This window comes from Streptomyces sp. NPDC051738 (genome assembly GCF_044453205.1).
In the GTDB taxonomy this organism is placed as follows: Bacteria; Actinomycetota; Actinomycetes; order Streptomycetales; family Streptomycetaceae; genus Streptomyces.
Genome location: NZ_JBITCM010000028.1, coordinates 210 through 54,972, shown reverse-complemented (window position 1 = coordinate 54,972; position 54,763 = coordinate 210). Strand labels below are relative to the sequence as shown.

Sequence of the window (54,763 nt, the reverse complement as noted above, 5' to 3'; positions counted from 1 at the left end):
CTCTTCGTGCTGGCCGACCGGCTCGCCGTCGGGTTCGCCGAGGACGAGGCGGCCGGCAAGCTCCAGACCAGCGAGAACCTGGATGCCGCGCCGGACGTGTCCATCAAGGGCTTCCCGTTCCTGACCCAGGTCGCGAGCGGCACGCTGGACGACGTCGAGGTCGGCATCAAGGACTACGAGGCCGCCACCGGCACCGACGGCAAGACGATCCGGATCGACGACCTCACGGCGAACATGAAGGGCGTCGAGTTCTCCGGCGACTACAGCTCCGCCACCGCGGCCTCCGCCACCGGCACCGCGTCCGTCACCTACGCCGAGCTGCTGAAGACCGCCAAGTCCGAGCCCACCGAGGTCGCCCCCGGCGTCACCGCCAGCGTCGTCGGCCTCTCCGACGGCGGCAACGGCAAGATCAAGGTCGCCGTCGAGGCCACCGTCCTCGGCACCAAGGTGCCGAACCCGGTCTACGTCCTCAGCTCGGTCACCGCCCAGGGCGACACCGTGCGGGTGCAGGCCGACACCCTGCCCAGCTTCGGCGGCGTCGACATCGCCGAGTCCCGGGTCCGCGCGATCACCGACTTCGAGCAGAAGATCGACGGCCTCCCCGGCGGCATCCAGCTCGACAAGGTCCAGGCGGCGAAGAGCGGCGTCGAGATCACGGTGAAGGGTTCGAACGTCCGCCTCGCCGGGTAGGACCGAGCACGGGTCGGCGGGGTCTGCCGGGTCTGCCGGGTCGACCGCTCGCCGGGTGTCCGATGGGCGAGACAGTGCCGTCCGCACCGTAGATGTGATCGCCGATAGATCCGTCCGGAGGCCGTCCGGAGGCCGTGCGGGAGCGGCTTCGGCGAGCTCCTATTCCCGAATGGCGGACGATCTCGTCTCAGTATGCGACACGCCGGTGACACGCCCGCCTGTCCGTCCCTACGATCGACGACTATGAAGCGACAGGCGGTTCTGACGAAGCGGCGGGCAGTAGACCTGTGCCGCGTTGCCGCCATGCTCTGTCGCCCCTTCTGAGCGGAAGCTCCGACTTCTGCGTTTCCCCCAGCCCTGACCAGGGCACAGGTGCGCCGTCTCGGCATGAAGCGGAGCGCGCGCACCCCCCCCGCACTCGCACGCCCCGCCGCCGTAACTGCCCCGGAGGAGAGAAGAGCATGAGCCGCAGCGACGTCCTCGTCGACGCCGACTGGGTCCAGGAGAACCTGGACAACGCCAACATCGCGATCGTGGAGGTGGACGAAGACACGTCCGCCTACGAGAAGAACCACATCAAGAACGCGATCCGCATCGACTGGACCAAGGACCTTCAGGACCCGGTCCGCCGCGACTTCATCGACCAGGAGGGCTTCGAGAAGCTCCTGTCGGCGAAGGGCATCGCCAACGACACGCTGGTGATCCTCTACGGCGGCAACAACAACTGGTTCGCGTCGTACGCCTACTGGTACTTCAAGCTCTACGGCCACGACAACGTCAAGCTCCTCGACGGTGGCCGCAAGAAGTGGGAGCTGGACGCTCGCGAGCTGGTCGAGGAGGTCCCGGAGCGGGCCACCACCGACTACAAGGCCAAGGCCCAGGACAAGTCCATCCGCGCCTTCCGTGACGACGTCGTCGCCGCGATCGGCTCGCAGAACCTGGTCGACGTCCGCTCGCCCGACGAGTTCTCCGGCAAGCTGCTCGCGCCGGCCCACCTGCCGCAGGAGCAGTCGCAGCGTCCGGGCCACGTCCCGTCCGCGCGCAACATCCCGTGGTCGAAGAACGCCAACGACGACGGCACCTTCAAGTCGGACGAGGAGCTCAAGGAGCTCTACGCCGAGGAGCAGGTGGACCTGGCGAAGGACACCATCGCCTACTGCCGTATCGGTGAGCGCTCCGCGCTGACGTGGTTCGTGCTGCACGAGCTGCTCGGTGTGGAGAACGTCAAGAACTACGACGGCTCCTGGACCGAGTACGGCTCCCTGGTCGGCGTTCCGATCGAGCTCGGCGCCAACAAGTAACCCACCCCACCCGCAGAACCCGACCGGCCTTCCTTCCGGTCAGACCTCTTATGGAGAAAGACATGTGTGGAGCGAAGGCCGGCGGCCCGGACGCCTCGACGATCAAGCCCGGTGAGACCACGATCCAGGGTCAGGTGACGAAGGACGGCGAGCCGGTGACGGGCTACGTCCGTCTGCTGGACTCGACCGGCGAGTTCACCGCGGAGGTCCCCACCTCCGCCACGGGCCAGTTCCGCTTCTACGCGGCCGAGGGCACCTGGACCGTACGTGCGCTCATCCCCGGTGGCACGGCCGACCGTACGGTCGTCGTCGCCGAGAAGGGCGCGCTCGCCGAGGTCGCGATCGCGGTCTGACGGTACTGGTCGGCCGAGGGGCCGCATCCCACGGGTTGGACGCCCGGGGTGCGGCCCCTTCGGCGTGTGCGGGGCCCTACGCTGGAGGTATGTACGCACGCCGGCGTCACATCTACTTCGCCATGATGGGCACGTGCCTCGCGCTGTTCGTCCTGGCCTGGGGCGTCGTACGTCTGTGGTCGGTCCCGGTGGCCGTGGGGATGTGCGTGGTGGCGATGGTCATCCCACCCGTCGCCGCGATGGTCGCCAACCGCCGGGGGCCCGAGGACCGCTGGTGGGACGATCCCTCCGGGGACCCGAAGTCCGACGAGTGGTGGGACGAGCTGGACGGCAAGAAGCGGCCGCGGTAGAAGACCTGCATGTCGCCTACGAGGCTGTCCACCGTGGTGCTGGACGCGCACGACGCCCATGATCTCGCCGGGTTCTACCTGCGGCTGCTCGGCTACCAGGTGCGTGCCAAGGAGCCCGACTGGCTGCTCATCGGCCCGCCGCCCGGCACGGAGGGCCTGGCCCTGGCCTTCGAGACCGAACCCGAGTACACCCGGCCGGTCTGGCCCACCAGGAAGCCCGGCGAGCAGCAGATGATGCTCCACCTGGACATCGAGGTCGACGACCTGGAGGGGGAGACTCGGCGCGCCGTGGCCGAGGGCGCCACGCTCGCCGAACACCAGCCGCAGGACGACGTACGGGTGCTGTTCGACCCGGCCGGGCACCCCTTCTGCCTCTGGACCGAGACGCCTCAGTAGACGAGCGCCTGCGTCTCGTCCGCCATCGACTCCTGGACGAACACCTGCGCACCCGCGATCCGTACGCCCTCGATGACGTCCTTCTCCGTGATGTCCCGGCGGGCCGCGCACTGCGTGCACAGGGTCAGCCTGCCGCCCGCGAGGATCGAGTCGATCAGGTCGGGCAGCGGGGCGGCGTGCGGCAGCTCGAACTCGGCGGCGCGGCCCGGCAGCGCGAACCAGGCGGACTCGCCGGTCAGCCACAGGGAGACATCGACACCGCTCGCCACGGCCACCGCCGCGACCGTGAACGCCTGTGAGCAGCGTTCGGGGGCGTCGGCCCCCGCCGTCACCTTGATCACCAGCTTCTTGGCCATGGCTGAATCGTAATCAACTCCCTTACAACCTGCGGCGTTGGCCATGGGTCTCCTGTGCGCACGTATACGGAATGCACACTTCACGTTCTGTGGGGGGACGTTTTGGAAGAACCCGGACCCATCGGAGAGGCGCCCGGCCCGGCGCCGGAGCCGGTGCCGTCACCGGAGCCGGAGCCCGCCGGCACGCCTCGGCCGAGACGCCGTGGGCGCACCGTCATGTTGATCGCCGGTGCCGCCGTCCTGGGGCTCGTGGCCGGGACATGTGCCGGCTACCTCGTCCAGGCCGACCGCGAGCCCACCAAGCTGCCCTCGCTCTCGCAGCCGAAGCTGACGCAGGCCAAGGGCGCGGCGCCCGAGCCGCTGTCGGCCGCGCGGGACCGGCGGGTGAAGACCGACGGTGACCTGCGCAAGCTGCTGCTGAAGAAGCCGCGCGGGGCGAAGACCGCCGACTGGCTGAGCGGGGACGACGGCTGGATGGACCTGGCCGCGTACGCGAGCACCTTCGAACGCCCGAAGGGTGCCTTCGAGGAGCTCATCACCAGAGAGTTCCGCCGAGCGGCCGTCGCCGGCTGGAAGGACGACCACGTGGCGGTGGAGATCCGGCTGATCCAGTACCGGCAGGAGGAGGTCGCGGCGGCTGCGGAGGCCACCAGCAGCGGCCACTACTGGTCGGATTTCGAGGACAACGACAGCTGGGCCGTCCCCGGCACCGAGGGCGGCATGGCCTACGTCTACAGCGACCCCGAGACCGAGCCCGGCTATCTGCCCGTGTACTCGGCGGAGGCGCTCGCGTGGCGCGGTGACATCGCCATGGAGATCTTCGTCTCCGACACGAAGCCGATCAGCAAGAAGACGATCGTGGGCCTGGCCGAGCGGCAGATGGAGCGGCTGTGAGCGAGAACCAGCCTGTGAGTGAGAGCCAGTCTGTGAGTGAGGACCAGCCTGTCCCGGCAGAGAAGCGCCCGCGCCGCGGTCGCGTCGCCGCCGTCGTCACGGGATCCGTCCTGCTGGTCGGTGCCCTCGTGGCAGGCGCCGGCCACACCGTCGTCACCGTGCGGGACGCGGACCGGGACGCGGGGGCGCCGGTGTGGAAGTTCCCGGTGGACAAGGCCGACGACGAGAAGGCGCCGAGCGCGACGGGGCTGGCCGGGATGCTCGTGCCGTACGGCACCGACGGCTGGGTCCGGGGTCCGGACCTCGGCGAGTTCGGCTCGGACACGCAGCTCAGTGGGGCGCAGGCGACCGCGCTGAACAAGGAGTCACTGCGCGATCTGCCCCGCTCGCAGCGCCGTCAGCTGGAGAAGCAGGCGGACCGGCTGCGCATCAAGGGCATGGCGATGCGCAGCTACTTCAGTGCCTACGGCGCCGGTCGCAATCTGGATCTCGTCGTGGACATCTACTCCGTGAGCATCGTGCTCAGCCAGATGGGGAGCCAGGCCGCCGTCCGGGACATGGCGACCTTCCAGACCGAGTTCCTCGACACCCTGGACATCTTCCGCAAGGGCCCGGAGGTCAAGGGCCACAAGAACGCCAAGTGCTTCCTGGCGCCCAAGGAGGCCGACGAGAACATCGACAGCATGTTCTGCTCCGCCTACGTGGGAGACGTCCTCGTCACTGTCAACGCGGACGGCGTCAGGCCACTCGACAGCAAGGGAGTCGCGATGCTCCTGAGCACCCAGCTCGACCGCATCGCCGAGCCGGGGGAGGCGGTATGACCGACCAGCAGCCACAGACCACCGAGCCGGGGACCGACCCGACCGAAGCCGCGATCCCGACGCCGGTGGGTCACACCGTGACCACGGCCCCGGTGGCCCCCGCCCCGCACCCCATGGTCCCGCCCCCACCCCCCGCCGCCCCGCCTTTCGTGCCCCCACCGGCCGCCAGGAAGGACCGCCGAGTCCTGCGCGCCGTCCTCCGCTGGACCGCCGCCGTCGTCGTCTTCGCGGCCGTCGGGGCGGGTACGGCGTACGGGATCGCCGGGATGGAGCGGACCGACGTACCGGGGCTGGAGACCGAGTCGGACGGGCGGTGGGAATACCCGAAGCTGAGCAGCCCGCCGCTGCCGTCCGGCAGCCCGCGGCCCTTCGCCGAGGAGAACAAGGCCGAGGCCCACTACGCCGACCTGCGCGCCCTCGTGCTGCCCGCGCCCGAGGGCGCCGAGGCCGACCCGGCCCTGCGCGGGGACGACGGCTGGCTGGCCACGAAGGACTTCCTGGCGGAGTACGCCGACAACGAGGAACGCGGGGAGCTGCGACAGAAGCTCGTCGACAGCGGCCTGCGGCACATCGCCGCCCGCGGCTGGACCACCCAGGACGGCACCCACACCCGTGTCTACCTGCTCCATTTCGACACCGCGGCCGTCGTGGACGAGTTGGTCGGCGATATCGCCCCCTTCAGCTTCCCGGGCTACCGGGTGCGCGGCACCGAGGCGTCGGTCCCGGACGAGGACTTCGCCCAGTTGCCGTGGCCCGGCTCCTTCCCGCGTATCGCCTACGTCGAGTCCGAGCCGTACGGCGCCGAGCAGGTCCGGCAGGCCTATCTGTCCGCCGGGGACGTCCTCGGCGTGGTCATCCAGTCACGCAAGGGCACCGCGAAGGCCGTACCGTTCCAGCAGACGGTGACCTTGCAGAGCCAGCTGCTCGGCTGACCCCGCGAGGGCGTACCTCACAGCAAGGGCCGGGCGCCAGCCGCGTAAGCTGGGGCCCGGCCCTGTACGTACCGCACAACCTCCGCTCAACCGAGGAGCACCCCGTGGAGATCTTCTTCGAAGCCCTGCTGGTCCTGGTCTGCGTCGGCGTCCTCGCCTTCGCCGGGCTGACCGTGAAGAAGCTGTACCAGGGCCAGCGCTGATCCCCCTCACCGACGTACGAGACTTCTGAGCTGATCATGATCGAGATCCCGTCCGACCTCCACAAGGACCTCGTGCCCCTCGCCTTCCTGCTCGGCACCTGGGCCGGCGCGGGCGTGCACGACTTCCCCGGCGCCGAGAAGTGCAACTTCGGGCAGGAGGCGACCTTCACCCACGACGGCCGGGACTTCCTGGAGTACCAGTCGCACACCTGGGTGCTGGACAACGACGGCAACAAGGTCCGTCCGCTGGAGTCCGAGCACGGCTTCTGGCGCATCGACGCCGACCGCAAGGTCGAGGTGACGATGGTCCGCGACGACGGCGTCGTCGAGATCTGGTACGGCGAGCTGGCCGACAAGAAGCCGCAGATCGACCTGGTCACGGACGCAGTGGCCCGCACGGCCGCCTCCGGCCCGTACAGCGGCGGCAAGCGGCTGTACGGCTACGTCAAGAGCGACCTGATGTGGGTCGGCGAGAAGCAGACCCCCGAGGTCGAGCTGCGCCCCTACATGTCGGCACACCTGAAGAAGGTCGTCACCCCGGAGGAGGTCGAGCGCTGGGCCAAGGCCCTGCCCGACGACATGCCGGACGACGGGATCGCTTTCTTCAAGTAGTTCTAGACTCGTCGGTGTGGTGAGCACCGACTGGAAGAGCGACCTCAGGCAGCGCGGCTACCGGCTGACGCCGCAGCGGCAACTCGTGCTCGAAGCCGTGGACACTCTTGAGCACGCGACCCCCGACGACATCCTCGTGGAAGTGCGGAAGACGGCGTCGGGGGTCAATATCTCGACGGTCTACCGGACCCTGGAGCTCCTGGAGGAGCTCGGGCTGGTCAGCCATGCCCATCTGGGGCACGGCGCGCCGACCTATCACCTCGCGGACCGGCATCACCACATCCATCTGGTGTGCCGCGACTGTACGAACGTGATCGAGGCCGATCTGTCGGTGGCCGCGGAGTTCACGGCCAAACTGCGCGAGAACTTCGGGTTCGACACGGACATGAAGCACTTCGCGATCTTCGGCCGGTGCGGGGACTGCACGGCCAAGGCCGCGGACGGGAGGAGCGGGAAGAGTTCGACCGGGGCCTCGAACAGCAAGAGTTCAACTACCGAGTCGTAGGCTTGTCCTCATGAAGAGCCCCCTGCTGACCCTGCCCGGCGCCGTGCCCGCCGAGGGCGTGGACGAAGGTGTCGCCGCCCACTACGGCGATCTGTTCCGCGAGCAGCGCGCCCTCGCCGACGGCACCGGATTCGTCGACCTCTCGCACCGTGGAGTCGTCGCCGTCTCCGGCGACGACCGGCTGAGCTGGCTGCATCTGCTGCTCACCCAGCACGTCAGCGACCTGCCGACGGGCGAGGCGACCGAGGCGCTGATCCTCTCCGCGCACGGACACATCGAGCACGCGCTGTATCTGGTGGACGACGGGGCGACGGTCTGGGCCCATGTCGAGCCCGGCACGCAGGACGCGCTGATCGCGTACCTGGAGTCGATGAAGTTCTTCTACCGGGTCGAAGTCGCCGACCGCACTGACGAGTTCGCGGTCGTGCACCTGCCCGCCGGGTCCATCGCCGAGGTGCCCGAGGGCGCCGTCGTACGCGAGACGGCGTACGGCCGCGATCTGTTCCTGCCGCGTGGCGAGCTGGAGTCGTTCGCCGCGAAGGCGGGCCCGGCGGCCGGGATCCTGGCGCACGAGGCCCTGCGCGTGGAGCACCAGCGCCCGCGCCTCGGCTTCGAGACCGACCACCGCACCATCCCGCACGAGCTGGGCTGGATCGGCACCGCGGTGCACCTCCAGAAGGGCTGCTACCGCGGCCAGGAGACGGTCGCCCGGGTCCAGAACCTCGGCAAGCCGCCGCGCCGGCTGGTCTTCCTGCACCTGGACGGCAGCGAGGTCCATCTACCGCCCCACGGCACCGAGATCCACCTCGCGGACGAGGGCCCCGACGGCCGCAAGATCGGCTTCATCACGACGTCCGTACGCCACCACGAACTCGGGCCGGTCGCCCTCGCACTGGTGAAGCGGAACGTGCCGGTGGACGCGCGGTTGGTGGCGGACACGACGGCGGCGGCGCAGGAGGTCGTGGTCGAGCCCTGACGACCGGCGCCTCTAGCGCAGGGTTCGTTCGACCTTGGCGACCTGAGCGCGGATGAGCTGCTCCTCGGGTTCGGGGGTGAGCTCTTCGCGCTGCTGGTCGGTCAGGCCCATGCCGAAGAGGGTGTCGGACTTCACGTACGTGATCACTCCCTGAACGCGTACGACGGTGAAACCCTGGTAGAACGAGGGCGAGTTCAGCGAGTACCGCAGCGTCTCGTCGCCCAGATCGGGGGCCTTCTCGGCCTGGAAACGGCCCTCCCTGGTGCCGTTGCTGTCGATGTTGTCGAACTGGATCGCCCCGCACTTCTCGAGCGCGCTCCGCAATGCCGCCATCCGGGCCTTCGCGTCGCTCTCTGCCCAGCCGACGAGCGCCATGCCGTGCTGGTCCAGCTCGTCGCTGGGTCGGTAGAGCTGCGCCGTGGCGACAACCGTCTCCGCCCTCGCCTTGGCGTCGGGGTTGCGCAGCACCGCGCATTCCGTCGGCCGGACCGTCTCGGAGGAATCGGCCGGAGGGCTGCTGGGTTCGGTGGCGGTGGTGCGGTAGACCTCGAAGCCGCTCGGCGTCTGTGCCGTGGTGAGCAGCGCGGTCTTCAGTTCCTTCGCCGTGTAGGGGGAGGGCAGAGGATCTGTGGAGGCCTGTTTCCCGGTGTTCGCGTTGGTGGTGCCGGGCTCGGTCTTCCCCTCGGCCGAGCAGGCCACCAGTGCGAGCAGAGCGACTCCGGTGACGTACGCGGATCTCTTCATGGTCCCCCCCCCCAGGACGATGGCAGCGACGGTCGGATCTTGACCGGCGGTGATCAGTTGGTGTTCAGACCTCGATCAACACCGTGAACGGGCCGTCGTTCGTCAGTGACACCCGCATCTTCGCGCCGAAGCGGCCCGTCGCCACCGTCGCGCCGAGGGCGCGGAGTTGGGCGACGACCTCGTCGACGAGGGGCTCGGCGACGTCGCCGGGGGCGGCGGCGTTCCATGTGGGCCGGCGGCCCTTGCGCGCGTCGCCGTAGAGGGTGAACTGGCTGATGACGAGGAGCGGGGCGGCGATGTCGCTGCAGGACTTCTCGTCGTTGAGCATGCGGATCGACCAGAGTTTGCGGGCGAGTTGGGCGGCCTTCTTCTTGGTGTCCTCGTGCGTGACGCCGACGAGCACGCACAGCCCCTCGCCGACGATCTCCCCGACCGTCTCGCCGTCCACGACGACGCTCGCGCCGTCCACTCTCTGCACCACAGCTCGCATGGCGCCCATCATGCCGTGTGTGTTGAGCCGCCTGGTGAGGGGCTTGGCCGCGACCCCTTTGGGGCCTCTTTTTGGATCCTTAACCCCCCATCTGGGGCTGTTCGTGGGCACTCGGTCACATAGCGGCCAGTTGGGATGGCACCATGCTTCCACACGCCGGTCGAGGGGACGGTAGAGGCACATGAGCACACCGAGTACCGGGCAGCCCCCTGGGGCTGTCGTGTTGACCCAGGCGGGCCAGCCGGCCGCGATCCGGCCGCCCACGCAGCGCACCGCCGACGATCCGGGCCCGGGCCCGCACGCGCCGTTGCCCGTGGACCCGCCCGAGCAGGACCTGACCGTACTGAGCCTGCCCGAACTGCGCACCCTGCGCCGGGACGCGCAGAGCGATGAGGCGGACCTGAGCTATGTACGGCGGCTGCTGCAGGGCCGGATCGACATCCTGCGGGCGGAGCTGGCCCGGCGCTCTCCGGCGGGCGCGGCGTCCGTCGTGGACCGCCTCCCGGAGATCCTGACCGACGCCCCGGCCCGCCACCGCTCCTCCGCCCGCCACGTGACGCTGGGCACCCCGCAGAGCGAGGAGTACCGGCGGCTGGCGGCGGAGATGCTGGCCGAGGTCGAACTCTCGGACCTGGAGGCACGCACGGACGCCGAACTGAACACCGCGATGGGCCGCCTCGTCCGCTACGAGCAACAGGTCTCCCGCCGCCGCCAACGCCTCCAGCGAACGACCGACGACTGCAGCGCGGAGATCACCCGCCGGTACAGGGAGGGCGAGGCACAGGTGGATGACTTGCTGACGTAGCAGGGGGCTCAGCTCCATGACGGCACTTCTCGACGCCGGTCCGGGCAAAATCAGCCCGTCCGGCGTTTGAGGACAAGGCCCCTTCAGGGCCGAAGAGGGGGTCTGGGGGCGGAGCCCCCAGGGACGGGACGGGTAGGGGCGGCGGGGGCGAGGAAAACCCGGCGACACCCCCGCACATGCCGACCTACCGTGACCCCATGACCCGCCCCGAACCCCACATCGACGTCCGCCCGATCACCGAGGCCGACATCCCCGACTGGATCCGGGCCCTGAACACCGGCTTCCTACGCACCCCCGGCGTCGCCGAGACAGAGATCGCGGACCGGGCGTCGTACATCATCCCCGCCCGCACCCTCGGCGCCTTCGACGCCGGCCGCTGCGTCGCCACCTTCAGATCGTTCCCACAGGAACTCACCACCGTCGGCGGCGCAACCGTCCCCGCCGACGCCATCTCGAACGTCACGGTCACCCCCACCCACCGCCGCCGCGGCCTGCTCACCCGCATGATGGCCCACGACCTGACCGCCGCGAAGGACCGCGGCGACGTCGTCGCGACCCTGATCTCCGCCGAGTACCCGATCTACGGCCGCTACGGCTTCGGCCCGGCGACCTGGACGGCCCAGTGGACGGTGGACACCCCCCGCGCCGGCCTCGACCCGAGGTGGTCCGGCCCCGAGGACGGCGGCCGTATCGACATCGTCGACCCCGCGGACGTACGCAAGATCGGCCCGGAGCTGTACGAGCGGGTGCGCCGCGCCCAGCCCGGCGCCGTCGACCGGGACGAGCGCTGGTGGCAGGTCAGCACCGGGTTGCTGCATCTGGACCGTTCCCCGTGGGCCGAGCCCTTCTTCGCCGTGCACCGCTCGGCGGGCGGCGAGGTCGAGGGGCTGGTGTCGTACAAGGCGGACGACCATTGGGGCGACGGCAAGCAACCGTTGAACACGGCGACCGTGAACTGGCTGATCGCGGCCACCCCGGACGCCGAACGCGCCCTGTGGCGCTACCTGTGCTCGATCGACTGGATCACGACGGTCAAGAGCGGCTGGCGAGGGCCCGACGACCTGCTGCCCCACTATCTGCCCGACCCCCGTGCCGCCCGGATCACGACGCTGGCGGACTGGTTGTGGGTGCGGATCCTGGACGTCGTACGGGCTCTGGAGGCGCGGACATACGACGGGCAGGGCGCGCTGGTGCTGGAGGTCGTGGACGGGGCCGGACTGGCCGGCGGGCGGTACCGGCTGGAGGCGTCCCCGGACGGGGCGTCCTGCACGCCGACCACGGCTGCCGCCGAACTCGTCCTCGACGTGGGCGACTTGGCCCGGCTGTGGCTCGGTGACGAGTCCGCCGTACGGCTCGCCGCGCTGGGAGTGGTGCGGGAAGAACGAGCGGGCGCCGCCCGGGTGGCCGACGCCCTGCTGCGTACGTCCAGGCGACCTTGGTGCCCGGACGTGTTCTGAGGTCTCCTCTCTGCCGGCGAACAGGTCTGCTCATCCGTAGCGAGCTGTGCGGTTGTGGTTGTGGTTGTTGTTCAGTTGTGGCTGTGCCGGCTGTGCTTTCGATCTTCGGTTGTCGGTGTGAAGTTGTGGCTGTGCTGACCGACCGGGCTCCCGGCTCCCCTCCGGAAGGGAGCCCGGTCAGCCGAACCTGGTCCCTAGTGGGCGAGCAGCATGACGAGGATGACCGCGCCGATGCCGCCGATCATGGTGTTCCTGGCCTTGATGCCGATGGACAGCGCGATGAACGCGATGATGCCCATCGGGCCGTACTTCCACTGGACGAGCTGTTCGAATCCGATGGCCAGTGCGGCGACGGCGAGGTAGATGAGCGGCATGCCGGGCCCCCTTCCAGTGGCCAACCCTCCTGAAGTTTGACCATGTTGTTGAAGTTGGCGACCAACTTCACTTTACTTATGACCGCTTGGAACGTCTCATAACCACCATCCCTAGAACTGCCTAAAGATGGCGGGAAGTTGTAGTGTTCGGTCGTGGAGCCGAAACACGCCTCCGTCAATGGGCGGAAGAGGTCGCAACGGCCACAGAACTCACATCGGGAGGTGGCCGACGAGCTGCGCGCCCGGATCACCTCGGGTGAGTTGCAGCCCGGCCAGCGCATGCCCACCCAAGCGAGGCTGGCCGACGAGTTCGGCGTCGAGCGCGGAGCCGTCCGGCAGGCTCTGCGCATCCTGCAGTCGGAGCATCTGCTCACCAATGTGTCCAAAGGGGCCCCGGCGACCGTCGCCCCCGACCTCACCAGGGCGCTGACCGGCCCCGGAGCCCCGCCGCAGCCCACCATGGTGGCCCTCGCCCCGCGGATCGCCGCCGCCTTCGCGTCCCCGCACGTCGAGATCGACGCCCTGTGCCTGACCTCGGTCTCCCTCACGCTCGCGATCGGTGAACCGCTGCGCCAGATCCACGCCGGACAGCTGAAACCGGCCAAGGTCGACGTCCGGGTCCTGCTGCCGAGCCGGGACATCTCGCTCGCGTTCCCGACCTCGGTGGACGCCTCGGCCGACGACGCCGATGACGCCGACGAGCAGCTCCGGCTGCGCTGGCTGGCCCAGCGCAACGCCCAGGGCCAGGTGCTCCGGCACAATCTGCAGGCGCTGCGCGCCACGCACGGCATCGATGTGCGGATCAGCTTCCGCGCGCTGCCGTTCACGCCGCCGGTCAAGCTGTATCTGCTCAACAGCGCGGAGGCGCTCTTCGCGTACTACACGCTGGCGCGCCGCGAGGTGGAGATCGACCACCAGCACCTGGAGATGTACGACGCCCCGGGCATCCAGTCCATGCTGTTCGCCTTCGAGCAGGGGGCGGGGCTGCGGGACACGACGTTCGTGGAGCAGTCGCATGTGTGGTTCAACGCGTTGTGGGAGACGATCAGTTCGGAGCTGGTGCTCACGAGCTGATCGTCCCCCACAACGTTTGAGCTGGGTGTTCGTCGCTCTTGTCGCTCCCGTCGGGTGCAGGGCTCATAGAGCGGGCCCCGACACCAGGACGGCGAGGACGACGGCCCCGATCGAACTGATGGTCGGGTTCCTGGCCTTGATGCCTATCGTGAGCAGCAGCAGGCCGATGATGCCGGTGGCGCCGTACTTCCATTGGAGGGTCTGTTCGACACCTACGACGAAGACGGCGGAGAGGAGTGCGAGGACGGGCATCGGTGTTTCCCCCTTCGGGCTCCTGGGGATGGAAGGATTACTTCCGCCAACTCAACCAACTTGGCGCCAACTCTGACTAAGTTGTCCCCACTTGGCCCCTACTTTGAAACAAGCTACAAACAACTCCCGTTAGATGGATCCGAGTTGTAGCGTTTGGTCGTGACTCAGGAGAACGTTGCAGTGAACGGCAGCAGGAGACTCTCTCCCCAGGAGATCGCCGACATCCTGCGGGAACGGATCCGCGTCGGAGAGCTCAAGGCGGGCGACCGCCTGCCCACTCAGGCCGAGCTGGCCGAGGAGTTCGGCGTGGAGCGAGGCACCGTACGCCAGGCCCTGCGCGCGCTCCAGGAGGACGGTCTCCTCACCAACGTCAGCAAGGGCAGCCCGCCGCGCATCGCCCTCCCGGCCCCCACCCGGGGCGCCCCCCAGCCGACCATGGTCAGCCTGGCGCCCCGTCTGACGGAGGCCTTCGCCGTGCCGCAGGTCCGCGTGGACGTCGTATGCCACACCTCCGAGACCCTGATGCTGGCCCTCGGTGAGCCCCTCCGTCTGATCCACGACGGCTCGATCCGCCCCGAGTCGATCGACGTACGGATCCTGCTGCCGTCGCGGGACATCCATCTCGCCTTTCCGGTGCTGGTGGAGGGGCGGGGCGACGACGACCCCGTCCATCAGCGCTGGCTCGCCATGCGCAACGCGCAGGCCCAGGTGCTCCGGCACAACCTCCAGGCCGTCCGCTCCACCCATGGCGTGGACGTGCGGGTAACCTTCCGCGCGCTGCCGTTCACACCGCCGGTGAAGCTCTATCTGCTCAACGGCGACGAAGCGCTCATCGGCTACTACGTCCTCACCGAACGTCAGGAGGAGTACGAGAGCCAGACCCTGGACATGTACGACGCCCTCGGCTCCCAGTCCCTCCTCTTCTCCTTCGTACGGCAGGCCGGGCAGCGCGACGCCGCGTTCGTCGAGGAATCCCAGAAGTGGTTCGACGCCCTCTGGGAAACCATCAGCACTGACCTGACACTCTCCTAGTGACCTCTGATACGAAGCAGACTGAACCGGTGACCGATGAGACCGAGAACGACACGGAACAGCTCCGGGAACTGATCACACCCGCTCGCATCGTGCTCTGGGACTTCGACGGACCGATCTGCCGGCTGTTCGCCGGGCACACGGCGGAGCGGGTGGCCACCGATCTGGTGGAGTGGCTGGAGGGGCAGGGGTTGCACGGCCTGCTGACGGAGGAGGAGCGCGAGTCCCTGGACCCGCACGTCGTGCTGCGCGCCGTGGACCGCCGGCATCCGGGCAGCGACCTGGTGGCAGAGCTGGAGGAACGTCTCACCAACGAGGAGCTCCTGGCGACTTCGTCCGCGATGCCCACGGCCTACGCCGACCCGCTGATACGCACCTGGTCGGCGGTCGGATCCCGGCTCGCCATCGCCACCAACAACTCCCCCCGGGTGGTCCGCACCTACCTGGACAGCCGCGGGCTGCTCTCCTGCTTCAGCCCGCACATCTACGGCCGCACCCAGGACCTCCACCACCTGAAGCCGGACCCGCACTGCCTCAACCGGGCCCTGAACACCATGGGCGCGGCTCCCTCGTCCGCCCTGATGATCGGCGACACCCCGTCGGACCTCCTGGCCGCGAACAGCGCCGGCGTCCCGTTCCTGGGCTACGCGCGTAACGCCCGCAAGGAGAAGGTGCTGCGCGAAGCCGGAGCCGCGTCCGTCGTGCGCTCACTGCTGCCGCTGCTGCCACTGGTCCGCGCCCAGGCCTGACCCATCAACAGGGTGCCTGAGTCATCCACAGGTTGAACACCATGGCGGCCCCAACGGCGAGGCCGCTGCGGCACGGCGCGCCGACCTGCTTGCGCTAGCATCCCCGCTCCGATTGAGCATTCGGTCGCCCCCGTCGGTACAGAAAGGCGAACAAGCCGAACCTCGGGCGACTTGGCACAGATCTCGAGCAGAAGAGTGGGGAACCCTCGTCGCTGCCTACGTGAGCGTCACTCTGGCACGCGTGGCTCCCGCCGCATGCTTACCTTTTGCCCGTGGTGCCCTGACGCCAGTCTGTGCGCCTGAACAAGAGCAGCCCGGCCGTCGAGATCTTGGCGGAGCGCGACGGCCGGGCCCGGAACGAAGGACAACACATGCCCCTCGCAGCAATTGTCACCTTAGCGTTGGCCGGCACGGCTGCCGTTCTTGCCTACCGCGACGAAAAGCTGGGCGCCGCCATTCTGGTAGGTGCCGCCGTGCTGACGGCGTTGTATCTGCTCCTGGGGGCCGCGCCGGACGCGGACGGGGGCTCGGAGATGCCTGTCCCGCTGACGACCAGGACTTCCTCGACACCGAGCGAACCGCCAGTTTCGCCGTAACAGGGTTCCTGTAGCATGCGCGGCACCGAACTGAGCAATCGCTTTGCTTCGCTCGTAAATATGCGTATGTGGCGGTCAACCGACCGCGCATGTGGACGACCTCGAGCGACAACGCGCAGACCTCACGCAGACCTCGGGCAGAAGAGTGGGAAACGCCCGTCGCGGGCTACGTGAGCGTCACTCTGGCATGCGTGGTCCCCGCCGCATGCGTACCTTTTGCCTACCATCCCTCCTCCTGTACCGGAGCAGCCAGTGGCCGCACCTCCTGATCCCCGTCTCTTCGCCGGGGGGCGCGCCACGAGACACGGCATCGACAGCCTCTCCGCGGCGTTCGTGGAGGTCGCCAAGAAGGGCCAGGCCAGCAGTGGCCACCACAACGAGAACTACCTGCTGCCCTTGACGGAACCGGTGGCGGACCAGCTCCGCCGCCCGGCCGGCACGACCGTCACCGTGCGGGTTCGCCGCACCGAGGCCCTGCCCGTGGTGATCCGGACCTGGCGGAACGAGGCGGAGATCCTCGCTGCCGTCAAAGGGGTCCTGCCGCACGCACCGGAGTGCCTCTTCCACAGCGAGCGGTTCGCGATCCACAGCTATGTGGAAGGCGTACCGCTGTCCAGCGTCTGCGGCAACGGCAAGCCCGTCGACACCCTGCTCGTCGACGCGCTGGCCGACCTGCTCGCCCAGATGACCCGGGTGCGGCGCGGGGCACTGCCGCCGCTGCCCTCCGTCTGGCCGCACAGCAACACGGACAGCCGGGGATTCCTGCGGGCCCTCGCGCATCTCGCGGACGAGCAGATCAGAAAGCCCAACTGGACCGTGTTCGGTGGGCTGTTCGCCGCACTGGGCATTCCCGAGGACGCTCTGCTGCGGTTCGCCGAACGCGTCCCGGCCATGACCCGGCGGCCGTACAGCCTGCTCCACGCCGACCTGCACCGCGACAACCTGATCCTGTCGTACGAGGAGGGAGTCCCTCCCCTCATCTGCGTCGACTGGGAGCTGGCGACCTACGGCGACCCCCTGCACGACCTGGCCACCCACCTCGTGCGCATGCGGTACCCGACCCACCAGCGGCCCGAGGTGATCCACGCCTGGGAGAAGGCCATGCGCAAGGTCCGCCCCGCCGCCGTGGCCGGCCTGGCCAAGGACCTGCAGCACTACATCGCCTTCGAGCGCGCGCAGTCCGTCTTCCCCGATGTGATGCGCGCCGCCGGATCCCTGGTCGGCTCCTTCACCCAGAAGCGCCTGGACGAGGCGACACGGGCGGTCCGCCGGGCGGTCGAGGCGGCGGCGGAGCCGCTGCGGCTGAGGAACGTGCCGGGCGAGCGGGAGACCGAGCAAGCCCTGTTCCGATGGTGGGCGTCCAGGAGCGACCGGGTCGGAGCCGGCCTCGACTGGGCGCTGCGGGCGTTCGAGTGGCAGCCGGACTCACGGCTCCCCGAGCATCCGGACTTCCCCTCCACCGCCGTACGCGCCGCCCTGGTGGCGGAGGGCGAGGCCCCGGCCGACCGGGTGTTCAAGGGAACCGCACACCTCAACACGGTGGTCATGGTGCCCGGCGTCGACTTCCCCGTCGTCGTACGGCGAAGGGTGCCCGACTTCTGTCGCCGGGAGCCGAGCTACCTCAGCGAGCACGCCGTGCTGCGCGCCATCGACGAGTCCTCCGCCGAGGTGGCGGCGCCGCGTGTCCTCGCCCTGGGGGAGAGCTATCCGAAGGACAGCTTCACGATCCACACGTACGTCGGCCCGCGCGACATCGGCCGGCCCCCCAGCCATCCGGTCAACGGCCTCCTGCCGCATGAGGCGGACGCGCTGGTCGACCAGCTCTGCGCCCTGACCCGGGTGGACTACGAACGCGTCGATCCGGCGGCCGGCGAGGGCGGTTTCCATCGCTGGCTGCGCGAGCAACTCGTGCTGATGGTCAGGGAGTTGCCGAAGAAGTCGCACCAGTTGGCCAGACAGCTCGGACTGCCCGACGCGGACAACCTGCAACAGATCCTGGCCCGCCACGAGGTGCGGGACCGCAGGCCGGCCCTGCTGCACGGCGACCTGAACCCGTGGAACCTCGTCCGTCGGGACGACGACCTGGCGCTGACCATCATCGACTGGGAGATGGCCCTGGTGGGCGACCCTCTCTACGACCTGGTCCGGCACATGCATCTCACGCCCACCCGGCCGGAGATCCGGGACCGGATGTTCCGCCGCTGGGAGGCCAAGCTGGAACCCCGGTACACCCGCGGCTGGCGCAAGGACTGGCGGGTCTACCGCTGGATCGAGGTCGTCCGGTCCGCGTACATCGACCTCGACCGGTTGGTGACCGGCGCGAGCCTCGACGTCCCGAACGTCCGCCGGGCGGTGGACTCGTACGCGATGACGCTCGCCGCCGCGACCTCCGCCCTCGGCGTCCCGAGCCGCCCCACGGCGAACCCCTACCTGGCCCGGGTCCTGGCCTAGGACGTGCGGCGGGGCCGGGGCCGGGGGCGGTCGCCGCGGGCGGTGCGTAGGCTCGACGCCATGAGCGAGGCAGGCCTGCGTGAGCGCAAGAAGCAGCGGATGTACCAAACCGTCTCCGACACCGCCATCCGCCTCTTCCTGGAGAAGGGCTTCGACGCCGTCTCCGTGGCCGAGGTGGCCACCGCCGCCGAGATCTCCAAGCCGACGCTCTTCCGGTACTTCCCGACGAAGGAGGATCTCGTCCTGTACCGGTTCGCCGACCATGAGGGCGAGGCCGCGCGGGTGGTGGGGGAGGGGCCCTCTCCCGTCGCGGCGTTGCGGCGGCACTTTCTGGACGGGCTTGAGCGGTGCGATCCGATCACCGGGCTCAATGACCATCCGCACGTCCTCGCCTATCAGTCGATGCTGTACGGCACTCCCGCGCTGGCCGCCCGCCTGTACGGCTACCTCGAACGCTCCGAGGCCGCGCTCGCCGAGGCGCTCGGCGGAGGGCTGGACGCACGTCTGGCCGCCGGGCAGATCGTCGCCGTGCAGCGGGTCCTGGCGCTGGAGAACTGGCGGCGGATCGCGGCGGGGGAGCGGGTCGCCGAGGTGCGGGGCGACGCGGTGGCGGCGGCCGAGCGGGCGTTCGGGCTGCTGGAGGCGGGGTTGCCGCCGGAGCTGACGGCCGGCTGAGGCTCGGTAAAATATTTAACTCGGTTACATTTTTTCGGTACGCTCGGTGGAATGACGTCGACCGACCCTGCAACCACCGCCACCGCCACCGCCACCGTCACCACTCACCTGCACCACGCCCTCCTCCAGGAACGCGCCCACCACGACCACTGCCGCGCCACCCTCGCCGCCATGGTCGACGGCGCCCAGGAACACGTCGTCACCGGCGAGGACGTCTCCGCATCCGGTGCCGATGCCGAAGTGCTCGGGTACCAGCTGCGCAGTCACGCCAAGGCGATGCGCGAGCTGCCCGAGGGGCCCCTGTTCTTCGGGCGGCTGGAGACCGATCGGCAGAGCCTGCACATCGGGCGGCTGCGGATCACCGAGCGCCCGGCCGATCCGCCCCTGGTCGTCGACTGGCGGGCACCCGTCTCCCGGGCCTTCTACCAGGCCAGTGCCCGCGATCCACAGGGCATCTCCGTCCGGCGACGCTTCGGCTGGGCGCCCGGCAGCCGCGGGGACTCCGCCGACCTCACCGGTCTGGAGGACGAGCACCTGGAACGGGGCGAGTCCCGGGCCAGCGAGATCGTCGCCCGGGAGATCGAGCGGCCCCGCGTCGGGCCCATGCGCGACATCGCCGCCACCATCCAGCCGGAGCAGGACGATCTCGTACGCGGGGACCTCGCCGTGTCGATGTGCGTGCAGGGTGCGCCCGGCACCGGCAAGACCGCCGTCGGCCTGCACCGCGCCGCCTACCTGCTCTACACCCACCCGCAGCGCATCCGCCGCGGCGGCCTGCTGATCCTCGGCCCCAACCGCACCTTCCTGACGTACATCTCCCAGGTCCTCCCGGCCCTCGGCGAGACGGGCGTCCGGCAGTCGACGCTGGCGGAGGCCTTGGGGGAGGGGATCGCCGCTCGGAACGCGGGCAGCGGGGCGGAGGACGGTGCGCGGGCGGCCGTCGTCAAGCACGACGTGCGGATGGCGGAGATGCTGCGGCGGGCGCTGTACGCGCGCGTGGGTGGCGGTGCCGGGTCGGTCGACTCCGTTGTCGTGCCCGACGGTTCGTATCGGTGGCGGGTCTCGGCGGAGGAGCTGCGGCGGATCGTCGCGGGGGTGCGGGACGAGGAGCCGCCGTATGCCGTCGGGCGGGAGCGGGTGCGCACGCGGGTGGTGCGGCGGATCCAGGCGCAGGCCGAGCGGCGGGCCGGGCCGCAGAGCAACGCCTGGGTGCGGAAGGTCTCCGGGGCGCGGGCGGTGAGGGAGTACGTCGATGCCGTATGGCCGCGGGTGCGGCCGGAGGAGGTCGTGGCCCAACTGCTCGGCGATCCGAACGTGTTGGAGGCCGCCGCCGACGGTTTGCTGGACGGCGACGAGCAGAAGGCGCTGCTGTGGACGAAGCCGCCGAGGTCGTGGAAGTCGGCGCGCTGGTCGGCCGCCGACCTGGTCCTGCTCGACGAGGTGGCCGGGCTCATCGAGCATCCGAAGGGGTACGGCCATGTCGTCGTCGACGAGGCGCAGGACCTGTCGCCGATGGAGTGCCGGGCGATCGCGCGGCGGGCGCCCTTCGGGTCGATGACCGTGCTTGGGGACCTGGCACAGGGGACGACTCCGTGGGCCGCCCGGTCATGGGAGTCGGTGCTGCGGCACCTGGGCAAGCCGGACGCGGCGGTCGTACCGCTCACGACGGGCTTCCGGGTGCCTCGGGCGGTACTGGCCCTGGCCAACCGGCTGCTGGAGCGGCTGGACGTCGAGGTGCCGGCGGCTCGTTCGCTGCGCGGCGACGGGGAACTGCGGTTCCGGGCGGCCGACGGCGATCTGGTGGGGGCGGTCGTCGATGCCGTACGGGATGCGCTGGGCCGGGAGGGATCCGTGGGGGTCGTCGCGGCCGACGGGGATGTGGTGCGGGTGCGGGAGGCGCTGGCGGCGGCCGGGATCGCGGCGGGGGGTGCGGACGAGCTGGGGGCGCGGGTGGCGGTCGTCCCGGCGAGTGTGGTGAAGGGGCTGGAGTACGACCAGGTCGTCGCGGTGGAGCCGGCGGCGATCGTGGAGGCGGAGGAGCGGGGGTTGCACCGGCTGTATGTGGTGGTGACGCGGGCGGTGGCGGGGTTGGAGGTGGTGCATGGGAGGCCGTTGCCGTTCTGAGTTCCCCTTCGGGGCGGGGCGGCCGTACCCGCGTGTACGAACCGCCCCCTTCCTCGCCCACGTCGTGGGTCACCGCAGGTGGCGGCCCAGCAGTTCGGTGACGCGGGTGACGCCGTCCGTCCCGTGTCCGAGTCCGATGACCCGGCGGGCCTGGCCCTCGGCGGCGCGCATCAGGCTCGCGTCGATCCCGTGCGACTCGGAGGTCTCGATGACGTGGGCCATGGTGGACGCGGCGGAGGTGATCGGGTTGAGCTCGCCGGAGTAGGTGCCGTCGTCGGCGTCCCTCGCGAACTCCTCGAAGAGCGGCGGCATGATCGCGCCGATGCCCTGCGCGAAGGGGAGCAGTTCCCGCGCGGTGATGCCCTCGGCGCGGGCGACGGCCAGGGCGTGCGCGTAGCCCGACATCGCCGTCCAGAAGATGTCGAGCAGGGCGACGTCGTAGGCGGCGGCGCGGCCGATGTCCTCGCCGAGGTGGGTGTGGGTGCCGCCGAGCGCGTCCAGGACGGGCCGGTGCTCGCGGTGGAGCTCCTGCGGGCCGCTGTAGATGAACACCGCGTCGGACGTGCCGATCGTCGTGGTCGGCGTCATGATCGCGCCGTCCAGGTAGTGGATGCCGTGCGCGGAGGCCCAGTCGCCCGTGTCCCGGGCGCGGGCCGGGGTGTCGGCGGTCAGGTTCACGACCGTACGGCCTTTGAGCGCCCCGGTGACCGCATCCGGCCGCAGGACGGCGTCGGCGGCGTCGTAGTTCACCACGCAGACGACGGTCAGCGCACTGGCGGCGACCGCCTCCGCCGGTGACGCGGCGGCCGTGGCACCGCGGTCGAGCAGCTCGCGGTCCCGCCCCGGCGTGCGGTTCCAGACGGTGACCCGCACTCCCGCGTCCAGGAACGCGCCCGCCAGAGCACGGCCCATCGGGCCCAGACCGAGGACGGTGACGGCGGATTCGCCGACGTAGCCAGACATGACTCAACTCCCTGTAGGGTGACGATAATTGATGACAAAAGGGGTGCTGAATGAAGGGTGGGACATGACGCATCGGCGCCACGATCCGAATGTGTGCGGGGTGACCGCCGCGATCACCGTGATCGACGGCAAGTGGAAGACGTCACTGCTGTGGCTGCTGGAGGACGGCCCCCGCCGCCCGGCGGAACTGCGCCGCCGGCTGCCGGGCCTCAGCGAGCGGGTGCTGACCCAGGCGTTGCGCGAGCTGGAGTCGGACGGGCTGGTGCACCGGGAGGTGTACGACGTGCTGCCGCTGAAGACCGTCTACTCGCTGACCGAGTTCGGCCGCGACCTCGCCGAGGCTCTCGGCCCCCTCTCCGACTGGGGCCACCGCCGCCTGGAGCGCATGACCGACGACGTTCAGTCGGCCTCCTGAGCTGAATCCCACCTCCGTCCTTCATCCGGCCTTCATCCGGATCAGCCACATCAAGGGTCGGATGACGGGCGCGCGCTGCCAAGTACGCACAAAAAAGTGGGTATCCGGGTGCCGGGGATGACGGGGATATCGGGGATGACGCGGATACGGCTACGACCGCGCCAGTTCCTCCCGGAACCCCTCGCGCCACGACGGATAACGCGGCTCCCAGCCGAGCTCCCGCCTGGCCTTGGCGTTGGAGAACCCCCGCCCCTCGGTCATCATCGTCACCGCCACGTCCCCGGCAAGCAGCCTGACCAGCCACTTGGGAACCCGCAGCGGAGGCTTCGCGCCGGCGCAGGCGGCCAGGTACGGCAGCCACTCACTGGCCGGCGCCGGCTCGTCGTCGACGATGTTGAACACGCCCCTCGCCCGCTGCTCCACGGCGAGGACGGTGGCGCTCGCGGCATCGTCGAGATGCACCCAGGAGCAGTAGCCGGTACCGCCCCCGACCAGCGGGAATTGCCGTTTGCGTACGAGTTCGACCTGGTCGTCGGTGGCGCCGGGCCCGTAGAACCCGCCGTAGCGCAGGACGGTCCCGTCGGCCTTCAGGACAACCTCCTGGATGTGCCGGATCGCCTCCCCCAGCGCACGCAGCTTCCCCGTCTCGACGGGCAGCGGATCCTCCTCGGTCTTCACCCAGCCGCCCTCGCGGACGCCGTTCCAGATGGCGGCGCTCTGCGCGACGACATGGGGGACGCCGGTCGCCGCCGCGGCGGCCAGCAGGTGGTCGGTGCCCTCGGTGCGCAGCCGGTTGGTGGTGGCGAACCACCGGTCGAAGTGCCTGATGTCGGGCTTGCCGGAGTGCGGCGCGGAGATCGCCGTCATCTGGTGCACGATGACGTCCGGCCGGGCCGCCGCCACCGCCGCGGCGACGGACCTGCCGTCGAGCCCGTCCATCACGACTCCCTCCGCGCCCATCCGCCGCACCAGGTCGAGCTTGGCCGCGCTCGTCGTCGTGGCCGTCACCTGGTGCCCGCGCTCCACCAGCCGGGGCACCAGCCGCCGCCCGATGACCCCGGTCCCCCCTGCGACGAACACCCGCATGACACTCACCGTCCCGATTCCGCAATACGTCTGTGAAACCTAGGACGAGCGGAGTCGCCCTTTGTGTGACATGGCAGGGAGGGAAGCGGGTGGCCGCCGGGCCTCAGCCGTCGAGCAGGGGCCCTAGCCGCCGAGCAGCGGCAGGGAAAGGCCGCATTGGACGGGCTTCGAGTGGGCGGGGTCGAGGGCGTTGGCCACGAGTTGGGCGGCGTTGGTGTCGTAGGCGAGGGAGACGTGCTCGGAGAGGTCCTCGGGGCAGATGTCCTGGATCGTGATGTTCCGGACGGTCGCGCCCTTTCCCGCGGTCAGGAACTGGTTCGTGTACGGGGTGACGACCTCGTCGAGCCGGGTGGCGATGACGGTGTAGTCGACCCCTGGCTGGGTGTCGCCGTCCTTGTCCAGCTTCTTGTTCACGTCCGAGCCGACCATCTGGTCCGACCATGCCTGGCCGACGACGGCGGAGATGGCCGGGTTGAGACCCAGCGTGGTGGCCAGGGTGCCGAGGCCCAGGGCGGTCGTGCCGTGGTTGGAGGGCGCCAGGCCGATGAGGCGGCGCACCTTGTTCTGTTTCGGATGCGCGGGCTTGGTGCCGCCCTCGAACCGCAGATACCAGCGGGGCGTGACGCCTCCGCCCTGGGAGTGCCCGACGAGGTCGACCTGGCGGGCACCGGTGGCCTTGAGCACGCGGTCGACGTATCCGGCGATCTGCCGGGCCGAGTCCGGGATGGGGCCGCTGGCCTTGAACGGGCTGCCGGGCGCGCCGCCGTAGTTGGGGGTGAAGACGCAGTAGCCCTGCTGCTTCAGCCAGGGGGCCAGCATGCTCCAGTCGGAATAGGCGTTCGTCCAGGTCGCGTGCAGCAGGACGACCGGGCGCGGATGCTTGCGCGTGGGCTTGCAGCTCCAGTCGTCGGCTCCGGCCGGCGGCGCATCCGGGTGCAGGGTCCCCGCGAGGAACGCCGCGGGGGCGGTGAGGAGCCCTCCCGGCGGTCGCGGCGGTTCGGGTGTGTCGGAGGTGGCCGCCGCGCTCTGGAGGCCGCCGGTCAGTGACAGGGCGAGGCCCGCACAGACCGCGGCCCACCTGGCGCGCATCCGGTTCGACCGTCTCCGGGAAACATTCCGCTCCGACACGCGTACTCCTCGCCTCAGGCCGGCCGGGCGCCGACGCGAAGATGATCGAGGAGCGGATCGCCACAGGGGCTGGCAGCCGCTCGCGGGCACTACGTATGGAGCAGGCGGCTTTCATCCGTCCAGCCCACGGATGGGGAGGGTGCGGGGGAGGAGGGCGCGGGGGAGGGTGCGTGCCCAGCCCCGCGCATTTGCTCGTCCCTGACCGGTCCCTGACCGACGCCCGTAACCGACGCCCCTAACCGACTTCCGATGCCGCACCCGGGAACTCGTACGCGGCCCAGTCGGCGAGCTTGCGATAGCCGAGGCGCTGGTAGAGCGCGTTGCTGGTGGGGTTGGACAGGTCCGCGAACAGCACGACGTCCCGCGCGCCCGCGGCCAGCGCGGCCCGGCTCACCTCCGCCGTGACGGCGGCCGCGTAGCCGCGACCGCGCAGGTGGGCCGGCGTGTAGACGATGTCCACCTGCACCTGGCCGCCGATCACCGGGTTCATGCCCGCGACGGAGACGGGAGTGCCGTCCGGGGTCTCCCAGAGCGTGTAGCGCTTGTCGGCGAAGCGTGACTCGGCCCACGAGTCGGCGTCCAGGGTGACGACCTCGCCGACGGCCTTGGCGAACTCGCCGCACCAGAACATGGCTTCGTCGAGGTCCTGCTCGCCCAGGACGCGGCCCCGGCCCGCCGGCGGCGGCTCCGGTGGGGTGAGGGTGCCCAGGCGGTACAGCCGGAGCCGAATGTCGCGGAGTTTCGGCGTCGCGCCGGTGTGCCGCTGCCAGGCCTCGGCGAAAGCGGTGGCGGTGTCCTGGTCCGCGCTGACGGAGGGAAGAGGCTGCCCGAGGGCGGCCAGGCGGGCGGCGAGGGTGTCGGCCTGCTCGGGCGTGAGCGGGGAGAGGCTGCAACCACGGTGCGGGAGGCGGTAGAAGGTCGCGTGGATCTCGCCTGCCCGCTCCAGCACACCGAAGAGGGGGGCTACGGCGCCGAACGCCTCCGCCCCACGCACGCGCACTCTCTCGGCCCAGGTCAGCTGCATGACGTGCGTGCCGGGCCGAGAGCGCAGAAAGTCTCCGGCTCGGGCGAGGAAGTCGTCGACGTCTTCGGTGAGGTACCAGTCATCCGGGCGCATGCTTCATCGTTCCCCGTGCCGTGGGTGCGCCCGCACTTTTCGGCCAGGGCGCGGCCGCAGAGCCTCGTGCCGCTTCGCTGAACTCGGTCAGCACACAAGGCTCCCGTGCCGGGGTGCCGTAGAGGCTCCGCGTCAGGACCGGGCGAGGACGCAGAACGCGTGGCCCTCCGGGTCGGCGAGGCACGTCCACGGGACGTCGCCCTGGCCGACGTCGAGGTCGGTGGCGCCGAGGGCCCGCAGCCGGGCCACTTCCGCCGCCTTGTCGTCACCGGGGTCCGGCACCAGGTCGAGATGGACGCGGTCGTGGTCCGGCACGGCCTTCGCGCCGGTGCGGAGGAATTCGAGATACGGCCCGGCACCCTTGGCGGAGCGAAACACCGCATGGTCGTCGGTCACCTCGTGCAGGGTCCAGTCGATCGCCTCGCCCCAGAACCGGGCCATGGCCCGCGGATCCGCGCAGTCGACGACGATCACGGCGATCGGCCCGGTGTCCCGGTGGCTCTCCCGAGGCTCCAGCACACAGAACTCGTTGCCCTCAGGATCAGCGAGAACCGTCCACGGCACGTCGCCGCCCTGGCCCACGTCGGCGGGCGTCGCACCGAGATCCTTCAGGCGCGCGACCAACTCCGCCTGATGGGCAGCGGAGGTGGTGGCGAGATCGAGGTGCACACGGTTCTTCGTCGCTGTCTTGGATTCCGGTACGGCGATGACGTCGATGCATACGCCGACCGGCTCCAGCCAGTCGAAGCCGGCGGGTTTGGCTGCGGTCGCGCCGGGTTCTGAGCCGGAGACCTCCCAGCCGAGCGCCGCCGCCCAGAACCGGGCGACCGCCGAGTCGTCAACAGCCTTTATGTTCACCAGAACAGGTCGCAGCGTCATGGCGGTGATCCTATGGACCTGCTTGTCCTGTCGCGGATCACTGTGGGCAGCCGCATCTAGGGTGTTCATCGCGGAAGTCCACTGGTCGGCCCGGAGGCGCCATGTCCTTGCAGACGAACCTGCAGATGAAGCTGGTCGCGATAACGCTCGACTGCCCTGATCCGCTGGCTTTGGCGGCGTTCTATCAGCAGGCCACCGGCCTTGAACCGCACCCGAAGTCGGACGCCGACTTCGCGGGGCTCAACGGTGAGCACGGACTCGTCATCGGATTTCAACGGGTCGACGACTACCTGGCTCCGAGGTGGCCCGGTCAAATCGTCCCCCAGCAGCTTCACATCTGCTTCAAGGTCGACGAGGACTTGGACGTGGCCGAGGCCCGGCTGCTGGAGCTGGGTGCGGGCAAGCCGGATCATCAGCCGCACGGCGACAAGGCGCGCGTCCTCACCGATCCGGCTGGGCATCCCTTCTGCATCAGCCCACGCTGAATCAGCCCACGCTGACTGTCGGACACACGAGGGCCTCGACCTGTCTTGCAGCCGGGAACCGGCGCCCAGTCACCACGTGGCATGGCGCACTTTTGCAAGCGGGTGCTTGCAATAGTTAGCGGGGGTGAGGCAAGGTGGGGGCATGGCATCGCTCAACGTCGGCAATCTCGGCGAGTATCTGCGTGAGCAGCGGCGCACCGCGCAGCTGTCACTGCGGCAACTCGCCGATGCCGCCGGGGTGTCCAATCCGTATCTGAGTCAGATCGAGCGCGGGCTGCGCAAGCCGAGCGCGGAGGTGTTGCAGCAGGTCGCCAAGGCGCTGCGGATCTCCGCCGAGACGCTGTACGTGCGCGCCGGCATCCTCGACGCCGAGCGGGACCGGGACGAGGTGGAGACGCGCGCCGTCATCCTCGCCGATCCCACGCTGAACGAGCGGCAGAAGCAGGTGCTGCTCCAGATCTACGAATCCTTCCGCAAGGAGAACGGGTTCGGGATATCCCCGGAGGCAGGGGAGGCCGCCGAGACGGTCGAGCCGTCCGAGGCGGTCCGACTGGCCGACCTGGGCACCCGGCAGAGCGACGGCCACGAGGGTGCGGCGGACGCGGCCGATGCCGCGGACGCGGTGGACGCTCAGGGCAGCGACGCCGCCGTACGCCGTAGCCGTACGACCCGTAAGACGCGCACCAACCGCACCACCCGCACCACTCGTACGTCCGACGGCAGCGACGCCGACCCGGAGAACCCGACCAACCCGCAGCAGTCAGCCGGCTGACCGAGCACTGCCGTGCGCACGCCACGAGCGAGCACACGTCGGCACGCAAGCCGAGCAAGGCAAGCAAGGTACGCGAGGCACGCGACGGCGAGCAGCCGTCCGTCCGACCGACCGCGGATTTAAAACCCTCACTTCAAAGCAACCCGGGAGGACCATCACCATGGCCATCGCCGACGACCTGCGTAAGACCCTCAGCGACCCGACCCCGCTCTACTTCGCCGCCGGCACCGCCGACCTGGCCCTCCAGCAGGCCAAGAAGGTGCCCGGCCTGGTGGAGCAGCTGCGCGCCGAGGCGCCGGCCCGGTTCGAGGCCGTTCGCAACACCGACCCGAAGGCCGTCCAGGACAAGGCCACCGCCCGCGCCAAGGAGGCCGGGGCCAAGGCCAAGGAGGCGCAGGAGAGCTTCCAGACCAAGGTCAACGAGTTCATCGGCAACCTGGATGCCGACGTCAAGAAGTTCGGCAGCAACCTGGACGCGGACTTCAAGAAGTTCGGCAGCAACCTCGACGCCGACCTGAAGAAGCTCGGCGAGACCGCTCAGGACCTCGCGCTGCGCGGTGTCGGCGTCGCCGCCGAGTACGCCGTGAAGGCCCGCGAGACCTACGAGAAGGTCGCTGAGCACGGCGAGCAGGCCGTGAAGACCTGGCGCGGCGAGGCGGCCGAGGAGATCGAGGAGCTCGCCGTGGCCGTCGAGCCGAAGGCCGAGCCGGCCGCGGTCAAGGAGGACAAGGCCGAGGCCAAGCCCGCCGAGGACAAGCCGGTCGCCGAGGCCGCCCCGGCGAAGAAGACCACCGCCAAGAAGACCCCGGCGGCGCGCAAGACCACCGCCAAGAAGACGACTCCGCCCGCCAAGTAACACGGACGGGTGAAAAGGGGCTGTTCGACACGGGCCGGGCACTTGCGGAGTGCTCGGCCCGTTGTTCGGGTAGCGGTCCTGCGGTTGCGGGTACGGTGACCGCGTAGGTACGAGCCGATTCGGGTGGTGGACGTTGTGCTGATGCAGGGCTTCGCGGGGTTCATGTGGCTGCTGAGCATGGCCCTGATCCTTTTCAGCGGCTTCGCGCTGATCGACGCGGCCACGCGCCGCGAGGACGCCTACCGCGCGGCGGACAAGCAGACCAAGCCGTTCTGGCTGATCATCCTCGGCCTCGCCTTCATCGTGAACCTGATCTTCAACATCCTGTCGTTCCTGCCGATCATCGGCCTCATCGCGACGATCGTGTACATGGTCGACGTCCGCCCCGCGATCAAGGGCATGCCCGGCGGCGGCCGCGCCAGAAAGGGCTCCAGCAGCGACGGCCCGTACGGCCCGTGGAACGGCGGCCGCTAGCCGGCGAGCGGTAACGGCGGCTGCTGCTGGTCAGCGCCGCTCAGCGGCAACGCCTTAAGGGGCGCGGGGCTGTGTCAATTTTGCGGCTCCGCCGCGTGGGCGCGACCAGCCCAAGCGAACCCGCAGACGGCATACGACAGACCCCGCAACGGCGAGTCCCCGCTACACCGTCCGGTCAAGCAACAGCACAGCCACATCGTCCGCCAGCTCGCCCCCATTGAGGTCCCGAACCTCATTGACAGCGGCCCGCAACAACGCCTCCCCCTGCAGCCCCTCCGACAGCTGCCGCCGCACCATCTCCACCATGCCGTCCTGGCCGAGCCGCTCCCGGCCCTCACCGACACGGCCCTCGATCAAGCCGTCGGTGTAGAGCATCAGACTCCACTCCGCCCCCAGCTTCACCTCCATCCGCGGCCACCGCGCACCGGGCAGCAGACCGAGCGCGGGCCCGTTGTTGTCGTACGGCAACAACTGCGCCGGCCGCCCGGGCCGGGCCAGCAGCGGTGACGGATGCCCCGCGAGACACAGCCCCGCCCGGCGTCCGTCCGGCGCGATGTCCACCGTGCACAGCGTCGCGAAGATCTCCTCGTCGGCCCGCTCGTGCTCCAGCACCTGCTGGAGCGTCCCCAGCAGAGCGTCCCCGCACAGCCCGGCCAACGTCAGCGCGCGCCAGGCGATCCGCAGCTCCACACCGAGGGCGGCCTCGTCGGGCCCATGCCCGCAGACGTCGCCGATCATGGCGTGCACGGTGCCGTCGGCCGTGCGGACGACGTCGTAGAAGTCACCGCCCAGCAGGGCACGCGAACGCCCCGGACGGTAGCGCGCGGCGAACCGCAGCGACGACCCCTCCAGCAGCGGCGTCGGCAGCAGGCCGCGCTCCAGCCGACGGTTCTCCTGCGCCCGCATCCGGCCCTCGGCAAGCCGCCGCTCGGCCGTGTCGGAACGTTTCCTCTCCACCGCGTAGCGGATCGCGCGGCTCAGCAGCCGTGCGTCCAGCTCGTCCCGGAAGAGGTAGTCCTGGGCGCCCACACGCACCGCCTCCGCGCCGCGCTCGGCGTCGCCGGACGCGGTGAGCGCGAGGACGGCATGCCGGGGCGCGATCTCCAGGACGCGCCTGAGCACGGCCAGCTCGTCGTCGGCGGCCCGGCCGGGCGCCGGGAGCGCGAGGTCCAGCAGGATGCAGTGGACGTCGTCGGTGAGCAGCCGCTCGGCCTCGGTGAGGTTGCGGGCGGTGCGCACGCGGATCGGCTTGCCGGCCGAGTCGAGCATCTCGGGCACGACCGTGGAGCCGCCGGGATCGTCCTCGATCAGCAGCAGCGTCAGATTGGTGTGGGTGGTGTTCTCGACCGTCTCTTCCTTACGCGGGGCCTCTTCCTTGGAGGTGCCGCCTGGGGGCGCGGCCGGTGCCTGACCACTCTCCACGGCCGGGATGGCTCGCTGCCGCGGTATGGGTAGGGGCATCGTCTTGGGTTCCTTCCCTCCCCCCGAGGGCTGGCGGAAACGAGGGACCTCGATCCACCGACGGGGACCATAGCGGTAGTCGGCGCCGCAACGGAATGGTGTGAGACACCCCGCCTGGACACCGGCCACTGTCATATGCCGCGTTCCCTACCGCAGTTGGACAGGCCGGGGAGGGGGTGGGGATGACGAACGTCACGTCCACCCTGGGTTTGGTGGCTATGTGGCGTGGGGTGGGTCACGTGGTGCGGGTCACGGCCCACTCAGCGCAAGACGCCCCGAATCAACCCGCATCGGGCCGAACCACCCCGAGGATCGGCATCGAACCGGCCCCCGCGACGGTCACCGTGCGCCCGGGGCGCGGGGCGTGAATGATGGCGCCGTCGCCGATGTAGAGGGCGACATGGCTGGCGTCGTCGTTGTAGATGATGAGATCGCCGGGGCGCATGTCCTCGATGCCGATGCGCTTCAGCTGCTTCCACTGCTCCTGCGAGGTCCGCGGAATGCCGCTTCCGGCGCTCGCCCACGCCTGCGACGTGAGGCCTGAGCAGTCGTACGTCTTCGGGCCCTCGGCGCCCCATTCGTACGGTTTGCCCAGCTGGGCCGAGGCATACTCGACGGCCTTGCGCCCCTGTTTCGAGGCCTTGGTGTCGAGGTCCTTCAGGACGCCGGAGTCCAGCCAGGCGGTCTGCGCCTTGTAGGCGGCCTCCTCCTCCAGCTTGGCGAGGCGCTCCAGCTCCTCCTTCTCCAGCTGGGATTCGAGCTGTTCGGCCGCCTTGATCTGCTTCTCGATCTTCTTCTGGGCGGCCGCCTTGGCCTTGCGGCCCGCCTCCAGCTTCTGCCACTGGGCGGAGGCGTCCTTGGCGTACTGCTCCAAGTCCTGCTGGGTGCGGGTCATTTCGGCCAGCAGCCCCTTGGCGGCCCGCCCGCCCTGCAGCACCCGGCCCGCGCCGTCGAGGAACTCCTGCGGGTCGTCGCTGAGCATCAGGTGCGCCTCGTCGGGCAGCCCGCCGGAGCGGTACTGGGCGGCGGCCGCGGCGCCCACGTGCTTCTTCAACTCGGCGAGCTTCTCCTGGCCTTTGACGATCCGCTTCGCCAGCGCGACGATCTCGGCGGACTGCTTCTTGGCCGCCTCCTCGGCGGCGTTGTACTCGTCGGTGGCGACGGCCGCGGCGTGATAGAGCTTCTCGAGCTTCTGGCGGACCTCCTCAAGGTCCTTGTTCGACACGGGGGTCGGCGATGAGGAGGGTGACGGTGTGGGGGTCGGTGCCGCGAAAGCCGTGCCTGGCGCCGCCAGTACGGTGACCGCACAGACGACGATCACAGCCGATGCGATCAGGCCGCGCTTGCCCGAGCCCATACCTGTTGCCCCCAAACTGATGTCTCGTCAGTAACTTACGAGCGTCCGGGGGATCGTGCCACGACGGCGCGCAAAGTGACAGAGGTCTGCTTCCCCCCTTTCCCTCCCCGTCATGACGATCTCCCCGCCTTTGTGACGAACGACTCGCGGAGATCGTTCCCCGCAGGCCAGGGAACAGACCACAGGGTCACCCCCGCGGCGCCAACGCCTCCCACCGCACCGTCACTTCCCCCTGCCGCCACCGCACCGGCCCGTCCGTCACCGGCCAGTCGACCGCGAGATCCCGCACCGCCCGGATCCAGCGCTGGCGTGCGCCGTACGACGCGTAGGGCGCGGCAGCGGCCCAGGCGCGGTCGAAGTCCCGCAGGAACGCATGCACAGCCTCCCCGGGAACATTGCGGTGGATGAGCGCCTTGGGCAGCCGCTCGGCGAGGTCCGACGGCCGCTCCAGTGAGCCCAGCCGCGTCGCGAAGGTCACCGTGCGCGGCCCCTCCGGCCCCAGCGCGACCCACACATGACGGCGCCCGATCTCGTCACAGGTCCCCTCCACGAGCAGCCCGCCAAGCGCCCCCGACACCGGATCGGCCGGCGCGAGCCGCGCACACAGCCGCTCCCAGACCTCGGCGACCTCACCCTCCTCGTACTGCCGCAGCACATTCGCGGCCCGCACGAGCAGTGGCCGCTGCGGCACCGGAATCTCGAACCCACCGTGCCGAAAGACGAGCCCCTCCCGCTCATACGGCTTGGCGGCGGCAACCCGAGCCGGCTCGATCTCCACACCGACCACGCGCACGCGTGGCGCGACGGTACGCAGCCGACCGAGCAACTCCACGGCCGTCCAGGGAGCGGCGCCGTACCCCAGATCGACCGCGACAGGATCCGCGGCCCGCCGCAGCTCGCCCCCGTGCGCGTAGGCGATCCACCGGTCCATACGGCGAAGCCGGTTGGGGTTGGTCGTCCCGCGAGTAACCGTTCCCACGGGGCGGGCGGCTGCGCGGGCTGTCATGCATACGAGGGTAAGCGGCCCGCACCAGGCGGGACGCGACCCGCACTGGCGCAACGGCGAGCAGGGGACGTGCCGGGGGGTGTCCGCCCGCAGCGGCGGGCGTCAAGAAAGAGCACCTCCAGGCCAACGGCAACCGCCCGACCGAGGACGGACACCCCCCGGCGCGGCCCCGACCCACGACGAACGAGTAGTGCGCAACGCGAACCCCCGCCGATCCCGCACGGGCCGCCGCAGGCACAAGACAGGCACCCCCACGCACAGAACCCCCGAACAGTTGAGCGACCCCCGGTAATACCTCGGCAAAAACCACCCCACCCGGAATGGGAATGCCTCCCTCCGCTGTTGCACCCCCGTGGAGGGCGCGCGCACCCTCCACCCGGCATGCCCGCAGCCAAGGAGGACCGCCACGTGAGCCACTACGTCAGCAGGCTCGGGCGTCGCTCCCCGGCGACCCACCCCCACCCCCGGCTCCGCCTCCCGCACCGCCGCCCCCGCCGCGTGGCCATGCTCTCCGTGCACACCTCCCCGCTCCACCAGCCGGGCACCGGCGACGCCGGCGGCATGAACGTTTACATCGTGGAGCTCGCACAGCGCCTCGCCGCGATCAACATCGAGGTGGAGATCTTCACGCGCACGACGGCCACGGGCCTCCCGCCGACCGTCGAACTCGCCCCCGGTGTCCTGGTCCGCCACATCGACGCGGGCCCCTACGAGGGACTCAACAAGGAGGACCTCCCCGCCCAGCTCTGCGCCTTCACCCACGGCGTGATGCAGGCCTGGGCCGGCCACCGCCCCGGCTACTACGACCTGGTCCACTCCCACTACTGGCTCTCCGGCCACGTCGGCTGGCTGGCGGCCCAGCGCTGGGGCGCCCCCCTGGTGCACGCCATGCACACCATGGCCAAGGTCAAGAACGCCAACCTGGCCGACGGCGACACCCCCGAGCCCGCCGCCCGCGTCATCGGCGAGACCCAGATCGTCACGGCCGCCGACCGCCTCATCGCCAACACGGCAGAAGAGGCGGACGAACTCGTACGGCACTACGCGGCCGCCCCCGACAAGGTCGCCGTAGTGCACCCCGGCGTGAACCTCACCCGCTTCTCGCCCGCCGACGGCCGAGCCGCCGCCCGCGCCCGCCTCGACCTCCCGCAGGACGCCCTGATCCCGCTCTTCGCGGGCCGCATCCAGCCCCTGAAGGCCCCCGACGTCCTCCTGCGCGCGGTGGCCGTCCTCCTGGACGAACACCCCGAACTGCGCTCCCGCATCCTCGTCCCGATCGTCGGCGGCCCCAGCGGCAGCGGCCTCGCCAAGCCCGAGGGCCTGCAGAAGCTGGCCGCCCGGCTGGGCATCGCGGATGTCGTACGGTTCCGCCCACCCGTCGACCAGGACCAGCTCGCGGACTGGTTCCGGGCGGCGTCGCTGCTGGTCATGCCGTCGTACAGCGAGTCGTTCGGGCTGGTGGCCATCGAGGCGCAGGCGGCGGGCACGCCGGTGCTGGCGGCGTCGGTGGGCGGCCTCCCGGTGGCCGTACGGGACGGCCGTACCGGATTCCTGGTCCAGGGCCACAATCCGGCCGACTACGCGCGCGTGCTCCGCGCTTTCGCCGACGACCCGCACCTGTCCCCACGGATGGGCGAGGCCGCGGCCCGGCACGCCCAGTCCTTCGGCTGGGACGCGGCGGCCGCCGCCACGGCGGACGTCTACGTCGCCGCGAGCCACGCCCACCGGCGTCGCGTACGCTCCCACCATGGCTGACGGACGCATGGCTGACGCACGTATGGCTGCCGCGCAGAAGGCGGCGCAGGTCCTCGAGGGAGCCCTCAAGGACGCCGAGCTGGAGTGGGAGAGCCCGGCCCCCGGCAACTACGTCGTCAAGCTCCCCGGCACCCGCAAGCTGTCAACCACGGTCTCCCTCCTCCTCGGCCGCCACTCCCTGTCGCTGAACGCCTTCGTCATCCGCCACCCCGACGAGAACGAACCCGGCGTCCACCGCTGGCTCCTGGAGCGCAACCTCAAGCTGTACGGCGTGAGTTACGCCGTCGACCAGTTGGGCGACGTCTACGTCACCGCCAAGCTCCCGCTCGCCGCCGTCACCGCCGACGAGATCGACCGCCTCCTGGGCCAGGTCCTGGAAGCGGCGGACGGCGCCTTCAACACCCTCCTGGAGCTGGGCTTCGCGTCCGCGATCCGCAAGGAGTACGAGTGGCGCGTCGCGCGCGGCGAATCGACACGGAACCTGGACGCGTTCAGTCATCTGACCCAACGCCCCGCTCGCTGAACTCAGGTCCGCACTCAGGTCTGTACTAAGTAACCCCTGTAACCCCTGCGCACCCTCTTCCCCGCGCAGGGGTCCCGTGGCATGCTCACCGGCCAACGCAATTCTGAACGTCGTTCACATCCATGAAGAGCCGCATGGAAGGACGTACGGATATGGGCAAGGCGCATCTCACCGGATTGCATCTCACCAGACGGGCCCTGCTCGGCGGGACCACGGCCGTGGCACTGGCCGCTGCGACCGGCACCGCGACGGCGGCGTCCGCCACCGAAGTCCCGCCCCTCTGGCACGAGTTCACCCGCACCCCCTTCACCCACCCCCAGATCCCCTACATAGGCCGGGCCGGCCACCGCGCCGGAGCGCCCCGCTTCCCCCGCCGCCCGGTGGTCGCCGACATCCGCGACTTCGGTGCCGCGCCCGACGGCACGACCGACTCCGCCCCCGCGATCAACCGTGCCATCGCCGCCGCCGGAAGGGCCGGCGGTGGCACGGTCACCATCCCGCCCGGCACGTTCCGCATCGACGACGTGATCCGCGTCGGCCACTCGAACGTGGTCCTCCGGGGAGCCGGCAGCACCCGTACGACACTCCACGCGACGAAGAACCTCACCGAACTGATCGGCAGCTACGGTTCCCGCTACGGCGGCGACAAGTCGTCCTGGTCCTGGGCGGGCGGGCTGATCTGGCTGGCCCCCACGGCCCGCTGGAACTCCCTGGTCACAGCCATCAGGGCGAAGACCTGGCCCTTCGAGGGCTGGACGGGCAACCGCCGCGACGAGTGGCGCCCGCTCACCGGCGTCGCCCCGGCACACCGGGGAGCCTGGACGGTGACCGTCACGGACCCCTCGTCGCTGCGCCCCGGCGCCCTGGTCCTCCTCCGCCTCGCCGACGACGCCGAGCACACCCTCCTGGAGCACATGTGCGGCGGCGGCCCGGGCCCCGAGGCCTACACCTGGGACGACAAGACGAAGCTGACGTCGTACGTCCCCTACGAATGGCCGGTCCGCATCACCCGCGTCCACGGCCGCAAGGTCACCCTGGAGCGCCCGCTCCCGCTCGACGTACGCCCGGAGTGGAACCCACAACTGACCACCCACGTCCCGGAGTTGTCGGGATCGGGCGTCGAGGGCCTGACCCTGGAGGCGGCGGAGACCCCCCAACAACCCCACCTCCTCGACAAGGGCCACAACGGCGTCGTCTTCCAATGCGCCTACGACTGCTGGGCGGACGACGTGACGGTCCGCCACGTCGACAACGGCTTCGGCCTCGTCGCGGCCTCCGCCTGCACGCTCCGGCACACGCGCGTGGCGGGTCGCGGCAGCCACCACCCCTACTTCTGCCGCGAGGGCTCGCACGACAACCTGATCGAGGACTTCACGATCGAGGCCCGCACGACCCCGGCCCCCGCCGGCACCCAGTTGCACGGCATCAACGTCGAGGGCCTGTCCTCCCACAACGTCTGGTCACGCGGCGACATGCGGATGGGCACCTTCGACAGCCACCGCGGCCTGCCCTTCGCCAACGTTCGCACCGACATCACGGTCGACAACAACGGCCGCCACGGCGGCGACGCGAGCGCGGGCCCGCTGTTCGGCGCGCGCTTCACCCACTGGAACGTCCGGGTGACCAACGCCCGCGCGGGCATGATCCGCCTCGACGGCCTGGCGCCGTACTCCGCCACCGTCGGCATCAACGAGGTCAGGGAGTTCGACCAGATCGACGTACCCGACTTCGCCGGGGACCTCCACTCCCGCCTGGAGCTGTACGGCACCACGGACGTCGTACGCCCGCGCAATCTGTACGACGCTCAGCGCGCGCTGTTCCGGTAGCGCCCCGGCGGCACTCCCACCAGCTTCCGGAAGTGGCGGGTGAGATGGGACTGGTCGTAGAAGCCGGTCGCAACGGCCACCTCGGCCGGCGACCGGCCCGCGAGGAGCAGCCGGCGGGCGCGGTCGACGCGACGGGACATCAGGTACTGGTGCGGGGCGATGCCGTACGCGGTGCTGAACGACCGTACGAGATGGGCGGGATGGGCCGAGACGAGCGCCGCGGCCTCGTCGAGGGCGATGCCCTGGACCACCCGCTCGTCGAGGAGTTCGCGCAGCCGCCCCGCGAGCGCCGGATCGCGACGCGGGACCTCGGCGGGGCTCCTGGGCCGCAGGTGGGCGCGCAGCCGGTCGCCGATGAGGGTGAGCCGGCTGTCGGCCTCCAGTTCGTCGCCGGGGTGGGCGAGGGCGGCGTGCAGTTGGCCGACGCGCAGTCGGAGCACCGGGTCGCGGAGGTCGGGGGAGTCCACCGCCGGGCCGATGAGATCGTCGCCGAGCCGGGTGCCGTCCAGGTACAGGACGCGTTTGCGGAAGCCGTGCGGGGTGGCGGGGGAGCCGTTGTGCGGGACGTGCGGCGGGAGGAGGGACACCGTGTCGTGCGGGGTGCCGTGCTCGTGCCGGTCGAGGTCGTAGCGGACGGCGCCGTCGTCGACGATGAGCAGCGTCCAGGCCTCGTGGACGTGCATCGGGTACGCGTACTCCGTGAAGTGGGCGTGGAAGACCTCGGTGACGCCCGGGACGGAGGGGCGCCACGCGGAGACTTCCTGGCGGTTCCGGGCGGCGGCCATGCAAAGAACGTACAAGACGGGGGTGGAGGGCGGCCGCCAGTCTCGTCGTATGAACGACATGAGCGCCACGACCGCGGCGAGCGACAGGACCGCCACGACCACCACGACGGCGATGGAACCCATCCGCTTCGACACCAAGATCGCCGTCCTGCTGCGCGAGGACCTGGAGACCTGGCAGCGGCTGAACGTCACCGCCTTCCTGGTCAGCGGCCTGGGAACGCAGTTCCCCGAGGTGATCGGGGAGCCGTACGAGGACGCGGACGGGGTGGGCTACCTGCCGATGTTCCGCCAGCCGGTCCTGGTCTTCGAGGGCACGAAGGAGACGCTGACGACGGCCCACGCGCGCGTGCTGTCCCGCGCTCTCCCGCGCGCGGTGTTCACGTCCGACCTCTTCACCACGGGCAACGACCGCGACAACCGGGCGGCGGTGCGGGCGGTGCCGACGGGGGAGCTGGATGTGGTGGGGCTGGCGGTGTACGGGCCGAGGAACGGGGTGGACAAGGTGATGAAGGGGGCGCGGATGCATCCCTGAGGGTGGCGCGCGGTGGGTTCCGGGCGGCTGAGGTTCAGGCCGGGCTGACCTCGGGCTTCGCGTCGGTGGGCGTCTCGGCGGTGGCCGGTGCCTCCGCCGGCAGTCGCCGCATGAGCATGCCGTACCCGACCGCCGCCACCGTGCCGACGACCGCGCACATCCCCCACAGCCACTCGGCGCCGAACCGGTCGATGACGAGGCCGGACGTGAGGGGCGCGACCAGCGCCGCCACCGACCAGGAGAGGGTGTACATGCCCTGGTAGCGACCGCGTCCTTGGGTGGGGGAGAGGCGGACGACGAGGCCGGTCTGGGTGGGCGCGTTCAGCATCTCGCCGAGTGTCCAGACGCACACGGTCAGCGCGAAGATGCCGACCGACCCGGCGAAGGCGGTGAGCCCGAAGCCGTACCCGGCGAGCAGGGACGAGACGATGAGGATCCGCCCGGCGTCGCGGCGCTCGATGAACCGCGTGACCGGGATCTGGAGCGCCACGATCAGGACGCCGTTGATGGCGATGGCGAGACCGTAGTCGGCGGGCGAGAACCCGGCGTCGCCCATGGCGATCGGCAGCCCCACCGAGCCCTGCTGGAAGATGAAGGCGACCAGGAAGGACAGCCCGACGACGCCCATGAAGCGCCCGTCGCGCAGGACGGTCCCGAGCCGGACCTCCGCGCCGCCCTCGTCCGTCTTGGTGAGCCGGGGCCGCGACTCGGGCAGCTTGACGAACACGACGACCGCGCAGACGGCCGTCATCCCCGCTTCGATCAGGAACCCGGCGAGATAGCTGACCTCGGCGATGAACCCGGCGGCCATGGAGGAGATGGCGAACCCGAGGTTGATGGCCCAGTAGTTGAGCGAGAAGGCGCGCACCCGGTCCTCGGGCCGCACGATGTCGGCCATCATCGCCTGCACGGCGGGCCGGGAGGCGTTGGAGGCCGCGCCGACGAGGAAGGCGACGGCGGCGATGGCGACGGGGTGGTGCACGAACCCGAGCAATGCCACGGACAGGGCGGTGGAGGCCTGGGCCACGAGGAGCGTGGGCCGCCGCCCGAGCCGGTCGGTCATGACCCCGGCCCCGATCGAGGAGATGACGCCGCCGAGACCGTGCAGCGCGGCGACGAGGCCGGCGTAGGTGGCGGAATAGCCACGATCAAGGGTCAGGTACAGCGCCATGAAGGTCGCGACGAAGGCCCCCAGCCGGTTCACCAGGGTGCTGGTCCACAGCCACCAGAACTCGCGGGGGAGCCCGGAGACGGTCTCGCGGGTGGCGCGTCTCAGGGCGGCGATGGACAAGGGATCCCCCACGGATACGGATGCGGATGCGGCTACGGATGCGGCTACGGATGTAAGAACCTCGGGCAGCCTCCGCAACTTACAATTACGCGCATCCGGGAGGCCACTGGATTAACAGATCCCGTCAACCGTCCGCTCTTCGAGCGCGGGGAGCACCCGGCCAAAGCCTTCGATTACGCTCGGACGCATGGCCGACGCACCGTACAAGCTGATCCTCCTCCGCCATGGCGAGAGCGAATGGAACGCGAAGAACCTGTTCACCGGCTGGGTGGACGTCAACCTCAACGAGAAGGGCGAGAAGGAGGCGGTCCGCGGTGGCGAGCTCCTGAAGGACGCCGATCTCCTCCCCGACGTGGTCCACACGTCCCTCCAGAAGCGAGCGATCCGCACCGCGCAACTGGCGCTGGAGTCGGCCGACCGCCACTGGATCCCGGTCCACCGCAGCTGGCGCCTGAACGAGCGCCACTACGGAGCCCTCCAGGGCAAGGACAAGGCCCAGACCCTCGCGGAGTTCGGCGAGGAGCAGTTCATGCTGTGGCGCCGCTCGTACGACACCCCGCCGCCCGCGCTCGAGGACGGCACGGAGTTCTCCCAGTCGGACGACCCCCGCTACGCGACGATCCCCCCGGAGCTGCGCCCGCGCACGGAGTGCCTCAAGGACGTCGTCGTCCGCATGCTCCCGTACTGGTACGACGGCATCGTCCCCGACCTCCTGACCGGCCGCACGGTCCTGGTAGCCGCCCACGGCAACTCGCTGCGCGCCTTGGTCAAGCACCTCGACGGCGTCTCCGACGCCGACATCGCGGGCCTGAACATCCCCACGGGCATCCCGCTCTACTACGAACTCGACGCCGACTTCAAGCCGGTGACGCCGGGCGGGAAGTACCTGGACCCGGAGGCGGCTGCGGCTGCGATTGAGGCGGTCAAGAACCAGGGCAAGAAGAAGTAGGTTTGGTGATCATGCCCCCGACCTGCGCATACGGCGCGGGGCGGGGGCATTTTCACGGCCTGGGCCCGCCGTAGTCCCGACCTGGGCCCACCGCGAGCCCGCCACGCCCCCTCCGCGAGCCGATGAGTTCCGCACCGTCCAGCGGTCCTACTGTCGAACCCGACACGGAGGAGGCCTTCTCATGCGCAGCGTGACCTATTCGATGAGCACCTCACTCGACGGCTACATCGTCGGGCCGGACGGCGGCTTCAACTGGACGGCACCCGACGAGGACGTCTTCCGCTTCTGGATCGACGAGATTCGAGGGGTCGGCGTCCATCTGCTGGGGCGGCGGCTGTACGAGACGATGCTGTACTGGGAGACCGCCGACCAGGATCCGTCGCTGGACGACGCGGCGCGCGAGTGGACCGAGCTCTGGAACCCGCTCCCGAAGGTGGTGTTCTCCACCACGCTGTCGGAGGTGCAGGGCCAGGCCCGCCTCGCCTCCGGCAGCCTGGCGGAGGAGATCGAGCGGTTGCGGGCCGAGCCGGAGGAGGGCGAGATCGCGATCGGTGGTGCGACCCTCGCTGCCGAGGCGGCCGCGTCGGATCTGATCGACGAGTACCGGGTCATCGTCCACCCGGTGCTGGTCGGCGGTGGCATCTCGTACTTTCCCCAGGGCGAGCGCCGGCAGGATCTCGAACTCGTCGAGACCCGCACCTTCAACTCCAAGTTCGTCTACCTCCACTACCGCGTGACGCGTTAGCACCCCGCGCGGCGGCCGGACACTTGCCCCATAGCCCTGCTCATCGGCGTGGGGGAGAATCCCGGAGCGGGACACCTGCTTCCCTCCCTGGCCGCCACGGTCGACGCCGATCTGCGCGTCCTGGGCGACTCCCTGCGGGGCAGCGGCTACGCGGTGGAGACCCTGCTGAATCCCACCCGGAACGAGATCACCGAGCGCATCTCCGAGAGTTCCGCGAGCGCGCCGCCCGGCAGCACCCTGCTCCTCTACTTCACCGGGCACGGCGTCCGGATCGGCACGACCGACTACCTGGTGCCGTCGGACGCCCGAGCCCCGTCGGACGCCCGAGCCCTGTCCGACGCCCGGGCCTCGTCCGACGCCCAGAGCCCCTGCCGACACCAGCGACATCGGAGATAGCCGCTACAACGCCGCCAGATGGGACCAACCCTCCTGCGAGCCGACATCAGCCCGTACCTGGCCAACTGCAACGCCGGCACCACGTGGAGATCGACCCCAGGACCGACGGCAAGGTCTCGCCCTGGACGGCCATCGTGAGCATGGAACCCGGCCAGACCTGCGACTGAGCGCAAGAAGTGCCCTCGGTCGGCGGCGTCCCTACGCTCCGCCCCGCATCTCCGCGTCCGCGACCGCGATCGTGATGCCGAGGGCCTTGGCGATGTTGCCGGCCGCCGTCATGACGCGGGCGGTACCCACGATGGGGGCGATGGCGACGAGGACGTCCTGCACCTGCTCGGCGGTCATGCCGGCCTGGATGGCGGGGTCGATATGGGCGACGTAGGAGATCGGCGGGGCGTCCGACGCGGCGAGGGCCGCGATGCGGGTGAGCATGAACGTCTCCGGGCGCAACCCGCACCGCTCGACCGAGTCGACCGTCATCGCGGCGAGGGTGTCCAGTACCGGGGTCTCAGAAGCTGTGGCCATGGCAGGTCGTCTCCTGTCGTGTCGTGAGGGGATGCGACCGGCGCCCACAAGGGCACACACTCGCGGCGGCGCCTACCGCTCGACCGTAAGTCCGTAGCCCGCGGTTCGCCTGTCGAGGCGCTCGCCAGGCGGCGCCGCTCGCCACGGCGCCGCCGTACCCGCCGCATCGCACCTCACACCATCAGCGGCACCGAGTGAATCTCGTCAGGCGCCCCTGCGCCCCCGCGTTCGTGGGCACGCTTGACCGCGTCGGCCGAGGGGCCCTCGCTGAGGCAGTAGACCGTGCCGGACCCGGGGTCGGCCCAGGCGTGTTCGAAGTGGACTCCCTCTTCCTGCTCGAACGCGGCCGTGGCGTCGTGGGCCTGCTGCAACTGGTCGGCTGTGATGCCCTGCATTCCGTGGTGTACATCCATGTACCGAGCCATGCCTCGCACCTCCTTCCGCTTACCGGGGTGCGTGCAACTGCTCTCCCTCCATACTGCGCTCGCACGCCACGGCAAGCGAGGGGCACCCGCACGCACGGCAAGCGAGGGGCCCCCGGCGACGCGCACAGCGAAGGGCCCCGGCGCCTCCACAGCGCCGGGGCCCTTCACCGTCGTACGAGATCGACCCTCACCCGCACTGGCAGGGATTCCCCGACTGGCAACCGCACCCGCAGCCGGAGCCGCAGCCGCAGGCGCCGACGAGCGGGAGGCTCCTGATGTCGGCGGGCCGGTCGGTCGGGCGTTCCCGCGTGGGGTCGGGTGTCGTGCCGGGGGTGCTGGGGGATTCGGCCATGGTCCCTCCTCAAGGCTGGTGCCTGTGCCCATTCCATGCCCGCCCCGCTGGGCGCATCAACGGCGCACAGAGGCTTGCGCACGCCCCGAAAAGGCACCCGCAAGCCCGTCCACGAGCCCACCCGGCACTCTGCGGGGCTTACGCCCCCTCCACCCCTGAAACCGCCTGGATCTCCGGCTGGATGTCGGGCTGGAGCTCATCCGCGTGCTCGCCCGTCACCAGGTAGACCACGCGCTTCGCCACGGCCACCGCATGGTCGGCGTACCGCTCGTAGTAGCGGCCGAGCAGCGTCACGTCCACGGCGGTCTCGATGCCGTGCTTCCAGCGCTCGTCCATCAGGTGCTGGAAGAGGGTGCGGTGCAGGAGGTCCATCGCGTCGTCGTCCTGCTCCAGCTGGAGCGCGAGGTCGACGTCCTTGGTGATGATCACCTCGGCCGCCTTCGCCATCAGGCGCTGCGCGAGCTGGCCCATCTCCAGGATGGTCGCGTGCAGGTCGTGCGGGATCGCGCGCGCGGGGTAGCGCAGCCGCGTGAGCTTCGCCACGTGCTGGGCCAGGTCGCCCGACCGCTCCAGGTCCGCGGACATCCGCAGCGAGGTCACGACTATCCGCAGGTCCGTCGCGACCGGCTGCTGGCGGGCGAGCAGCGCTATGGCCCGCGCCTCCAGGTCGTGCTGGAGGTCGTCGACCTTCTGGTCGGCCTCGATCACGCTTTCGGCCAGCTTCAGGTCGGTGTCGAGGATCGCCGTCGTGGCGCGCCCGATCGCCGACCCGACCATCCGGGCCATCTCGACCAGGCTGTCGCCGATCGAGTCCAGTTCCTCGTGGTACGCGTCCCGCATCAGGGTCCCTCTCTTACGTCTGCCTCGGGGGTTCCGGTTGTCTTCAAACCGGTCAAACCGTCGAGCGGACAGTCTTACGGTCATGACCTCCGACAGTAAGACTGTCGCAAAAACGTCAGTCGGACTGTCGTGAAACCGCCAGTGTGATCTCCACGCTAAACCGCCGGGGTGAACCCGACGTCCCCACGATCCGGCGCCCACGCGTCCGTTTCCGCCACCACAAATGAACCACCACTGGCTCCAAGGTGAACTCTGGGCGACGAGTGTTCGAGCTCGCACTCCGACGGCTGTGGCCACTGCCCGCGACATGCCTAACCTGGGTGCATGGACGTGAACGCGGCGGTCGCCGCAGCGGCAGCGATCGCCGGGGTGCTTACCGGCGTCATCGCCATGCTGGCGTTCCGCTGGAGCGAACGCGACCTGAAGCGACCCACCCGAACCTCCCTGCACACCGACCCGGTCCTGCCGCCCGGCGTGGACACGGTCCTGTCGGTGCTGCGCTCCTCCGCCGTCGTACTCGACGAGGGGGACGCCGTGGTCAAGGCCAGTTCGGCGGCGTACGCCCTCGGTCTGGTGCGCGGTGGCAAGCTCTCCGTCGAACCCATGCTCCAGATGGCCCGGGACACCAGGCGGGACGGAGAGATACGGCAGGTCGAGCTGGACCTCCCCCGGCGCGGCACCGGACGCGGCGACGCCCTCGCCGTGTCCGCGCGGGTCGCGCCCCTCGGCTCCCGCCTCGTCCTCCTCCTCGTCGAGGACCTCACCGAGGCCCGGCGCATAGAGGCGGTGCGACGCGACTTCGTCGCCAACGTGAGCCATGAACTGAAGACGCCGGTCGGCGCGCTCTCCCTCCTCTCCGAGGCCGTCATGGACGCCTCCGACGACCCGGAGGCCGTGGAGCGCTTCGCCGGGCGCATGCAGATCGAGGCCACCCGGCTCACCAGCCTGGTGCAGGAGCTCATCGACCTCTCCCGGGTGCAGAACGACGACCCGCTGGAGGACGCCGAGCCCGTCCGCGTCGACGAGCTCGTCGCTGAGGCCGTGGACCGCTGCCGGCACGCCGCCGGGACGAAGCAGATCAACATGGCCGCCGGCGGCACCGAGGACCTCACCATCTGGGGCAACCGCGGCCAGCTCGCCGCCGCGCTCGGCAACCTCGTCGAGAACGCCGTCAACTACTCGCCCGCCCGCACCCGCGTCGGCATCGCCGCCCGCCGGGTCAGCGCCCCGGGCGGAGACCTCATCGAGATCGCCGTGACCGACCAGGGCATCGGCATCTCGGACAAGGACAAGGAGCGCATCTTCGAGCGCTTCTACCGCGTGGACCCGGCCCGTTCCCGTGCCACAGGTGGCACCGGCCTCGGTCTCGCGATCGTCAAGCACGTGGCCGCCTCGCACAGCGGGGAGGTCACGGTGTGGAGCTCCGAGGGACAGGGCTCCACGTTCACCCTCCGGTTGCCGGAGGCGGGTGCGGCCCGCGACCGCGCACAGCAGCACCCCGATCTCGACGACGAGGCCGGGCACCCCGCATCATCCGATCCCCCCACTTCCCCCGACTCACCCGCGTACGAAACGCTTTCCGCCCCGGAGGTCCGCCCGTGACCCGAGTGCTCGTCGTCGAGGACGAGGAGTCCTTCTCCGACGCCCTGTCGTACATGCTCCGCAAGGAGGGCTTCGAGGTCGCCGTCGCGACCACCGGGCCCGACGGACTCGACGAGTTCGAGCGCAACGGCGCCGACCTCGTCCTCCTCGACCTGATGCTGCCCGGCCTGCCGGGCACCGAGGTCTGCCGTCAGCTGCGCGGCCGCTCCAACGTCCCGGTGATCATGGTCACCGCCAAGGACAGCGAGATCGACAAGGTCGTCGGCCTGGAAATAGGAGCCGATGACTACGTCACCAAGCCCTTCTCGTCCCGCGAACTGGTCGCCCGTATCCGGGCCGTCCTGCGCCGCCGCGGCGAGCCCGAGGAGGTCACCCCGGCCGCGCTGGAGGCCGGTCCCGTCCGCATGGACGTCGACCGCCACGTGGTCACGGTCTCCGGCTCCAAGGTCGACCTCCCCCTCAAGGAGTTCGACCTGCTGGAGATGCTGCTGCGCAACGCGGGCCGCGTCCTGACCCGCATGCAGCTCATCGACCGTGTCTGGGGCGCCGACTACGTCGGCGACACCAAGACCCTCGACGTCCACGTCAAGCGCCTGCGCGCCAAGATCGAGCCGGACCCGGGCGCGCCGCGGTACCTGGTGACGGTGCGCGGCCTCGGCTACAAGTTCGAGCCGTAAAGAGCACAGCCGCGACGGTAGCTACGTCGAAGGGCGGGACCCCCTTTCCGGGGGTCCCGCCCTTCTTCTACGACTGTGCAGGTGTCGTACGACAACTCAGTGCCGTACGACAACCCAGTGCCGTACGACCGCTCAGTGCCCGGCAGTCGTCTGCGAGGCGCTGTCGGACGGGGTCGCCGCGCCGCCGGCGTTCGTGCCGGCCTCGGTCCCGCTACCGGCCTCGGTGCCTGCCTCGGTACCGTCCGTCGGCGTCGCGCCCGGGGAGCCCTCTTCGGTCGGGGTGGCCCCGGTCGGCGAGCCGGTCGGGGAGGCCGTCTTGCCCGGCGTCGCCGGGACCTCGGTCGGGCCCCACTCCTTGAAGAAGTGCTCGGCCGGGACGACGAAGGCGCGCAGGCTCACGTCACCGGTCTTGCTGAAGGTGAAGGTGATCTTCTGCGCGTTGCCGTCCTGGATGGCCTCACGGCTGCTCGGCAGCACGGCGGAGGCGTTGTCCTTGCCGCCGATGATGAGCGAGCCGCCGGCCGGGATGGTCAGGCTGGCGCCCTTGGCGGGCTTGAGCGCGGCGGTCTTGTTCGTGCCGTCCACCTTGATCGCGTCCAGCGTCTGGGCGGTGCGGCCGGAGTTGAACAGGGTGGCGGAGATCGCGGCCGGACCGGTCGACTCCAGGTCGGGCTGGGTGATCACGACGGCGTTCTGGATCTTGATGTCGCCGACCGTGGTGGCCGCGTTGTCCGGCTTGATCTCCAGGGTCTGGCTGTTGTTGCCGGCCGCGCACGCGGAGAGCGAGGCGATCGAGAACGCGATGGCGGCGGCCGCGAGGGCACCGCGTCGAAGGCTGCTGCTCACGGCGGCGGCAACTCCTTGACTCGAACGGGGCGGGCGCTTGAAGCCGCCCTAAGTGTCTGTCAGCGGCCTTAGGTTACCGAGCCGTTCCCGCGCGACCGCACCCGACCCTCCCCTGAGCGCCCGTAGTACCTCATCGGACCTCTTCGAACCTCTGCGATCTTCTTCCACGGTCCGTCCCGTCACTCACAAGTGACCCGCGAGTCACATTGCCCGTGCGCCTCGTCCGCCATTCACATAAGTCCCTCGCAAGGCGGCCCGCAAAATTTCCGTGAAGGAATGCACGACGTTCCAGGAATTGATCACCGAGTGTGCTGCCGACCTGGGCCGTGATCAATTCCGGAATCGTCCGGTACCCGACTCGGGACGCCGAACGGAGTAGCGAAAGTCGCACACTTGGAACCGGACATATGTGTACGTTCGGCCACTCGGAGGCGCCGCCGGATGTGTGTAACGTGCGCGTTTCTCCTCGCCTGTAGAGCCGCTCCGACCTGCGAATACCTTCTTCCGCTCGGCCCGCGAAGCACGTTCCTGTTGCTGTTGTCAAGCCCCGAGATATGCCCTGACCTGCGAAAACGCCATTCAGAACCCGCAGTTTCCGTGTTACCCTGGATAGCCACGGAAGGGGTACCTGTCACATGACGTTCAAGGTTGGCGACACCGTGGTCTATCCCCATCACGGGGCCGCGCTGATCGAGGCCATCGAAACTCGCCAGATCAAAGGCGTGGACAAGACCTACTTGGTGCTGAAGGTCGCCCAGGGTGACCTGACGGTGCGTGTGCCAGCGGACAATGCGGAGTTCGTCGGCGTGCGTGATGTGGTCGGTCAGGACGGACTGGACCGGGTCTTCGAGGTGCTGCGCGCGCCGTACGCCGAGGAGCCCACGAACTGGTCGCGTCGATACAAGGCAAATCTGGAGAAGCTCGCCTCCGGCGATGTCATCAAGGTCGCGGAAGTCGTGCGTGACCTGTGGCGTCGTGAGCGCGAGCGCGGACTCTCCGCCGGTGAGAAGCGCATGCTCGCCAAGGCCCGCCAGATTCTGGTGAGCGAGCTTGCCCTCGCGGAGAACACCAACGAGGACAAGGCCGAGGCCCTGCTCGACGAGGTTCTCGCGTCCTGACGCGGTCCATCCGCCTCAGTTCAGCACAGTGCTGAATTATTCACAGAAGTGCCGCGGTGCCCGATGACATAGCAGCTGTCGCCGGGCGCTGCGGCATGTTCGCGTTTCGACGCCGTCAAGACGTCCACTTCCGGGGGGAGACCCCCCGATACTTGATGTGCCGGGCCCGGGCAGCAGGCTCGACCGACTGTCACGGAAGGGTCCGGTCAAGGCGTCGCGCCCGGCACGCTGTGGCCATACCCAAGTTGGCCGAGCACACAAACCTGACAGGAACCGATGTCTGACGTTTCGCGCCCTTCGCCCTCGGAATCCGGTACCGGCAACCCTGCCGGAACCCCTGGTGGGACCCCCGCCGGCCGCCGTACGGCTGTCGTGATTCCGGCCGCAGGCCGGGGTGTACGTCTCGGCCCGGGCGCCCCCAAGGCGCTCCGCGCGCTGAACGGCACGCCCATGCTGATCCACGCCGTGCGCGCGATGGCCGCGTCCCGTGCCGTCTCCCTCGTGGTCGTCGTGGCCCCGCCCGACGGCGCCGCTGAGGTCAAGAGCCTGCTCGACGCACACGCGCTGCCCGAGCGCACCGACTTCCTGGTGGTCCCCGGCGGGGAGTCCCGCCAGGAATCCGTCAAGCTCGGCCTGGACGCGCTGCCGCCGGACCACGACATCGTCCTGGTGCACGACGCGGCCCGCCCGCTGGTCCCGGTGGACACGGTCGACGCGGTGATCGAGGCCGTACGGGACGGCGCCCCGGCCGTCGTCCCCGCGCTGCCGCTCGCGGACACGGTCAAGGAGGTCGAGCCCGCCTCGGCCGTCGGCGAGCCCGAGCCGGTGGTGGCCACCCCGCGGCGCGCCCGCCTCCGTGCCGTACAGACCCCCCAGGGCTTCGACCGCGCCACGCTGATCCGCGCACACGAGACGGTGACCGACGAGGTCACCGACGACGCCGGCATGGTTGAGCAGCTCGGCCTGACGGTCGTGGTCGTCCCCGGCCACGAGGAGGCCTTCAAGGTCACGCGCCCGCTGGACCTGGTCCTGGCGGAGGCGGTCCTGGCCCGCCGGAGGCTGAACGATGGCTTCTGAGACGGGCGTGCCGCTGCCGCAGGTGGGCATCGGCACCGACATCCACGCCTTCGAGGAGGGCCGCGAGCTGTGGTGCGCGGGCCTGAGGTGGGAGGGCGAGGGCCCGGGTCTGGCCGGCCACTCCGACGCGGACGTCGTCGCACACGCCGCCTGCAACGCCCTGTTCTCGGCAGCCGGCCTCGGCGACCTGGGCCAGCACTTCGGCACCGGCCGTCCCGAGTGGTCCGGCGCCCCCGGCGTCGTACTCCTCACGGAGGCGGCCCGGATCGTACGCGAGGCGGGCTTCCGGATCGGCAACATCGCGGTCCAGGTCGTAGGCCCCCGCCCCAAGATCGGCAAACGCCGCGACGAGGCGCAGAAGATCCTGTCGGAGGCGGCCGGAGCCCCGGTGTCGGTATCGGGCGCGACGACGGACGGACTGGGGTTCCCGGGCCGAGGCGAGGGCTTGATGGCGGTGGCGACGGCGCTGGTGGTCCGGGTGGGTTGAGGACGGTGGCCCTTAACGCGGGCAAGCGTGCCAACCAAGGGGCGCGGGGAACTGCGCGCCCAGCCCCCACCGACCCGCAGCCGAATCGGTCAATCCACCGGAGGGCACCGGGCACTCCCGTCCGCCCACTACCCTGGTGTCGTGACCATTCGCCTGTACGACACCAGCGCCCGGCAGATCCGTGACTTCATCCCGCTTCAGCCGGGCTGTGTCTCGATCTACCTCTGTGGCGCCACGGTGCAGGCGGCACCGCACATCGGCCACATCCGCTCAGGCCTCAACTTCGACATCATGCGCCGCTGGTTCGCGTACCGCGGCTATGAGGTGACGTTCATCCGCAACGTCACGGACATCGACGACAAGATCATCGCCAAGTCCGTCGACCAGAACCGCCCTTGGTGGTCCATCGGCTACGAGAACGAGCGCGCCTTCACCGACGGCTACACCGCCCTCGGCTGCCTCCCGCCGACGTACGAGCCCCGCGCCACCGGCCATGTCACCGAGATGGTCGAGATGATGCGCGGCCTCATCGAGCGCGGACACGCCTACGAGGCGGACGGCAGCGTCTACTTCGACGTCCGCTCCTGGCCCTCCTACCTGGAGCTGTCCCGGCAGGACCTCGACGAGATGCGGCAGCCCGCCGAGGAGGGCATCAGCGGCAAGCGGGACCCGCGCGACTTCGCGATGTGGAAGGCCGCCAAGCCCGGCGAGCCCGACTGGGAGACGCCGTGGGGCCGGGGCCGTCCGGGCTGGCACCTGGAGTGCTCGGCGATGGCGCACCGGTACCTCGGCTCCGCCTTCGACATCCACGGCGGCGGCCTCGACCTGATCTTCCCGCACCACGAGAACGAGATCGCCCAGGCCAAGGCGTACGGCGACGACTTCGCCAAGTACTGGGTGCACAACGCCTGGGTCACCATGAGCGGCGAGAAGATGTCGAAGTCGCTCGGCAACTCCGTGCTCGTCTCCGAGATGGTCAAGCAGTGGCGCCCGATCGTCCTGCGCTACTACCTGGGCACCCCGCACTACCGCTCCACCATCGAGTACAGCGTGGAGGCCCTGCGCGAGGCCGAGTCGGCGTTCGCGCGCATCGAGGGCTTCGTGCAGCGCGTGGTGGAGAAGGCGGGCGTCGTCGAGCCGTCCGCCGAGGTGCCGCTCGCCTTCGCCGAGGCGATGGACGACGACCTGGGCGTCCCGCAGGCGCTGGCCGTCGTGCACACCACGGTCCGCCAGGGCAACTCCGCCCTCGCCGCCGACGACAAGGAAGCCGCCGTGGCCCGCCTCGCCGAGGTCCGCGCCATGCTCGGCGTCCTCGGCCTGGACCCGCTCGACGCGCACTGGGCCGGCGAGACCGACCGCGGCGAGGACCTGCACGGCGTCGTGGACACCCTGGTCCGCATGGTCCTCGACCAGCGCGAGGCGGCCCGCTCCCGCAAGGACTGGGCCACCGCGGACGCCATCCGGGACCAGCTCAACCAGTCGGGCCTGGTCATCGAGGACGGCCCACAGGGCCCGCGCTGGACCCTCGGCCCGCGCTGAGCGAGCCGGCCGTCCGAAAGATCGATTGTGCCGCCCGGCCCTCCGGGCGGCACACTGCATAGACGTACGTACGAACGCCTCACGACAGACAGGTAGGTCATGGCCGCGAACAACCGCCGCATGTCCGGCAAGAAGGGCGCGCAGGTCGGCAGTGGCGGCCAGCGACGCAAGGGACTGGAGGGCAAGGGCCCGACCCCGCCCGCCGAGATGCGCAAGAAGCACAAGGCGAACCGCATCGCGAACGCCAAGGCGAAGCAGGCCGCGCGCCGTCCCGCACCGCGCGGCCGCGGCGGCAAGGGCACGTCCGAGATGGTCGTGGGGCGCAACCCGGTCGTCGAAGCACTGCGCGAGGGGGTCCCGGCCTCCACGCTCTACGTCCAGCAGTTCATCGACAACGACGAGCGCGTCCGCGAGGCCCTCCAGCTCGCCGCCGAGCGCGGCGGGATCAACCTCATGGAGGCCCCGCGCCCCGAGCTGGACCGCATGACGAACGGCCTCAACCACCAGGGCCTCGTCCTCCAGGTCCCGCCCTACGAGTACGCCCACCCCGAGGACCTCGCCAACGCCGCCTACGACGAGGGCGAGGACCCGCTCATCGTCGCCCTCGACGGCGTGACGGACCCGCGCAACCTGGGCGCCGTCGTCCGCTCGGTCTCGGCGTTCGGCGGCCACGGAGTCGTCGTACCGGAAAGGCGCGCGGCGGGCATGACGGCCGGCGCCTGGAAGACCTCGGCCGGCACGGCGGCCCGCACGCCGGTCGCCCGCGCCACGAACCTGACCCGCGTCCTGGAGGCGTACAAGAAGTCGGGCATCGCGGTCGTCGGACTGGCCGCCGACGGCGAGTCCGAACTCGGTGACCTTCAGGCCCTGGACGGCCCGGTCGTCATCGTCGTGGGCAGCGAGGGCAAGGGCCTGTCCCGCCTGGTCGGCGAGACGTGCGACTTCCGGGTACGCATCCCGATGCCGGGCGGCGCCGAGTCCCTCAACGCCGGTGTGGCGGCGGGGATCGTCCTCTACGAGGCGGCTCGCCGACGCGTCTGAACAGACATCCGTGGCGTCACCCGTGCGGGTTAATTCTGGTGAGAGTGGTGCGACCTGCGCATCCTTGACGCGGTCCGGACAGATCGGACCGGTCAAGGCAGTGTCCTAACCACACGTCACTCGGTTAGTTGAGTGTGGACACCAGAACACCCCGCACACCCACGGGGGACCGCTCGTCGGGTTACGACGACGCTCCCGCGCTGAGCATGGTGAAGGTGCCGAGCGATCCGGCGCAGATCATCGTCAATCACGCGAGTTTCCGCGTGCTGCTGGGCGCGTCGACCGGGCGCACCAAATCCCCGCGGATCGCACGGCAATCGAGCGCCACCGAGGACACCACCCGCATCCCCGTCGTGGGCGCGGCCGGCAGAGCGGGCGCGGCCACCGGCCCCCGCCGCCGGGTCGCCGTCTGGAACGGCACGTCCGCGCCCGACGACACCGGCGCCCACCGCCTGCTCCAGGCCGTGCGGGACGGCAGCGTCCGCCACGGCGACGAAGCGGCACACGCCGGGGCCACCCAGGTCATCCCGCGCGTGGACGTGGGCGGGGGCTACGACGGCGGCTACGACGACGACGAGTTGACGCAGACCGTCGAGACCCCGATCGTCGGCGCGCAACGCACCCACGAGTCGATGGAGACCCGCCTCCTGCCGAGCATGCGCACGGTGGAGAGCGCGTACGACGAAGAACTCGCCTACGAGGCCGAGGACTTCGAGGGCGAGGACGGGGTCGGCGGCCCGGACGACGAGACCGGCACGCAGTTCAAGCGCCCGGGCGACGACCCGGCACGGCACGCCTACTACCCCGGCCGCCGCATGAACCTCGGCGTCGTCCTCCTCCCCCTCCGCGTCTTCCTCGGCTTCATCTCCATCTACGCCGGCATGGGCAAGCTCTGCGACCCCGTCTACTTCGACGGCGGCAAGCGCGGCTCGATGGTGAAGTGGCTCAACACCCTGCACCCCTGGGAAGTCGCCGAACCACTGCGCCAGTTCGCCCTCGAACACCCCGTCGGCTCCGGCCTGGTCATCGCCTTCTTCCAGGTCATCGTGGGCGTGCTCACGGTCCTGGGCTGCTGGCAGCGGGTGGCCGCGGTGGTCGGTGCCCTGCTGTCGGCGGCGCTCCTGGTCACCGTCAGCTGGAAGAGCGTCCCGGTCTACGACGCGCCCGACATCATCTACCTGGCGGCGTGGTCCCCGCTGATCATCGCGGGCGCCCCGGTCTACTCGATCGACGGCCGCCTCGCGGGGATGGCCTGGCGCCGTCTGGGCCCGCGCTCCGACATCTGGGAACTCCGCCAGTACGTCCTTCGCCGCGGCGCCCTGGTCACGGCGATCGTCACCGGCCTCACCCTCCTCATCGGCTCCCTGCTCGGCGGCGCCGTCCGTGACGCGGACCGCGTCGTGGTCCCCGGCCCCGGCGAGGCCCCGCGCAACGAACTCCCCGGCTCCCCGCTCCCGCAGGAGCCCGACCAGCGCGGGAAGACGCCGTCCGCCTCCAACGCGCCCACCCAGGGCGCCACGTCGGGATCGGCCACCCCGTCGGGCGCCGCGACCACGCCGGGCGCGACCAGCGACACGGGCGCGACCGGCGCGGGTACGCCCAGCGCGACCCAGGGCACGGCGGGCCAGGCCCCACCCCAGCAGTCCACCCCGGCCGACGAGGCCCCCAGCACCAGCACCGGCCCCACCTCAGGAGGCCCCACCTCCGGCGGCGGCTCCACCGGCGGCTCCGGCAGCGGAGGCTCCACCTCCGGCGAACCGGGCCTGGTAGGCGGCCTGTTGGGGTAGCCGGTCCGGTGGACAACCTCCTCGACCGAGCACGAAAACGAAGGGCCCCCGGACGGTTGACGTCCGGGGGCCCTTCGCGCCGTTGCCGGGTGCGGGCCCTGCTGGGGGCCTGCGGCCCCCAGACCCCCGCTTCGGCCCTGAAGGGGCCTCGTCCTCAAACGCCGGACGGGCTGAGATTGCCTGGACCGGCGTCGAGAAGTGCCCGGCAAAGGCGTAGCCCCCACAGGCCCGCGGTCGCCCACGGCAAGGCGATCCGGCGATGGCGCGTACCCCTGCGGCGCGGCAGTCGCGCACGGCGATCCGGTGGTGGCGCGGCGCGTACCCCTACGGGCCCGCAGCCGCCCACGGCAAGGCGATCCGGCGATGGCGCGTACCCCTGCGGCGCGGCAGTCGCGCACGGCGATCCGGTGGTGGCGCGGCGCGTACCCCTACGG

General features: G+C 70.3%; 58 protein-coding genes (1 of these 58 running past the window's edge). 39 read left to right on the top strand and 19 right to left on the bottom strand.

Translation table 11 applies throughout. The annotated features are described in order from the left end of the window. From ACIA8X_RS41960 to ACIA8X_RS41940, 5 genes are all read left to right on the top strand, one after another. Nucleotides 1-690 carry the 3' portion of a DUF2993 domain-containing protein gene (locus ACIA8X_RS41960; RefSeq protein WP_393452269.1) on the top strand. It extends 48 nt beyond the left edge of the window, so 690 of the gene's 738 nt are visible here — the last part of the coding sequence; its start codon lies off the left edge, out of view; it ends in the stop codon at nt 688-690. Nucleotides 691-1,151: 461 nt separating this feature from the next. Next, nucleotides 1,152-1,991 (top strand): sulfurtransferase, encoded by an 840-nt coding sequence (locus ACIA8X_RS41955; RefSeq protein WP_393452272.1) that lies wholly within the window; start codon nt 1,152-1,154, stop codon nt 1,989-1,991. A 62-nt stretch (nt 1,992-2,053) separates the two neighbouring features. Beyond that, nucleotides 2,054-2,344 carry a DUF1416 domain-containing protein gene (locus ACIA8X_RS41950; RefSeq protein ID WP_126393189.1) on the top strand — a complete coding sequence of 97 codons (291 nt, stop codon included), beginning with the start codon at nt 2,054-2,056 and terminating at the stop codon, nt 2,342-2,344. A gap of 89 nt (nt 2,345-2,433) precedes the next feature. Further along, a complete protein-coding gene (locus ACIA8X_RS41945; RefSeq protein ID WP_393452275.1) occupies nt 2,434-2,694 on the top strand; it encodes a DUF3099 domain-containing protein in 261 nt (86 codons plus the stop codon). Nucleotides 2,695-2,703: 9 nt separating this feature from the next. Then, nucleotides 2,704-3,090, top strand: a complete 387-nt coding sequence (locus ACIA8X_RS41940; RefSeq protein ID WP_399460515.1) for a VOC family protein — start codon at nt 2,704-2,706, stop codon at nt 3,088-3,090. Here ACIA8X_RS41940 and ACIA8X_RS41935 read toward each other — a convergent pair. Then, complete coding sequence (locus ACIA8X_RS41935; RefSeq protein ID WP_093904299.1) at nt 3,084-3,446, bottom strand: DsrE family protein; 363 nt, start codon at nt 3,444-3,446, stop codon at nt 3,084-3,086. The two genes, ACIA8X_RS41940 and ACIA8X_RS41935, sit on opposite strands and share 7 nt — an antisense overlap. Before the next feature lie 216 nt (nt 3,447-3,662). On the opposite strand from ACIA8X_RS41935, the gene ACIA8X_RS41930 reads away from it, so the two are divergent. The 6 genes from ACIA8X_RS41930 (at nt 3,663) to ACIA8X_RS41905 (ending at nt 8,389) form a co-directional block, all read left to right on the top strand. Beyond that, nucleotides 3,663-4,340 (top strand): hypothetical protein, encoded by a 678-nt coding sequence (locus ACIA8X_RS41930; protein WP_399460514.1) that lies wholly within the window; start codon nt 3,663-3,665, stop codon nt 4,338-4,340. Nucleotides 4,341-4,372: 32 nt separating this feature from the next. Beyond that, complete coding sequence (locus tag ACIA8X_RS41925) at nt 4,373-5,161, top strand: hypothetical protein (protein WP_393452283.1); 789 nt, start codon at nt 4,373-4,375, stop codon at nt 5,159-5,161. Further along, the gene (locus ACIA8X_RS41920) at nt 5,158-6,093 is read left to right on the top strand and encodes a hypothetical protein (protein WP_399460513.1); all 936 of its coding nucleotides are present in this window, start codon (nt 5,158-5,160) and stop codon (nt 6,091-6,093) included. Before ACIA8X_RS41925 ends, ACIA8X_RS41920 begins: the two co-directional genes overlap by 4 nt. Before the next feature lie 239 nt (nt 6,094-6,332). After that, complete coding sequence (locus ACIA8X_RS41915; protein ID WP_399460512.1) at nt 6,333-6,908, top strand: FABP family protein; 576 nt, start codon at nt 6,333-6,335, stop codon at nt 6,906-6,908. 16 nt (nt 6,909-6,924) lie between these two features. Then, nucleotides 6,925-7,413 (top strand): Fur family transcriptional regulator, encoded by a 489-nt coding sequence (locus tag ACIA8X_RS41910; protein WP_399460511.1) that lies wholly within the window; start codon nt 6,925-6,927, stop codon nt 7,411-7,413. Between the two features lie 10 nt (nt 7,414-7,423). Beyond that, a complete protein-coding gene (locus tag ACIA8X_RS41905; RefSeq protein WP_399460510.1) occupies nt 7,424-8,389 on the top strand; it encodes a YgfZ/GcvT domain-containing protein in 966 nt (321 codons plus the stop codon). 12 nt (nt 8,390-8,401) lie between these two features. Here ACIA8X_RS41905 and ACIA8X_RS41900 read toward each other — a convergent pair whose 3' ends face one another. Next, nucleotides 8,402-9,133, bottom strand: a complete 732-nt coding sequence (locus ACIA8X_RS41900; protein ID WP_393452294.1) for a hypothetical protein — start codon at nt 9,131-9,133, stop codon at nt 8,402-8,404. A gap of 64 nt (nt 9,134-9,197) precedes the next feature. Beyond that, nucleotides 9,198-9,623, bottom strand: coding sequence for a D-aminoacyl-tRNA deacylase (dtd, locus tag ACIA8X_RS41895; protein WP_399460509.1), 426 nt, complete (start codon nt 9,621-9,623; stop codon nt 9,198-9,200). A 181-nt stretch (nt 9,624-9,804) separates the two neighbouring features. On the opposite strand from dtd, the gene ACIA8X_RS41890 reads away from it, so the two are divergent. Beyond that, the gene (locus tag ACIA8X_RS41890) at nt 9,805-10,428 is read left to right on the top strand and encodes an aerial mycelium formation protein (RefSeq protein WP_393452300.1); all 624 of its coding nucleotides are present in this window, start codon (nt 9,805-9,807) and stop codon (nt 10,426-10,428) included. Nucleotides 10,429-10,625: 197 nt separating this feature from the next. After that, nucleotides 10,626-11,885: a GNAT family N-acetyltransferase gene (locus ACIA8X_RS41885; protein ID WP_399460508.1), complete on the top strand. Its 1,260-nt coding sequence runs from the start codon at nt 10,626-10,628 to the stop codon at nt 11,883-11,885. Between the two features lie 194 nt (nt 11,886-12,079). Here ACIA8X_RS41885 and ACIA8X_RS41880 read toward each other — a convergent pair whose 3' ends face one another. Further along, the gene (locus ACIA8X_RS41880; RefSeq protein ID WP_399460507.1) at nt 12,080-12,259 is read right to left on the bottom strand and encodes a hypothetical protein; all 180 of its coding nucleotides are present in this window, start codon (nt 12,257-12,259) and stop codon (nt 12,080-12,082) included. 153 nt (nt 12,260-12,412) lie between these two features. Here ACIA8X_RS41880 and ACIA8X_RS41875 point away from each other — a divergent pair, with 153 nt between their 5' ends. After that, nucleotides 12,413-13,333 (top strand): winged helix-turn-helix domain-containing protein, encoded by a 921-nt coding sequence (locus tag ACIA8X_RS41875; protein ID WP_393452309.1) that lies wholly within the window; start codon nt 12,413-12,415, stop codon nt 13,331-13,333. Nucleotides 13,334-13,396: 63 nt separating this feature from the next. Here ACIA8X_RS41875 and ACIA8X_RS41870 read toward each other — a convergent pair whose 3' ends face one another. Next, a complete protein-coding gene (locus ACIA8X_RS41870; RefSeq protein WP_393452312.1) occupies nt 13,397-13,585 on the bottom strand; it encodes a hypothetical protein in 189 nt (62 codons plus the stop codon). Between the two features lie 153 nt (nt 13,586-13,738). Between ACIA8X_RS41870 and ACIA8X_RS41865 the strand changes: the two genes are divergently transcribed. The 5 genes from ACIA8X_RS41865 to ACIA8X_RS41845 all read left to right on the top strand — a co-directional run bounded on the left by ACIA8X_RS41865 (nt 13,739) and on the right by ACIA8X_RS41845 (nt 21,212). Beyond that, nucleotides 13,739-14,617 (top strand): winged helix-turn-helix domain-containing protein, encoded by an 879-nt coding sequence (locus ACIA8X_RS41865; protein WP_393452315.1) that lies wholly within the window; start codon nt 13,739-13,741, stop codon nt 14,615-14,617. A 29-nt stretch (nt 14,618-14,646) separates the two neighbouring features. Continuing rightward, the gene (locus tag ACIA8X_RS41860) at nt 14,647-15,366 is read left to right on the top strand and encodes an HAD family hydrolase (protein WP_399460506.1); all 720 of its coding nucleotides are present in this window, start codon (nt 14,647-14,649) and stop codon (nt 15,364-15,366) included. Between the two features lie 848 nt (nt 15,367-16,214). Continuing rightward, nucleotides 16,215-18,413, top strand: a complete 2,199-nt coding sequence (locus ACIA8X_RS41855; protein ID WP_399460505.1) for a phosphotransferase — start codon at nt 16,215-16,217, stop codon at nt 18,411-18,413. 60 nt (nt 18,414-18,473) lie between these two features. Continuing rightward, nucleotides 18,474-19,088: a TetR/AcrR family transcriptional regulator gene (locus ACIA8X_RS41850; RefSeq protein WP_399460504.1), complete on the top strand. Its 615-nt coding sequence runs from the start codon at nt 18,474-18,476 to the stop codon at nt 19,086-19,088. A 51-nt stretch (nt 19,089-19,139) separates the two neighbouring features. Continuing rightward, complete coding sequence (locus ACIA8X_RS41845) at nt 19,140-21,212, top strand: HelD family protein (protein ID WP_399460503.1); 2,073 nt, start codon at nt 19,140-19,142, stop codon at nt 21,210-21,212. Between the two features lie 69 nt (nt 21,213-21,281). On the opposite strand, the gene ACIA8X_RS41840 is transcribed toward ACIA8X_RS41845, so the two are convergent. Continuing rightward, nucleotides 21,282-22,175, bottom strand: a complete 894-nt coding sequence (locus ACIA8X_RS41840; RefSeq protein WP_393452329.1) for an NAD(P)-dependent oxidoreductase — start codon at nt 22,173-22,175, stop codon at nt 21,282-21,284. A 64-nt stretch (nt 22,176-22,239) separates the two neighbouring features. On the opposite strand from ACIA8X_RS41840, the gene ACIA8X_RS41835 reads away from it, so the two are divergent. Beyond that, nucleotides 22,240-22,590, top strand: coding sequence for a winged helix-turn-helix transcriptional regulator (locus ACIA8X_RS41835; protein ID WP_393452332.1), 351 nt, complete (start codon nt 22,240-22,242; stop codon nt 22,588-22,590). 150 nt (nt 22,591-22,740) lie between these two features. Here the strand turns inward: ACIA8X_RS41835 and ACIA8X_RS41830 are convergent, their stop codons facing one another. The 4 genes from ACIA8X_RS41830 to ACIA8X_RS41815 form a co-directional block, all read right to left on the bottom strand. Next, nucleotides 22,741-23,676 carry an NAD-dependent epimerase/dehydratase family protein gene (locus ACIA8X_RS41830; protein ID WP_399460502.1) on the bottom strand — a complete coding sequence of 312 codons (936 nt, stop codon included), beginning with the start codon at nt 23,674-23,676 and terminating at the stop codon, nt 22,741-22,743. Nucleotides 23,677-23,799: 123 nt separating this feature from the next. Then, entirely contained in the window at nt 23,800-24,765 is a 966-nt protein-coding gene (locus ACIA8X_RS41825) for an esterase/lipase family protein (RefSeq protein WP_393452338.1), read from the bottom strand. 274 nt (nt 24,766-25,039) lie between these two features. Then, nucleotides 25,040-25,921 carry a GNAT family N-acetyltransferase gene (locus ACIA8X_RS41820; protein WP_393452341.1) on the bottom strand — a complete coding sequence of 294 codons (882 nt, stop codon included), beginning with the start codon at nt 25,919-25,921 and terminating at the stop codon, nt 25,040-25,042. A gap of 132 nt (nt 25,922-26,053) precedes the next feature. Next, nucleotides 26,054-26,800: a VOC family protein gene (locus tag ACIA8X_RS41815; RefSeq protein WP_399460501.1), complete on the bottom strand. Its 747-nt coding sequence runs from the start codon at nt 26,798-26,800 to the stop codon at nt 26,054-26,056. A gap of 125 nt (nt 26,801-26,925) precedes the next feature. On the opposite strand from ACIA8X_RS41815, the gene ACIA8X_RS41810 reads away from it, so the two are divergent. The 4 genes from ACIA8X_RS41810 (at nt 26,926) to ACIA8X_RS41795 (ending at nt 29,387) form a co-directional block, all read left to right on the top strand. Beyond that, the gene (locus tag ACIA8X_RS41810) at nt 26,926-27,285 is read left to right on the top strand and encodes a VOC family protein (RefSeq protein WP_399460545.1); all 360 of its coding nucleotides are present in this window, start codon (nt 26,926-26,928) and stop codon (nt 27,283-27,285) included. A 142-nt stretch (nt 27,286-27,427) separates the two neighbouring features. Next, the gene (locus ACIA8X_RS41805; RefSeq protein WP_399460500.1) at nt 27,428-28,057 is read left to right on the top strand and encodes a helix-turn-helix domain-containing protein; all 630 of its coding nucleotides are present in this window, start codon (nt 27,428-27,430) and stop codon (nt 28,055-28,057) included. 160 nt (nt 28,058-28,217) lie between these two features. Continuing rightward, entirely contained in the window at nt 28,218-28,913 is a 696-nt protein-coding gene (locus tag ACIA8X_RS41800) for a hypothetical protein (protein ID WP_399460499.1), read from the top strand. A 141-nt stretch (nt 28,914-29,054) separates the two neighbouring features. Beyond that, nucleotides 29,055-29,387, top strand: coding sequence for a DUF2516 family protein (locus ACIA8X_RS41795; protein WP_393453060.1), 333 nt, complete (start codon nt 29,055-29,057; stop codon nt 29,385-29,387). Nucleotides 29,388-29,549: 162 nt separating this feature from the next. On the opposite strand, the gene ACIA8X_RS41790 is transcribed toward ACIA8X_RS41795, so the two are convergent. The 3 genes from ACIA8X_RS41790 to ACIA8X_RS41780 form a co-directional block, all read right to left on the bottom strand. Beyond that, the gene (locus ACIA8X_RS41790; protein WP_393452356.1) at nt 29,550-30,848 is read right to left on the bottom strand and encodes a PP2C family protein-serine/threonine phosphatase; all 1,299 of its coding nucleotides are present in this window, start codon (nt 30,846-30,848) and stop codon (nt 29,550-29,552) included. 280 nt (nt 30,849-31,128) lie between these two features. Continuing rightward, nucleotides 31,129-32,205 (bottom strand): NlpC/P60 family protein, encoded by a 1,077-nt coding sequence (locus ACIA8X_RS41785; RefSeq protein ID WP_393452359.1) that lies wholly within the window; start codon nt 32,203-32,205, stop codon nt 31,129-31,131. Between the two features lie 187 nt (nt 32,206-32,392). Further along, nucleotides 32,393-33,211: a class I SAM-dependent methyltransferase gene (locus ACIA8X_RS41780; protein ID WP_393452362.1), complete on the bottom strand. Its 819-nt coding sequence runs from the start codon at nt 33,209-33,211 to the stop codon at nt 32,393-32,395. A 408-nt stretch (nt 33,212-33,619) separates the two neighbouring features. On the opposite strand from ACIA8X_RS41780, the gene mshA reads away from it, so the two are divergent. From mshA to ACIA8X_RS41765, 3 genes are all read left to right on the top strand, one after another. Continuing rightward, a complete protein-coding gene (gene mshA / locus ACIA8X_RS41775) occupies nt 33,620-34,966 on the top strand; it encodes a D-inositol-3-phosphate glycosyltransferase (RefSeq protein WP_393452365.1) in 1,347 nt (448 codons plus the stop codon). A 22-nt stretch (nt 34,967-34,988) separates the two neighbouring features. After that, nucleotides 34,989-35,489 carry a YbjN domain-containing protein gene (locus tag ACIA8X_RS41770; protein ID WP_393453063.1) on the top strand — a complete coding sequence of 167 codons (501 nt, stop codon included), beginning with the start codon at nt 34,989-34,991 and terminating at the stop codon, nt 35,487-35,489. Nucleotides 35,490-35,623: 134 nt separating this feature from the next. After that, a complete protein-coding gene (locus ACIA8X_RS41765; RefSeq protein WP_393452368.1) occupies nt 35,624-37,315 on the top strand; it encodes a glycosyl hydrolase family 28-related protein in 1,692 nt (563 codons plus the stop codon). Here the strand turns inward: ACIA8X_RS41765 and ACIA8X_RS41760 are convergent. Further along, the gene (locus ACIA8X_RS41760; protein WP_393452371.1) at nt 37,294-38,100 is read right to left on the bottom strand and encodes an AraC family transcriptional regulator; all 807 of its coding nucleotides are present in this window, start codon (nt 38,098-38,100) and stop codon (nt 37,294-37,296) included. The genes ACIA8X_RS41765 and ACIA8X_RS41760 overlap by 22 nt on opposite strands. Before the next feature lie 58 nt (nt 38,101-38,158). On the opposite strand from ACIA8X_RS41760, the gene ACIA8X_RS41755 reads away from it, so the two are divergent. Beyond that, nucleotides 38,159-38,632 (top strand): DUF2000 family protein, encoded by a 474-nt coding sequence (locus ACIA8X_RS41755; RefSeq protein ID WP_393452374.1) that lies wholly within the window; start codon nt 38,159-38,161, stop codon nt 38,630-38,632. Between the two features lie 34 nt (nt 38,633-38,666). Here ACIA8X_RS41755 and ACIA8X_RS41750 read toward each other — a convergent pair whose 3' ends face one another. Next, the gene (locus tag ACIA8X_RS41750) at nt 38,667-39,923 is read right to left on the bottom strand and encodes an MDR family MFS transporter (protein ID WP_393452377.1); all 1,257 of its coding nucleotides are present in this window, start codon (nt 39,921-39,923) and stop codon (nt 38,667-38,669) included. Between the two features lie 187 nt (nt 39,924-40,110). On the opposite strand from ACIA8X_RS41750, the gene ACIA8X_RS41745 reads away from it, so the two are divergent. From ACIA8X_RS41745 to ACIA8X_RS41735, 3 genes are all read left to right on the top strand, one after another. Beyond that, on the top strand, nt 40,111-40,872 hold the full coding sequence (locus ACIA8X_RS41745; RefSeq protein ID WP_393452380.1) for a phosphoglyceromutase: 762 nt from the start codon (nt 40,111-40,113) through the stop codon (nt 40,870-40,872). Between the two features lie 181 nt (nt 40,873-41,053). Continuing rightward, nucleotides 41,054-41,617, top strand: coding sequence for a dihydrofolate reductase family protein (locus ACIA8X_RS41740; protein ID WP_393452383.1), 564 nt, complete (start codon nt 41,054-41,056; stop codon nt 41,615-41,617). A gap of 48 nt (nt 41,618-41,665) precedes the next feature. Beyond that, nucleotides 41,666-42,013, top strand: coding sequence for a caspase family protein (locus tag ACIA8X_RS41735; RefSeq protein ID WP_393452386.1), 348 nt, complete (start codon nt 41,666-41,668; stop codon nt 42,011-42,013). A gap of 198 nt (nt 42,014-42,211) precedes the next feature. Here ACIA8X_RS41735 and ACIA8X_RS41730 read toward each other — a convergent pair whose 3' ends face one another. From ACIA8X_RS41730 to phoU, 3 genes are all read right to left on the bottom strand, one after another. Next, nucleotides 42,212-42,538: a carboxymuconolactone decarboxylase family protein gene (locus tag ACIA8X_RS41730; protein ID WP_393452389.1), complete on the bottom strand. Its 327-nt coding sequence runs from the start codon at nt 42,536-42,538 to the stop codon at nt 42,212-42,214. A 173-nt stretch (nt 42,539-42,711) separates the two neighbouring features. Further along, nucleotides 42,712-42,963: an SCO4226 family nickel-binding protein gene (locus tag ACIA8X_RS41725; RefSeq protein WP_393452392.1), complete on the bottom strand. Its 252-nt coding sequence runs from the start codon at nt 42,961-42,963 to the stop codon at nt 42,712-42,714. 490 nt (nt 42,964-43,453) lie between these two features. Beyond that, on the bottom strand, nt 43,454-44,155 hold the full coding sequence (gene phoU / locus ACIA8X_RS41720; protein WP_393452398.1) for a phosphate signaling complex protein PhoU: 702 nt from the start codon (nt 44,153-44,155) through the stop codon (nt 43,454-43,456). A gap of 324 nt (nt 44,156-44,479) precedes the next feature. On the opposite strand from phoU, the gene ACIA8X_RS41715 reads away from it, so the two are divergent. Beyond that, the gene (locus ACIA8X_RS41715) at nt 44,480-45,757 is read left to right on the top strand and encodes a sensor histidine kinase (protein WP_393452401.1); all 1,278 of its coding nucleotides are present in this window, start codon (nt 44,480-44,482) and stop codon (nt 45,755-45,757) included. Next, nucleotides 45,754-46,434 carry a response regulator transcription factor gene (locus ACIA8X_RS41710; RefSeq protein WP_015659563.1) on the top strand — a complete coding sequence of 227 codons (681 nt, stop codon included), beginning with the start codon at nt 45,754-45,756 and terminating at the stop codon, nt 46,432-46,434. Before ACIA8X_RS41715 ends, ACIA8X_RS41710 begins: the two co-directional genes overlap by 4 nt. A 132-nt stretch (nt 46,435-46,566) precedes the next feature. On the opposite strand, the gene ACIA8X_RS41705 is transcribed toward ACIA8X_RS41710, so the two are convergent. Further along, nucleotides 46,567-47,280 carry a DUF461 domain-containing protein gene (locus ACIA8X_RS41705; RefSeq protein ID WP_393452404.1) on the bottom strand — a complete coding sequence of 238 codons (714 nt, stop codon included), beginning with the start codon at nt 47,278-47,280 and terminating at the stop codon, nt 46,567-46,569. A gap of 635 nt (nt 47,281-47,915) precedes the next feature. Here ACIA8X_RS41705 and ACIA8X_RS41700 point away from each other — a divergent pair. The 6 genes from ACIA8X_RS41700 to ACIA8X_RS41675 all read left to right on the top strand — a co-directional run bounded on the left by ACIA8X_RS41700 (nt 47,916) and on the right by ACIA8X_RS41675 (nt 54,329). Further along, nucleotides 47,916-48,398: a CarD family transcriptional regulator gene (locus ACIA8X_RS41700; RefSeq protein WP_003953493.1), complete on the top strand. Its 483-nt coding sequence runs from the start codon at nt 47,916-47,918 to the stop codon at nt 48,396-48,398. 276 nt (nt 48,399-48,674) lie between these two features. Next, nucleotides 48,675-49,475 (top strand): 2-C-methyl-D-erythritol 4-phosphate cytidylyltransferase, encoded by an 801-nt coding sequence (gene ispD / locus ACIA8X_RS41695; RefSeq protein ID WP_393452407.1) that lies wholly within the window; start codon nt 48,675-48,677, stop codon nt 49,473-49,475. Next, nucleotides 49,465-49,962, top strand: a complete 498-nt coding sequence (gene ispF, locus ACIA8X_RS41690; protein ID WP_393452410.1) for a 2-C-methyl-D-erythritol 2,4-cyclodiphosphate synthase — start codon at nt 49,465-49,467, stop codon at nt 49,960-49,962. The genes ispD and ispF overlap by 11 nt, the downstream gene beginning before the upstream one ends. A gap of 141 nt (nt 49,963-50,103) precedes the next feature. Further along, a complete protein-coding gene (gene cysS, locus ACIA8X_RS41685; RefSeq protein ID WP_393452413.1) occupies nt 50,104-51,501 on the top strand; it encodes a cysteine--tRNA ligase in 1,398 nt (465 codons plus the stop codon). A gap of 99 nt (nt 51,502-51,600) precedes the next feature. Further along, nucleotides 51,601-52,542 (top strand): 23S rRNA (guanosine(2251)-2'-O)-methyltransferase RlmB, encoded by a 942-nt coding sequence (gene rlmB / locus ACIA8X_RS41680; protein ID WP_399460498.1) that lies wholly within the window; start codon nt 51,601-51,603, stop codon nt 52,540-52,542. Nucleotides 52,543-52,676: 134 nt separating this feature from the next. After that, the gene (locus tag ACIA8X_RS41675) at nt 52,677-54,329 is read left to right on the top strand and encodes a DoxX family membrane protein (protein ID WP_399460544.1); all 1,653 of its coding nucleotides are present in this window, start codon (nt 52,677-52,679) and stop codon (nt 54,327-54,329) included. Nucleotides 54,330-54,763: the final 434 nt, after the last annotated feature.

Coding starts and splice junctions, on each gene's coding strand:
- rlmB (WP_399460498.1), top strand. CDS start 51,601: ATGGCCGCGAACAACCGCCGCATGTCCGGCAAGAAGGGCGCGCAGGTC.
- phoU (WP_393452398.1), bottom strand. CDS start 44,155: ATGCGGGACGCGTACCACGAGGAACTGGACTCGATCGGCGACAGCCTG.
- ACIA8X_RS41845 (WP_399460503.1), top strand. CDS start 19,140: ATGACGTCGACCGACCCTGCAACCACCGCCACCGCCACCGCCACCGTC.
- ACIA8X_RS41805 (WP_399460500.1), top strand. CDS start 27,428: ATGGCATCGCTCAACGTCGGCAATCTCGGCGAGTATCTGCGTGAGCAG.
- ispD (WP_393452407.1), top strand. CDS start 48,675: ATGTCTGACGTTTCGCGCCCTTCGCCCTCGGAATCCGGTACCGGCAAC.
- ACIA8X_RS41745 (WP_393452380.1), top strand. CDS start 40,111: ATGGCCGACGCACCGTACAAGCTGATCCTCCTCCGCCATGGCGAGAGC.
- ACIA8X_RS41700 (WP_003953493.1), top strand. CDS start 47,916: ATGACGTTCAAGGTTGGCGACACCGTGGTCTATCCCCATCACGGGGCC.
- ACIA8X_RS41890 (WP_393452300.1), top strand. CDS start 9,805: ATGAGCACACCGAGTACCGGGCAGCCCCCTGGGGCTGTCGTGTTGACC.
- ACIA8X_RS41825 (WP_393452338.1), bottom strand. CDS start 24,765: ATGCGCGCCAGGTGGGCCGCGGTCTGTGCGGGCCTCGCCCTGTCACTG.
- ACIA8X_RS41770 (WP_393453063.1), top strand. CDS start 34,989: ATGGCTGCCGCGCAGAAGGCGGCGCAGGTCCTCGAGGGAGCCCTCAAG.
- ACIA8X_RS41780 (WP_393452362.1), bottom strand. CDS start 33,211: ATGACAGCCCGCGCAGCCGCCCGCCCCGTGGGAACGGTTACTCGCGGG.
- ACIA8X_RS41955 (WP_393452272.1), top strand. CDS start 1,152: ATGAGCCGCAGCGACGTCCTCGTCGACGCCGACTGGGTCCAGGAGAAC.
- ACIA8X_RS41920 (WP_399460513.1), top strand. CDS start 5,158: ATGACCGACCAGCAGCCACAGACCACCGAGCCGGGGACCGACCCGACC.
- ACIA8X_RS41850 (WP_399460504.1), top strand. CDS start 18,474: ATGAGCGAGGCAGGCCTGCGTGAGCGCAAGAAGCAGCGGATGTACCAA.
- ACIA8X_RS41740 (WP_393452383.1), top strand. CDS start 41,054: ATGCGCAGCGTGACCTATTCGATGAGCACCTCACTCGACGGCTACATC.
- ACIA8X_RS41820 (WP_393452341.1), bottom strand. CDS start 25,921: ATGCGCCCGGATGACTGGTACCTCACCGAAGACGTCGACGACTTCCTC.
- ACIA8X_RS41800 (WP_399460499.1), top strand. CDS start 28,218: ATGGCCATCGCCGACGACCTGCGTAAGACCCTCAGCGACCCGACCCCG.
- ACIA8X_RS41725 (WP_393452392.1), bottom strand. CDS start 42,963: ATGGCTCGGTACATGGATGTACACCACGGAATGCAGGGCATCACAGCC.
- ACIA8X_RS41715 (WP_393452401.1), top strand. CDS start 44,480: ATGGACGTGAACGCGGCGGTCGCCGCAGCGGCAGCGATCGCCGGGGTG.
- ACIA8X_RS41795 (WP_393453060.1), top strand. CDS start 29,055: ATGCAGGGCTTCGCGGGGTTCATGTGGCTGCTGAGCATGGCCCTGATC.
- ACIA8X_RS41930 (WP_399460514.1), top strand. CDS start 3,663: ATGTTGATCGCCGGTGCCGCCGTCCTGGGGCTCGTGGCCGGGACATGT.
- ACIA8X_RS41905 (WP_399460510.1), top strand. CDS start 7,424: ATGAAGAGCCCCCTGCTGACCCTGCCCGGCGCCGTGCCCGCCGAGGGC.
- ACIA8X_RS41760 (WP_393452371.1), bottom strand. CDS start 38,100: ATGGCCGCCGCCCGGAACCGCCAGGAAGTCTCCGCGTGGCGCCCCTCC.
- ACIA8X_RS41810 (WP_399460545.1), top strand. CDS start 26,926: ATGAAGCTGGTCGCGATAACGCTCGACTGCCCTGATCCGCTGGCTTTG.
- ACIA8X_RS41935 (WP_093904299.1), bottom strand. CDS start 3,446: ATGGCCAAGAAGCTGGTGATCAAGGTGACGGCGGGGGCCGACGCCCCC.
- ACIA8X_RS41870 (WP_393452312.1), bottom strand. CDS start 13,585: ATGCCCGTCCTCGCACTCCTCTCCGCCGTCTTCGTCGTAGGTGTCGAA.
- ispF (WP_393452410.1), top strand. CDS start 49,465: ATGGCTTCTGAGACGGGCGTGCCGCTGCCGCAGGTGGGCATCGGCACC.
- ACIA8X_RS41835 (WP_393452332.1), top strand. CDS start 22,240: ATGACGCATCGGCGCCACGATCCGAATGTGTGCGGGGTGACCGCCGCG.
- ACIA8X_RS41880 (WP_399460507.1), bottom strand. CDS start 12,259: ATGCCGCTCATCTACCTCGCCGTCGCCGCACTGGCCATCGGATTCGAA.
- ACIA8X_RS41915 (WP_399460512.1), top strand. CDS start 6,333: ATGATCGAGATCCCGTCCGACCTCCACAAGGACCTCGTGCCCCTCGCC.
- ACIA8X_RS41815 (WP_399460501.1), bottom strand. CDS start 26,800: ATGACGCTGCGACCTGTTCTGGTGAACATAAAGGCTGTTGACGACTCG.
- ACIA8X_RS41730 (WP_393452389.1), bottom strand. CDS start 42,538: ATGGCCACAGCTTCTGAGACCCCGGTACTGGACACCCTCGCCGCGATG.
- ACIA8X_RS41885 (WP_399460508.1), top strand. CDS start 10,626: ATGACCCGCCCCGAACCCCACATCGACGTCCGCCCGATCACCGAGGCC.
- ACIA8X_RS41785 (WP_393452359.1), bottom strand. CDS start 32,205: ATGGGCTCGGGCAAGCGCGGCCTGATCGCATCGGCTGTGATCGTCGTC.
- ACIA8X_RS41950 (WP_126393189.1), top strand. CDS start 2,054: ATGTGTGGAGCGAAGGCCGGCGGCCCGGACGCCTCGACGATCAAGCCC.
- ACIA8X_RS41755 (WP_393452374.1), top strand. CDS start 38,159: ATGAGCGCCACGACCGCGGCGAGCGACAGGACCGCCACGACCACCACG.
- ACIA8X_RS41945 (WP_393452275.1), top strand. CDS start 2,434: ATGTACGCACGCCGGCGTCACATCTACTTCGCCATGATGGGCACGTGC.
- ACIA8X_RS41830 (WP_399460502.1), bottom strand. CDS start 23,676: ATGCGGGTGTTCGTCGCAGGGGGGACCGGGGTCATCGGGCGGCGGCTG.
- ACIA8X_RS41900 (WP_393452294.1), bottom strand. CDS start 9,133: ATGAAGAGATCCGCGTACGTCACCGGAGTCGCTCTGCTCGCACTGGTG.
- ACIA8X_RS41765 (WP_393452368.1), top strand. CDS start 35,624: ATGGAAGGACGTACGGATATGGGCAAGGCGCATCTCACCGGATTGCAT.
- ACIA8X_RS41790 (WP_393452356.1), bottom strand. CDS start 30,848: ATGCCCCTACCCATACCGCGGCAGCGAGCCATCCCGGCCGTGGAGAGT.
- ACIA8X_RS41940 (WP_399460515.1), top strand. CDS start 2,704: ATGTCGCCTACGAGGCTGTCCACCGTGGTGCTGGACGCGCACGACGCC.
- dtd (WP_399460509.1), bottom strand. CDS start 9,623: ATGCGAGCTGTGGTGCAGAGAGTGGACGGCGCGAGCGTCGTCGTGGAC.
- ACIA8X_RS41840 (WP_393452329.1), bottom strand. CDS start 22,175: ATGTCTGGCTACGTCGGCGAATCCGCCGTCACCGTCCTCGGTCTGGGC.